We start from the raw sequence: 57,671 nt of genomic DNA, 5'->3' as shown, positions 1-57,671 counted from the left end.
AAGGTAGAAAGAACATTGAAGCTTTGAATAAGGTGATTGCTGAAACATCAAAAGCTTGGACTGATAAGATTAAAGTTTAAGATTAAACGTAATACGGAATTAAAAATGGGAGGTTAATAATAATGTTTGAATTTACAGAAGAACGTTTGTCAGAATTAGGTGCAAGTATAACGACACGTGAAATAAAGCAACAACCTCGTTTGTGGCAAGAAACTTTAGAAAATTATCTTAAAAAAGAAAATGAAATTAATGATTATCTATCCGGTATTTTAGAGAAACATTCGAATGTCAAAGTTATTTTTACAGGTGCCGGAACCTCTGCCTACGTAGGAGAGTCAATTGAAGCTTACTTGAACCAAATTACGTTGGATTCACACTTTACTTTCCATACTTATGCGACAACTGACATTGTGTCAAACCCCATGGTCTATTTAAAAGCAGATACTCCAACTTTGTTAGTTTCTTTTGCTCGCAGTGGAAACTCGCCCGAAAGTATCGCGGCAGTAGAATTATCAAAAAAAATTGTAAAAGATTTTTACCAATTGACGATTACGTGTGCTGCTGATGGTCAATTAGCCTTAGCTGCGCAAGGTGATGACAAGAACTTAGTTCTTTTACAGCCCGATTTGTCAAATGATCAAGGGTTTGCGATGACTGGGAGTTTTACATGTATGTCGTTAACAGCTTTGTTAACGTTTGACTCAGTTGATAGGCTATTAAAAGAGAACTATGTTTCAGCTATTGTCGAAATGGGCAAGTCTGTGATAGAACGTGAAGGAGTAATTCAATCGATTGTTAATTTGGATTATAATCGCGTTGTGTATTTAGGATCAGGTGGATTTAAAGGATTAGCTCAAGAAGCTCAGTTGAAAATTTTAGAACTAACAGCAGGAAAGATTACGACAGTATTCGATTCGTCTTTAGGTTTTAGACACGGTCCAAAATCATTTATTAATGACAAAACATTAGTATTTGTATTCTTGTCAAATGACGCTTACACACGAAAGTATGATGAAGATATTGTGATTGAGATGAGTCAGGATCAAATTGCAGCAAAAGTTTTACCTATTCAAATTGGAGAATTTTCAACTGCTAATATTGATTCGTTTGGTTTCGATGAAATATATCGAACATTACCTGATGCTTATTTAATCTTTCCATATATTCTCTTTGGACAGACATTGGCTTTGTTATCGTCGATAAAAGTAGGAAACAAACCAGATACTCCTTCTCCTAGTGGAACAGTCAATCGTGTTGTTAAAGGAGTTACAATCTATCCTTTATAGAATGCATCTTCACAACCAGTATAATCGGATTTCACAAAGTTCGAAGTATGCTGGTTTTTTGTATGCCTTGTTTTAGGGATTTGTGTATGGTATGATATTTTTAACACACAAGGGGTGCATTATGCTGAGATGGGATTTCCCGAACTCTTATAACCTGATTAAGTTAAAACTTACGTAGGGATGTGGTTTATTTAATATGATTCTTTGAATAAACTTGTCTATTTCTATGTTTGCGCATTTGTGTGAAAAGAATAGGGAGGTTATTTTTTTATGTCAAATTGTAGTTTTGCTGTTCAAATTTTGCCGCAGCAGACAGACCAAGCAACCATTTTAAGAACAGTGGATAAAGTGATTGCTTATTTAAAGGCAAATGCCGAAAAAGTAGAAGTGAGTGCATTTGAAACAACAGTTGAAGGTGAATTTGATGATTTAATGAATTTGCTCAAAGGAGCTCTAGAGGTTGCTGGTGCAGAACATAATAGAATATTTTCTAATATTAAAATCAGTTACAACTCAGAAGGGCAAGTGTTAGGTATAAATGAAAAAGTTGACAAACATCGCCAATAAATATGCATCATTGATTTTAGGGATTTTCTTAATTGCTTTATGGGAAGTTGCAGGATACATGGCTTGGCTTCCAAAGTTTATCATTCCGACTCCAAGTGAAATTGTGAGTGCTTTATGGACAGACAAAGCAAATTTATGGGTCAATAGTCAAGTGACTTTGTTACAAGCTTTTATTGGTTTAGGTATAGGTATTGTTCTAGCGTTTATATTGGCCATTTTAATGGATTTAGCCACATGGTTATATCGTGCATTGTATCCGTTATTAATTATCACTCAAACAATTCCAACAGTTGCAATTGCACCTGTTTTGGTTCTGTTATTGGGTTATGATATGACACCCAAAATTGTTTTAGTTGTTTTGACCACATTATTTCCAATTATCATTAGCATCCTTAACGGCTTTGCTAATAGTGATCAAGATGCTGTTCGTCTTTTACAGCTAATGGGAGCTAATCGATGGCAAGTTTTAGTACATGTAAAACTACCTAACAGTATGCCCTTTTTCTTCAGTGGGCTACGTGTTAGTGTATCTTATGCTTTTGTCAGTTCTGTTGTAGCTGAATGGCTAGGAGGATTCGAAGGACTAGGAGTCTATATGATTCAAACTAAAAAGGCATTTGCTTATGATCGTATGTTCGCGGTTATTGTCTTAATTTCTTTAATTAGTTTGATTTTCATGTGGCTCGTCTCAAAAATTGAAAGAATTTTAATCCCTTGGCTTTATCAAGATCAAAAGAATAACGTTATGAAGGAGCTTTTTAAATGAAAAAAAATATATTGAAAAAAATATCTTTACTGTTTACATTCACTTTTACTTTGTTTGTGTTACTGGGATCTGTTAAATCAATATCAGCAGAGACAAATGAAATTGATTTAATTTTAGACTGGGTACCCAATACAAATCATACTGGTTTATATGTAGCCTATGAGAAAGGTTACTTTACAGATGCTGGTGTTGATGTAACAATTCGACGCCCACCAGAAGGTAGCACAACTGAATTAGTAGGATTAGGTCAAGCACAATTTGGTATTAGTTTCCAAGATTCTATTGCATCTCGTTTTGCTGGAGGTTTACCAGTTACAGCAGTAGCAGCAATACTAGAACATAATACGTCTGGAATTATCTCTAATGAATCTGCGGCTATTGAAAGTCCACTTGACATGGAAGGTTATCGATACGGGACTTGGAATGATCCGATTGAGTTGGCGATGGTTCAGTATTTAATTGAATTAGAAGGCGGAAAATTTGATGAAGTAGCATTAGTTCCGAATCAAGCTGACAATTCAGTAATTGGCTTAGCGAATGATATGTTTGACTCTGCTTGGATATATTATGCTTGGGATGGCATTATGGCTGAATATCAAGACGTTCCTACGAATTACTTTAACTTTGCTGACTATGCAGAAGAATTGGATTTTTATTCACCAATTATTATTGCAAATAATGATTATTTAGCTGAGAACCCAGAAGAAGCATCAGCCGTTATTCAGGCGATAAAAAAAGGCTACCAATATGCGATTGAACATCCAGAGAAAGCTGCAGAAATTTTGATAGCTCATGCACCTGAATTAGAGAGTCAAAAAGATATGGTATTAGCATCTCAAGAATGGATAAGTACTAAATATGCAGAGGATAGTGAGGCATGGGGCTATATTGATGAGGAACGTTGGAATAAATTTTATGAATGGTTGTATACAAATGAATTAATCGAGGTTGATTTAACAGAAGGAAACTATTTTACAAATGAGTTTTTAGGTGAGTAGTGTGCTAAAGATTGAAGATATAAGTTACCAGTTTGAAGAACATGATGTTTTGCAAGATATAAACATGACAGTTGCACCTCAACAAACTGTTGGGATTCTAGGAACAAGTGGCGTTGGTAAAACCACACTATTTAATCTAATCGCAAGCAATTTAGTCATTCAATCAGGACATATTACAATTAATGATTCTAAAGATATTAAAGGTAAAATCAGTTATATGTTGCAAAAAGATATGCTTTTCCAGCACAAAACGGTTGTTGAAAATATTATGTTACCTTTAATTATTAAAGGTGTTTCATCTAAAGCAGCAAGGGTTAAATCTGAAGAATTATTAGAAGAATTTGGCTTAGATAAATGGGCCAATTATTATCCGAACGCACTTAGTGGAGGCATGCGTCAAAGGATTGCTTTTTTAAGAACGATTAACTTTGACCGTCAATGGTTGCTATTAGATGAAGCTTTTGGTGCATTGGATGCCATCACAAGGCGGAATATGCATGAATGGTTTATGGAAGTTAGACAAAAAATGAACTGGTCAACTTTACTAATTACTCATGATGTTGAAGAAGCTTTAATACTATGTGATACGATTTATGTCATTAAAGGACAGCCAGGAAAAATTGTCAAAAAACTGGATGTTAAACTGTCAAAGGAAAAATTTTCAGAAGTGATTTATCAACCTGAATTTTTAGCATATAAACGCGAGTTGCTAGAAGCTTTGTCAAATGATTAAATTCTATTCGACTAAGTTTTAATTAAATGTATTAAAAGAGCAGTGAACCTTAACAAATAGGTTTACTGCTCTTTTATTTTCACATAATCATCTAAACAATTAAAGTTTTACATAGCCCGTAAGTTAAGCTGCATAAATCATTAAAATGATAATTTTATCGAGTTTTGTAAAGGGGCTCTTAATTTTAGCGCGATTATTGCACTAAAAAATGCTTTGGCAATATCGCCAGGAATAAACGGTAACATTCCAATAGAAAAAATTTGCATCGCAGACAAGTCAGTGTTCAATATCACATTTAAAATAAATGTCATATATAATAAACCAATGACGTACAATACCAAAGTCGCGAAAAAAGAAGCAATTAAATACTGAAATAAACTGGGTTTTTCATATTTGTGTAAGATGCTTGCCATAATACCAGCAGCTGGAATAAAGCCAATAGCAAAGCCAAAAGCTGGACTTAATAATGATTGTAAGCCTCCAGAGCCATTCGCAAAAACCGGGAAACCAATTAATCCGATTGCTAAATAAGCGGAGGTCACGATTAGCGCATTTTTGGTAGGCATTAACATGCCAATCAATAAGACTGCGAATGTCTGTAAGGTGATTGGAATAGGGCCGATAGGTATGGAAAGTTGAGAACAAATTGCTAGCAAAGCAATCATTAATGCCGATAATGTTATTTCTTTAGTTTTCAATGTTTTACCTCCAGTTATCTTTACTTCACGAATTGTTTACTTGAAAAATGAACTTCTTGTCCAAGTAAAGTGTCGATAGTGCCATTGCTTTGTCTAACCATTAAATGACCATCTTGGTCAATTCCTTCAATAATACCTGAATATTGTTCGTTATTGATTGAATAAGTAACTTCTTTATTTAGTCCCATTAAGTGTTGACGATAAATTTCTATAAAGGTAGGTGCTGTTAAATCTAAATGATAATTTCCGAGATGATTTAAAAAATTGGATAGAAATGTATTCCGATTAAATGAAGCAGGTATTATGTCCTCGAAAAGTGTACCTGCAACTTCTTGAACTTCTGAACTAGCTTCTGTAAAGTCGCCAGATAAATTGATACCAATCCCAATGATTACTGCTGAAAAACCACCTAATTCTAGGTCACTGGTAGCTTCTGATAATATTCCAGCAATTTTTTTTTGCTTGTAAAATATATCATTCACCCATTTGATTTGAGCACTTAATCCTGTCGTTTCTTCAATACTTTGTACTAAAGCTGTAGCAGCAGCTATTGTATAACGGGGAACATCTTGTGCTTCTTTGACATTAGGTTTTACAGCTAACGAAAAATATAAGCCATTGCTTAACTCAGAATGAAAAGCTCTGCCTCTTCTACCTCTTCCCTGGGTCTGTTTTTCAGAGATAAAAAGGCCACTTTTGCCTGGGCAATCAATACTGAATTGTTTAGCTAGATCATTTGTAGACGAGACTTCTTTATGTACTTCAATATATAAATCAGACCACACGTCCGATAAATTTAGAGAAATTTGTTGCGTATCTAATTCATCACTAACTGCTTTTAGTTGATAACCTTGATTTCTTTTGCTTTCAATTTGGTAACCTTGTTGACGTAATTGTTCGATTGCCTTCCAAATTGCATTGCGTGAAACGTTGAATGAACTGGCTAAAGCTTGACCTGAAATAGGTGAATCTGAATTTTTTAATAAATAGTCTAAAACATTTTTTTGTACACTCATGGCTAAACACTCGCTTCCAAATTCTATTTGTAGTACTAAATTATCAGAGTTATTAAATCGTGTCAACCAGTATTTCTTTCAAGGGTGACAATTAGGTGTTTTTTTTATTGTTTTTTATTATATATGGTAGACTAACTGAAGAAAGTATAAGGAGGTAGATTGATGCGATTCACAAAAGACGCACTTTATTATGCAAATAGAATTAAAGAAGGAAAAATGACAAGTGTCCAACTAGTCGAAGCAGCCTTAAAAAATATTGAAAGTTTAAATAATGTCCTCAATGCGGTGACAAATATACAAGCTGAGTCTTCTTTAGCTCGAGCTGAGCAACTAGATGATGCTTTAAATAAAATGGACGAGGAAACAAAAGAGCATTTAGCTCCGTTCTATGGTGTACCAATCTTATTAAAAGATTTAGGACAAAATCAAGCTAACTTTCCAAGTACAAGTGGCTCAAAATTATTCAATAATGCTCTAGCTCAACAAACCGATAATTTTGTCAAAAAAATTGAAGAAAATGGTTTTGTTATTGTGGGTAGAACGAATACACCAGAATTTGGGTTTAAAAATATAAGTGATTCGAAACTTCATGGGAATGTCAAATCTCCAATAGATTTGTCACGGAATCCAGGTGGATCAAGCGGTGGTGCGGCGTCAGCTTTAAAAGCTGGTATAGTACCAATCGTTACAGCGAGTGATGGTGGAGGCTCAATACGTATACCCGCCAGTTTTAATGGTTTAATTGGATTAAAACCAACGCGTGGACGCATACCAGTTGGTCCTGGTAGTTACCGTGAGTGGCAAGGGGCTTCAATTAATTTTGCATTGACAAAATCAGTTCACGACACCTTCACACTGTTAAAAGGCATGCAAATAGAGCAATTTGAATCACCTTTTATCTTACCTAAGATGTCAGTTAATGAATTAGAGATGCCTAAAGAAAAATTTACAATTGCTTATACACTTGAGTCGCCGATTGGTTCAAAAGTCAATGATAAAGCAATCGATGCTGTCAAACTAACGATTAATCATTTGAAGGAATTAGGTCATCACGTCATTCAAAAGGCACCTGAAGTAGATGGAATAAAGGCTATGAAAAGTTACTACAAAATGAACGGCGTTGAAACAGCTAGTATGATGGCTAGTATTGAAAGTGTATTGCAGCGGCCGATGACAATCGAGGATATGGAGTTGATGAGTTGGGCTTTATACCAATCTGGCTTAAGAATTAGTGGTATGGAATATTCAGCTGTAATAAATTTTTGGGATGATTTGACAGTTAAAAGTGAAGCCTTTTTCAGCGAAAATAACATCGATTTTTTGTTGATGCCTACGACAAATGATGTGGCCCCTTTACAGCATCAGTTTCAATTAAGTAGTGAATTATCACAAAAATTAACTAATATCGATACTTTTAATTCGCAAGAACAGCAAACGTTAATTTGGAAAATGTTTGAGGACTCATTAGAATGGACGCCTTTTACACAACAACAAAACTTGACAGGACAACCCGCTATTAGTTTACCCATATATGAAACAAGTGAAGGTTTACCGCTAGGTGTACAGTTCTCTTCAGCCAAAGGCAATGAGTATAAATTACTGCAATTAGCACTACAATTAGAAACGGCTGGCGCTTTTCAAGTTGAAATTATTTAGTTTTTTATATTATCGTGCTACACTAAGCTTAGCGAGGAGTGATCAAAATGGGCAATGAGAGAGATCGCAAAACTAAGAAAAATAGTAGTCTCGGTATGGTAATTGGTCTGGTTCTTGGTGTTGTAATAGGCATCCTAATGAAGAATATTGGTGTAGGGATTGCGATAGGGATTGCAATCGGTGTAGCCATTGGTAGTAGATAATAAAAAGAGCAATTACAATTATTTTCTTAGATAATTGTAATTGCTCTATTTTAGTATAAGGGATTATAAGTTTATGTTGATTTACCAGGTTTTGTATTTATGCTGGCTACTCATCATCACCCATGTAGTTTGAATTGTATGGAGTACCAGACTCTATACACTGACGTATGACTGCAATTAATTCTTCTTTTGTGCCTGTAAATTCGTCTAACGGAAAAGTTTCGCTGAAAGCTTCGAAATACTGTTTTAGTAGCTCCTTCATCAATCTCTCCTCCTCATTTTATAGTTGGCAGAGTGACAAACAAATGCTTATAGTCAGAATATTTATTCCATTATCTTCACTTAATTATAACACGCTCTTTACCCTGAGGCATTAAGAAAGGTCCGTATCAAGCCATCTTTCGTAAATTGCCATCGCAATAAACAGAAAGGCAGCTCCTAGAGATAAGCCTGCAATCACATCACTAGCAAAATGAACGCCTAAGTAAAGTCGACTCATTGCGATAAGTAATGAGAAAAGTAAAGTCCCACTTACTGTGTAAAATTTTAGGTGAGCAACTTTGCTTTTATTAGCTTCATATATTAAAAAAGCTAAAGCCCCAATATAAATGATTGCACCCATTGCATGACCACTTGGGAATGAATAACTATGTTCTTCAACTAAGTGTGTCAACAAAGGCCGAGTTCTTTCAAACGTATTTTTGACAAAATTGTTTACTATACCAGCACCTAGTAAAACTGTTAAAGCAAACCATAATGCTTTTTTCCAATGTTTATACCTTAGACTTATTAATAAACTTAAGATAATAACAATAATAACCACAGATTTTACATTGCCAATACTTGTAAAAATGACAACTTTACGTGTAAAAGATTCAGAACCAGAATTGTAAAAGAATTGTCCGACGATAGTGTCAAAACTGATTAGCCATTGACTGTCGATTAGAATTAAATAACTCAACAGAAGAAATGGAATACTTGCTAGAGCACTATAAAGTAAATACCTATAAAGATTAGCTGTGTGATTTTTCATGATTGTTACCGCTTAAAGAGATTTAGGGTGAAAAATTAAAGGCTCTTTACTAACAGAGTTTAAGACTTTACAACCTGATTCAGTTACTATCACTAAATCTTCAATACGCACGCCAATTTTACCTGGAATATAAATACCTGGTTCGATTGAAAAGACATTACCCACTTCAACTTTATCATGGTTATGTTGACTTACATCACCAGCTTCATGAACTTCGCGTCCAATCGAATGACCAAGTCGATGTGTAAAGTTTGGACCATAACCTGCTTTTTCAATGATACGACGAGCTGTCAAATCAATATCCGAGAATTTTACACCAGGTTTTATCATAGCGATAGCTGCCTCGTTGGCTGCACGAACGGTGTTATATATAGTTAAAGATTCTTCGTCAGGTTGTCCATAGAAGACAGTTCTTGTCATATCAGAAGCGTAGCCTTGGTAGTAGCTACCAATGTCAATTACCACACTATCACCTAATTGAGGCTGATCTTGGTTAGTTTCATGATGAGGATCAGCTCCGTTAGCGCCGTATGCAATAATTGGTTCAAATGAGAAGCCCTCACAGTCTAATTCAACATAAATATTTGCTAAATGTTCAACCATTTTATCTTCAGGTAAGCCTTGTTCAATAAGTTTGAAAATTGCTTCCATAGCTTGATCATTTTTTGCCGAAGCGTTAGCCATTATAGTTTGTTCTTCCGACGATTTAATTGAGCGTAAGCTGTCAATTAGATGACTACCCTTTACGGGTTTTAAATTATCTGCAATAGCCATTAAATCCAGTAAAAAATGGCTAGGCCAATTTTTATCAATACCTGTAGGGCCATCAAGTAAATGATCGGCTACCAAGTATAAAACAGGTTCACCATCAGAATAGTGATAAACCTCTACAGCTGATGCTAGCGTTTGATTGTCAAAAGCTGGAAACAGTCTGTTTAAGTATAACTTCAATTGACCATTTTGGTTGATATTAAGTAATAATAGTCTTTCTCCTGGCGCAGTATGATAGGCAATCAAATAATCAATACTAATTGGATCACTAACAAGTAAATTTTTAATACCCAAATTCTTCATATTAAAGATAAGGCTTTTTATGCGATTATGGTACATTATTTCGCTCCTTTATGTTATTTTAGTTATGCATACTGTTTATTATAATGTATTTATAGGAGAAAACCTAAAAGATTAGATTTTGAATAGGACTAAGGTCGCTTTTTTATTTAAGAATAACAGAATATAATACTGATAGATAACGAGCTTGAACTTTTAAATAAAATAAGGAGAGACTGTAATCATGACATTAAGTTTAGAACAAAAGCGACTAGTGATTCGAAGCACTACAATATTTGGTGTGGTGGCAACGATTTTAGGTGCTTATTTTATTCTACAGTCGAATTATTTCAGACCAGAAGGTGGCTTTTCTGATTTACTGATAAACTTAGGGATTTTTGGCCCCTTGATTTTCATTCTTGTACAAATATCTCAAATTATTTATCCCATTATCCCACTTGGCTTAACGAATGTAATAGGTGATTTGATTTTTGGGCATGCCTGGGGCTTTGTGTTTAATTGTATTGGGATGTTGCTTGGATCAAGTATTAATTTTTTTCTTGGTCGTCGATTTGGTGAGGGTTTTTTATTAGCATTTATTAATGATGAAACTTATCAGAAATATAAAGAAAGAATTAATCGTGGAAATGGACTGAAGAAATTACTGATCATCGGTTTTATTTTGCCATTGTTCCCTGATGATATATTTTGTATTATTGCGGGTATGTCAAAAATTACCTATAAAGAGTTTTTTAAATTGATTTTATTTTACCGTCCTATCTCACTGTTTGTGTTTACGTTTATGTCATCGAATATCATCCAGTTTTTTGTCGATTTATTATTCGGTTGGTAGACTGTTAAGAAAGTAAGGTTTAAATGAAGAAAATAATAATAGGTTTAGTGCGTTTTTATCAAAAATTTATATCGCCTGCCTTCCCACCAAGTTGTCGATACTATCCATCTTGTTCTAGTTATACGCTACAGGCAGTAGAAAAGCACGGGGCACTAAAAGGTATTATCATGGGTTTTGTACGTATTCTGCGATGTAATCCTTTTGTAAAAGGTGGACGGGATCCGGTGCCAGACCATTTTACATTAAAAAGACAATACCCTAAAGAGTCTACTATAAATGATATTAATCATGATCATTATCATCATCATTAATATAAAATAATCGACACAAAACATTTTAAACCGCTACTAACGGAACGGTTTAAGGTGTTTTTTATTTTTATTGTAACAATAGAAAGCTTTATCAGCTCCCCCGATACTGTTATAATTAGGGAGAGTCTGAAAAATACTAAGTTATATTCAGAAAATAAAAGAAATTAAGGTGGTGATACTGTGATAGATTGGCTAGGTAACTTTTTTAGTAATCGCCCATTATCTAGTATTCTAGACGTTCTCTTAGTGTGGTATATTATTTACCGACTAATTATTTATGCACGAGGAACGAGAGCATTAAATCTTTTAAAAGGTGTCGCAATCATTATCGCAGCCAAATTTATAAGTTCCACTTTAGGTTTACAAACAATTGATTGGCTGCTTGGCCAGGTTATTTCTTGGGGAGTCGTTGCGTCCATCATTTTATTCCAACCTGAGCTAAGGAAAGCATTGGAAAACTTAGGGCGTAATTTGTTTAGAAACCGTAAGCACTTAAGGAATCCTAGTCAAAAATTAATTGATGACTTAGAGAATGCGTTGCTGTATATGTCGAAACGAAAAATTGGTGCATTGATTTCAATTGAAGCCAATGAAAAACTAGATGAATATATTGAAACTGGAACACCGATGAATTCTGAAATTAGTAATCAGTTATTGATTAATATATTTGTTCCGAATACACCTCTGCACGATGGTGCGGTCATTATTTCGGACTATCGAATTGCAGCGGCATCATGTTATTTGCCTTTGTCTGAGAGCAGTTTAATTCCTAAGGAATTAGGAACGCGTCACCGTGCAGCAATCGGACTTGGTGAGGCCACTGATGCATTGACACTAATCGTATCAGAAGAAACAGGAAGCATCAGCATTGTTAAACATGACCATTTACATCGTGATTTAGACCAAGAGAGCTTGCGTATTTTGTTAAACCAGTATTTAATGATTAATGAAGAAGATAAAGATGAACAAGATATACTTGATGATATACGCGATTTCTTTACTGCCAAGTTTACACAGAAAGGTGGTAAATGATGATGAAAGAATCTATTTTTGATAATATTTGGTTTGTAAGAATTATTTCTTTGGCCTTTGCTTTATTCTTATATGCGTTTGTTTCTTCAGAGAATAGTGACCAATTTCAAGCTATCAGTAATCAGCAATTTGCGAGTATTGAAACGAGTGAAACGATTTCGAATGTGCCTGTTTATTTAGGAGAGCACGATGAAGATGTGTTTGTTAGTGAAATGCCGGAAAGCGTGACAGTCAAATTAACAGGACCTCGTAATATTATTACACAAGTAACCGTTGAAGATTTTATTGTTCAAACGGAAGATATTCGCGGAATTGATTCAGGGCGTCAAACAATTCGTTTGATCGCGATTGGTTTACCAGAAGAAATTGATTATCAGATAACGCCTGTTAGACACGTTGTCCAAATCTCAAGACGTGAAACTGTCACGTTACCTATTGAGTATGAATTGGATGATAACTTATTAGCAGAAGGCTTTGAAATAGGTGAGATAACATTGTCTCCTTCAGAAGTAACGTTGACTGGTAAAGCAGAAACGATTGCTGACATTGATAGAGTTCTTATTAAAATTAATCGAGACACTCCACAAAGTGAAAACTTTATACAGAAATACCGTCTGCAAATTTTAAACAGTGAGGGTCAATTACTAGATGTAAACGCGAGTGCTAGTGAAATTGATGCAGATGTAGAGGTTGTTCCAATCGTTAAAGATGTTGATTTATCGATTGTGCCAGTGGGCGAGGATACAAGTAAGTATGCTTATGAATATGCGTTTGTCGGTCCTGCGCAAGCAACCATTCAAGCAAATACAAATGTCTTGAATCAAATTTCATCTGCTAATTTAATCGTTGATGTCTCGACATTAACTGAAACAACTACTGTGACGGGGAATCTTGAATTGCCAGCCAATGTAGTAAGTGGAAATCCCACTACAAGTGATGTGCAGATTATCATCACATCCTTAGTAGCAGAAGAAACGAGTAGTAGCGAACCAACAAGCGAAACGGCTGAAAGTTCAATTGATTCATCAGCGCTAGAATCAATTTCGTCAGAAGATGAAACGAGTTCTGAAGTGAGCGAAGAAACGAGCAGTCAAAGCTCAGAGTAATAAATTTTAACCAAATGACAAATTAATAACGATAGAGTTAGGAGAATTTATATAATGGGAAAATATTTCGGTACGGACGGTGTTAGAGGGGTAGCGAACCAAGAGTTAACACCAGAATTAGCATTTAAATTAGGGCGTTTTGGCGGACATGTGTTAATGCAGCACGCACCTGAAAATGAACACCCACGTGTTTTAGTTGCACGTGATACTAGAATTTCTGGACAATTATTAGAGTCTGCATTAATTTCAGGTTTACTGTCAGTAGGAATCGAAGTAATGCAATTAGGTGTTGTGCCAACACCAGCAGTTGCTTATTTAACACGCACACAAAATTGTGTGGCCGGTGTTATGATTAGTGCCTCTCATAATCCAGCAGAGGATAATGGTATTAAATTCTTTGGAGCGGATGGATTTAAATTATCTGATGACCAAGAAGAAGAAATCGAAGCATTATTAGATTCACCGGTTGACGAACTACCACGTCCAAGTGCAGAAGGATTAGGAACCGTTGACGAGTTCCATGAAGGAACAATTAAATATGTTCAATTTTTACAAACAACAATTCCTGGCGATTTGGAAGGTATCTCAGTCTGTCTTGATGCGGCACATGGTGCAACTAGCCCGCTAATAAACCAATTATTTGCTGATTTAGAAACTGATTTTTATACAATGGGTGACCGTCCAGATGGGATTAATATCAACAAAAATGTTGGATCAACTCATCCTGAAACTCTACAAGAATTTGTTAAAGAAAAAGGAGCACAAGTTGGTTTAGCATTTGATGGTGATGGTGACCGTTTAATTGCTGTTGACGAAAATGGTGAAATCGTTGATGGAGATAAAATTATGTTCATCTGTGCCAAACATTTAAAATCTAAAGGCCGCTTAGCCGAGAACACAGTAGTTTCAACCGTGATGAGTAATATCGGTTTCCATAAAGCAATTGAAGAAAATGGTATGGTTGCATTAAAAACACAAGTCGGTGACCGTTATGTAGTTGAAGAAATGCGTAAAGGTGGCTACTCACTAGGTGGAGAGCAATCAGGGCACATTGTCTTTATGAACTTAAATACAACAGGTGATGGCTTGTTATCTGCAGTTCAATTATTATCTGTTATGAAAGAAACAGGTAAATCATTATCAGAATTAGCAGCTGAAGTAACGATTTTCCCACAAAAATTAGTGAATATCCGCGTACGTGACAAACATACTGTTATGGATGAACCAGCTGTAAAAGCAGTGATTGAAGAAGTAGAAAGCGAAATGAATGGTGATGGTCGTATTCTAGTTAGACCAAGTGGAACAGAACCTTTACTACGTGTAATGGCTGAAGCTTCTACTGATGAAAAGGTTGATAGCTACGTAGATCGTATCGCTGATATTATTCGCGAAACCAGAGGAATCGAATAATAGATTAAAAAGCTAAAGTGATGTCGATGTGTCAAAGCATTGCATCGCTTTTTTAGCGATTAAGGAGAATGAAATGGAAAATAACTTAGCCTCAATAAGTAAAAGTGAACGAACAATCAATTGGTTTCAGTCACACCCAACAGTTCAACTTCAATGTATTCATTGTGGGGAAAATTTGAATTTGAAAGGCAAAAGTTTGATTTGTCAAAGTAATCATCAATTTGACATGAATAAACAAGGCTACTTTTTCTTAGCAAATAAAGCAATGTCAAATCGCTATGATCAAGCCTTGTTCACGTCGAGAAGACAAATTATCAGTCAAAGTCCATTATATGATGCCTTGCATGATAAATTAGAAATCATACTACGTCCTTATTACTCAGACAAATCACTGAGTATTCTAGATGCCGGAAGTGGGGAAGGCAGTCATTTATATCGTTTGACACAAACACTAGGAACTCAACATAGCTTAATCGGAATTGATCTAGCTAAAGCTGGTATCCATTTAGCTAGTGATTATAATGGTTATATCCTATCCTTAGTAGCAGATTTAACAAAACTCCCATTTGCTAACAAGCAATTTGACGTGATTCTTTCAATTCTTTCACCAGCTAATTACGAAGAATTTAATCGTGTCTTAAAAGAAGAAGGACACTTAGTCAAAATACTTCCCAACGCCGCTTACTTGAAAGAAATAAGGGACGCAATGGTGAAATTAGGCTACTTAGACAATAACCAGTATGAAAATGATTCAGTTTTAGAAGTGTTTTTACAACACTATCCAGAAGCTAAAATTGAAAGAGTTCAAGATACGGTTGCTTTAAATACGATTCAAAGACAAGCATTAGTAGAAATGACGCCTTTAACATGGCGTTTGACAGATCAAGAAAGACAGAGTCTATTAGAAGAAATGGGCACTACCATTTCACTAGATCTGACCATTTTGATTGCAAATTAAAAACATGCTAGAAAATGAGATTTTAACTTCATTTTCTAGCATGTTTTATTTTAAACTATTTCAGTACTTTCATTCTTTGAAGCATAACGCTTACGGTAAGTTGAAGGTGTACAGTGATTACTTTCTTTAAATGTTTTAGAGAAGTGTGAAGGTGAATGGAAACCAACCATATCGGATATTTTAGAAACCGTCACGTTAGAATGTGCGAGTAATTTTTCAGCTTCAGCTAATCTGACATGAATTAAATAATCAATGGGTGATAAACCAGTTTGTTGCTTAAATAGTCTAATTAAATAGTATTTGTTAATATTCACCAACTCTGATAAATCATCTAACGTCAGTTTCTTAGAGAAATTATCACGAATGTGTTGTTGGATAATTTCAATTTCATTATGCTTAACTTGGATGCTAGAGTCTTTAATAGATAGTTCATTATTACGTAGGATATGCACCATTACACACTCTAAGAGTTTCTTGAGGATGATTTCAGAACCACGGAAGCGCTGTTCTTTTTCAATTAAAGCTAAATCAAGATACTGTTTTAATGTTTGACTAGTATCCGAAATAATAAACAATTGATTTTCGGAATTGATTTCTAAAGAAGAAGTAAATAAGATGCCAGTTAACTTAATTTGAATCCATTCAATTTTGCGAATCGGTTCAATTTCAATGGATTGACGCGGGTTTAAAATAACCAAATCTCGTTTTTTGATTTCACCTTGATGGCCATCGTGCTTATAATTTAATGCGCCTTTATGAATATATAGTAAAATTAAATTATCTTCAGAATGAATTGTTTGAGCTTCTTCAACAGCAACTCTTTCTGATTCAATTGACTTCAGTTTAATCGACGCAGAATTCACATTAGAAATATACATTAAATTTACCTCCTTTTCCAAAAAGTACTCTGTAATATAACTATATGATACTACAATATAAGTGCAAATGAAACATTAGTTATAAAAAAAAAACATAAATACTATTGTTTTTTGATTAAATCTAAATTAGAGAAGATGTTTTGGTAATTTTTTTACAATCAGAGTTAATCGCTAGCTATCAAAATCAAACCGATAATTAAAAAATAGTAAGAAAATTATAGTTCAATGGATAGATTTTAAGTTTGTCTGTAAATTGTCTAAAACTATTTTGGTCAAAATCAATAAAAATTAAATATATTTTTATGTTAACCGGTTAACTTTAGGAGGACGGAGCAATCATTAATTGATACAAAAACGCTTCCTTACTATATAATGGATTACAAAGGAGTGATGAAATGAACAATTTTGTATATGATATTCCGACTAAAGTCTATTTTGGACAAGGTCAAATCAAGTATTTACCAAAACTGGTTGAAAATATTGGTAAAAAGGTATTGTTAGTCTATGGTGGCGGTAGTATTAAGAAAAGTGGACTGTACGATGAAGTGCAGCAACTGTTAAAAGGTTGCGAAATCTTTGAATTATCAGGTATTGAACCTAATCCAAGAATCGAGTCTGTACGTAAAGGAAGTCAATTATGTAAAGAGCATGGAATTGACTTAGTTTTAGCAGTTGGAGGTGGGTCTGTTATTGATGCATCTAAAGCAATTGCTGCAGCTGCTAAGTATTATGGTGAAGCTTGGGATTTAGTGATTGACCGTAAGTTAATCAAAGCAGCTTTACCTGTAATTACGGTATTAACGCTATCAGCAACAGGTTCAGAGATGAATTTCCATACCGTCATTACAAACTTTGAAACAAAAGACAAAATCGGAACAGGGAACCCTCATACGTATCCTTATGCATCTATCTTAGATCCAAGTTATACGTATACGGTACCTCGCTCGCAAACAGCTGCAGGAACTGCTGATATTATGTCCCATACATTTGAAAATTATTTCAGCACAACGGATACAGCTTATTTACAAGACCGCTTAGCGGAAGATATATTGAAATTATGTATTCATTACTTACCAATTGCTTTGGATGAACCAGAAAATTATGAAGCGCGCGCTAATTTAATGTGGGCAGCGACGACTGCGTTAAACGGGACGACAGCATTTGGAAAAGGTGACGCTTGGTCATGCCATGCGATGGAACATATTCTATCAGCTTATTATGACATTACGCATGCAGTAGGATTAGCGATTCTAACTCCACGTTGGATGGCCTACATTTTAAATGATAAGACAGTCGATCGATTTGCGACTTATGCACACAATGTTTGGGGGATAGCACACAGTGAAGATAAATTTGCGATGGCAAATGAAGCAATCGAAAAGACGTATCAATTTTTTGTGGACAGTGGTCTACCAATGACACTTCCAGAAGTTGGTATCGATGAGACTTATTTGGCAGAAATGGCAGAGAAAGTTGCACCGCGCTTGAAGTATTCTTATGTACCTTTAAATGCAGAGGATGTTGTGAATATTTACAAGGCATGTTTGACCCCTGGTAGTAAATAATAACAATAATACCTGTATCAAACCATTTTAAAGTTTGATACAGGTATTATTTTGCCTCTGGCGATATTCTGTAGGTGTTTGCTGGGTAATTTTTTTGAACGTACTACAAAAATGTGAAACATTATTAAAGCCAGCTTGCTTCGCAATATCTTTGACAGGGATATTGTGTTTTACTAATAGTTTTTTTGCATAAATCAAGCGTTGCTGGGTAACGTATTCAGATATTGACAAACCAACTTCTTCCTTAAATTGTCTGGATAAATAATAGTCAGAGAGATTAAATTTCTCGGCGATTGTAGGTAAACTCAAAGCTTCCATAAAGTGATGTTGTAAGTAGATTTGACAATTTTGAATTGCTTTTGACAAAGGCTTGTCAAAGTCATCTTGAGATAGCTCAGAAAGATTTGACAAGTCTTTAATTAGAATATTAACGAGTAACTGTAATTTTTCTTCTTTGGTCGGTAATTGTTGTAGTAACTCGTTAATAATTTGTTGGACCGTATGCCCAATCAAATAAGTGTTAAAGGAATAGGTATCATTTAGAATAGCGACCTTTTTAAACTGGTTGTCCTGTATAAAAGTAGGTCTAAAATTTCCAACTTGAACTGAAAGCGCTTTAAAATAAGTGTTTTCAAAATAATCCAAAGTGAACTCTAGATAACGTGGAATAATAATAACTTGGTTGGCTTCAATCACTTGTTGATGTTGAAGTGCACTAAATTTCAATTGCCCCTCTATGAGATAGAAAATTTGTGTGTCCAATGAATAGGTGATACTGTCAAAATTCGGTATTTCAGACGTGATATAGGTATAACGGTTTGCATTATATTTAGCCAATGAAGGACCGTTGGAATGAGTGGGTGAATAAGAGTAAGACAAAAAAATTCAGCTCCTTGTAAAAAAATAAAATAAAGACTTTGACAAAGGTCAAAGCCTTTATTACTAGATTATTTACTTAATAAGCTTGCAGCAGCTTTATCAACGATGACTGTTACATTATCGTGATTTTGAAGTGCGCTAGCTGGTAATTCGTTTGTAACAGGCCCTTCAACCATTCCCTTAACTGCTTCTGCTTTACCTTCGCCAAAAGCAAGTAATAGAATTTGTTTTGATTCTAAAATCGATGCAATACCCATGCTGTATGCTTTAGAAGGAACATCTTCAGCTGAAGCAAAGAAACGTTTGTTGGCTTCGATTGTAGAAGGTGCTAAATCGACTAATTGAGTGTGTCCGTTAAAGTCAGTACCAGGCTCGTTGAAACCAATATGGCCATTACCACCGATTCCTAATAATTGTAAATCAACAGGGTTCGCTGCTAATATTTTATTATAGCGTTCAACTTCTGCGTCGGAATCTGTGTTAGTACCATCTGGCAAATAGTTAGCTTTAAATGGTTTTTTATTAAATAAATGTTCGTTCATAAAATAATTGTAACTTTGAGCGTGATCACCGGCTAAGCCATAATACTCATCAAGGTTAACCGAAATTGAGTCTGTAAAATCGATATCTGAATTAACCATAATCTCGTATAAAGCCTCTGGCGTTGAACCAGTAGCTAAACCAAATACTTTTGCATCGTTGGCTAAAGCTTCTTGAAATACTTCAAATGCTTTTTGCGATGCTTCTTGAATAGTATCAAAAACGAATACGTTCATCATAAACCTCCTAAAATTTTTATAACACAATATAGTATATTTTATCACAAGCACAAACTATTTTCAGTAAATAACGTCAAATAAATTTTGTTTTTTTAGGACAAGGTGTATGATAATGTTAAAATAAATATGGAGTATAAGGTAAAGAAAATTAGGAGGAAATCAGATGATCAAACATATCTTTGCTAAAGCAATTGTTTTAACAGGGGAAGTCATTAATAATGCTTATTTAACAATCGAAGACGGCAAATTCACAAAAATTTCTCAAGATAAACCAGCTAATGGAGAAATCATTGAGTATCGTGATTCAATAATTGCACCAGGCTTAGTTGACACACATATTCATGGTTACCAAGGCCATGATGTCATGGATAACGATTTAGAGGGGTTAAAAGTTATGTCAGAAGGACTTTTATCTTGCGGTGTAACATCATGGTTGCCGACTACTTTGACAGCTTCTACTGAAGAGTTGGATGCAGTTTGTCAAACAATTGGTGAGCATTATTTAGAAGTAACCGGCGCAAAAATTCGTGGTATTTTCTTAGAAGGTCCTTTCTTTACAGAAAAATATAAAGGTGCACAAAACCCTAAATATATGGGAGATCCTTCGATTGAGAAATTAGACAAATGGAATGAGCTGTCAAATGATTTAGTAAATAAAATTGCGATTGCTCCCGAAAGAGAAGGCGTTACTCCATTTATCCATTTTGCCACGGAAAAAGGTATCAGCACTGCATTGGCTCATAGTGACGCAACATTTGAACAAGCTGAAAAAGCTGTTCAAGCAGGTGCAACTATTTTTATCCACACTTACAATGGAATGAGTGGTTTGCATCACCGTGAACCAGGCATGGTTGGAGCTGCGTTGGCTTTAGATAATGTGTACGCTGAAGTCATCTGTGATGGGCACCATGTTCATCCAGCTGCTGCGAAAGTTGTAAAAAAAGCTCGTGGAGCGGAAGAGATGGTTTTAGTAACAGACTGTATGCGTGCTGGTGGATTAGGTGAAGGGAAATCAACTTTAGGCGAATTTGATGTAGTCGTAAAAGATGGTCAAGCACGTCTAGCTGATTCAGGTAATTTAGCAGGCTCAATCTTAGAACTAAAAGATGCTGTCAAAAATATTGTTAAATGGGGTGTCGCTACATCGGCAGAAGCATTAAGAATGGCTTCATTAGCACCTGCTAAATCTGTAGGTATTAGTGATGTATGTGGTCAAATCGCACCTGGATTTGAAGCCGACTTTATTGTTTTGAATGCTGATATGGATTTAGAAGCAACTTATTTAGATGGTGAGTTGAGATATCAAGCTTAACCAAATGATGACTATTTCGCCGTTAAATTACAGAATATAGTTGAATGATTATGCTTTTGCTACAAAATGATTACAAAGACTGTTTCGTCAGTAGTTTATGCTAGAATACAATTGAACAGAACGATAAGGAGGGGATTTTGTGCGTATAATTAGACAAATGCTTGTCAGTTTTTTAGCAATTGCATGGATAATAAATTTTGGCCATTTTCCAATAAGTTCATCTGAAAGTTTAGTCAGTGCACAGAATGCGCCAACTTCAAGTTCTAATAGTGTTCAAGATAATCAGACAAATCAAGACGAAACAGCGGAATCTAGTAATGATTTACCGCCAGAACCACCAAAAGATTTTGAGTCTAGTGAGCCAGAGCAAAGTTCAGAGTCATCTATTGATCAAACAGACGAGTCCACTATAGGTGAATCAAGTTCAACTGAATCGAGTTCAACTGAATCAAGTTCAACTGAATCAAGTTCAACTGAAGCGAGTAGTGAAACGAATTCAAGTTCTGAAGCTAATAATGATGAGACCAGTGACTCTCACTCAACTGAAAGTTCAGTAGAAAATGATGAGACGAATACGGTGAAAACACCTGTTCAACAAATTATACCGGGAAGCTTAATGATTAAGCCGACAAATATTCTCGACCCAGTAAATATTGCAATAACAGTTCGACGGATTGCTAGTTATTATGGCGACTTACTAAATAAGCATTTAAGAGTGTTTATACCCTTTGCTCAGAAAATGATTTTTCCATATGGCGAAGCAGTGATTGAACCAGTGAACGAACAATTAATCTACTATTTAGAGAATATCTTAACTATTATAACAAATTAAAGGAACAATCGATGAAGCTGGAAATTCCAAGCTGAATCGATTGTTTTTTTTAAATAGACACCTTAGGATGTGTTACAATAAGAGAGTCATAAAATGAGTTTAGGAGATACTGCCAAATGATAAAAGCAATTATATTTGATAAAGATGGTACCTTGATTGATTTAGGCAATACTTGGGATGAACCAACAATTCATGCGATGGATGTTATGTTGGAACTAACGGATTTAAGCTTGGTAGAAAAAATAAAATTTAAGCAAAAAATCGGTGTTGAAGCAACCTGCATTGTACCTAATTCAGTGGTTGCAGCAGGCAGCATTTCGGAACAGGCTGCCTTACTATCAGAAGTTGTTCCTTTGCCAATAACTGAAATAGCACTGAAATTGGAACAATTATATTTAGATTATATTGTTCGTTCTGACGTTGAGCTAAATGTCATCGCTCATGCAGAAAGTACATTAAAAGCATTAAAAGAAAACTATGTAATCGGTTTGGTGACAAATGACAATCGAAGCATCACTGAAGCGAGCTTAGCTAAAGCAGGTTTAAATATTTACTTCGATTATATCGCTTGTGCTGATGACTTTAAGCCTAAGCCCGATCCGATAGCTTTACACGATTTAAGTGAAAAGTATGGCATTCAACTGGATGAAATGATATACGTTGGCGATTCAAGTGTTGATATGATCTATGGCAAATATACTCAAGCAGCAATTGGTTTTGCCTTAGAGGACGAACATCTCGTTCATTTGTCAGAAGCGGATTACATTATTCGCTCATTTGAGCAATTACCAGCCATTATTCAGTCGATTAATAAAGGGAAGAAGGAATGAAACAATGAATAAATATGTCAGAATATTATCAGCTGCTGTCTTAATGAGTCTCTCTTGTTTACCGACAGTTTCAGTCTTAGCTGAAGAAGGTAAAGTTAATATATCACCTGTAGAAAAAATTGAAGAATTAATTGAAACAGAAACATCAGAAGTTGTGGAAGAATCTGAAGCAATTTCAACTGAAGAATCGATTGAATTCGAAGAAAATGTTGAAGCAACTGCAGACTTAACAGAGACGGTTGACCCATCAGTTCCACATACATTGATTGCTGCGATAAAAGACCAGCAAATCCATACTACTTCTGATGTAACATTTTTTGAGAATACATCTGTAGATACCTTTAATGAATACTCACGAGCATATATTCGTGATGAAGATATTTATTATTTTATTATGTTAGATAGTCAAACACTCCCTGAGATGTTTATGTTATCGCTTGAAGATAACGAAGTGATGAGGTCATTTACTTCAGTTGATGACTTAATGGGCTTAGCTGCAGAAGCTTTAAATACGGACCCTGAAACATATGTAGGCACGATTATTGAAGATTTTTATCAAGTCAGTCAGGAAAATATGGACTTACTCACTGAAAAATTTGTTGAGGAAACAGAAATTAATCCTGCTCACGAGACAGTATTACGCGAGACACAAGCTTTAGATACATTTATGTTGGATGTGATTGCTGAATGGTTACAACATGAAAGTGTTAATGGCACAGGTGTTGAGGTGGACGACGGCATGGTATTTGGATTGGATGAGGTAACGGAGCCTGTTTTCGCAGAAATTGTTGCCAAGCATGCAGCCGATTATCCAGAGTTAGAACCTTTACTCGCACAATTTTCAACTGGTTATCAAGGGAATGTAGCGTTGAACTTTGAATTAGGTGAATTAGGCTTAGGCATCGTAGGTGCAGGTGGCGGCATCCAATACTTTATTCGTTTAGAAGAGTTTGAAATTCCAATGCCCACAGACGAGCAATTATTAAGTAAAGAAGAGTTTGTGGAGCTAGTAGGTTTTGATATTATTGCAGAGTATCGTACAATGCGTTCTGAAATCAGAGAAGCTGCAGAGTAAGGTGGGGGAATATGTTTGAAAAAGAAGCCGTTCCATTAACAGCTGTCTGGCAAGATCGAATTAAAGGTAGTTGGTGGAAAGCTCCTTTAATTATCTTAGCTTACTTTTATCTGCGCGTTTTATTAGAGCTCGAAGTGGTTAAGCGAGGACTGGCTAATATGCCCAATAGCTTATCCGCAGAAGCGCTATTAAGTGGCGAAGGCATAATGAAGGCGATGGCAGAAGCTGAAATATTCTACCACCTTCAAGCCTTTATATTATTAGGCTTAGTATTACTCGCAGTCCATCTGTTCAAATTTAAGCTCTTTTCTTTTAAGGAATTGAGCCGAAAGGGTATCCTGCAAATAATTAGTTTATTTGTTATATTTATCTTGGTGCAAATTCTGTTCGGTCAACTAATCGAGTGGTTAATACCAGGCTATGAACAACCTGAGAATCAAACATTATTAATCCAATTAATGCAAAATACGCATCCAATCGGCATGTTTATTAACATTGTGATTTTAACCCCTATTATAGAAGAAATTATTTGTCGTGGTTTAATAATGAAATATACTTTTTCCCTAATGCCAGTGATGGGTGCCTTTGTTTCAATGGTTTTCTTTACTTTGTTACACAGCCCTTCAAATATTGGGGATTTCATGATATATTTCATTCTAGCGGCTGGAATCACATTAGTGTATTGGAAATCAAGAAAATTAGAGTATGCGATACTCTTTCATATGCTTCAAAACTTTCTGGGTTTCATCTCGATTTGCTTGCTGAAGTGAAAGATGATATAATTAGGATTATAATGTATATATACTGCAAACAGAATATAAAAAGAATATAAAAAGAAAGAAGAGGAGGCTCATTATGGCTGATTATGAGTGTCTAACTGATCACGAAATTGATCAAGAGATGGATAAGGTGCAAGATCTTTTAGAAGCGGCAAACCTTGAGCGAAAAGCGACGGTGTTTAAAGTTTTAGGTGACTTGAACCGAGTAAAAATTGTTGAAGTATTAATGAACTATGACCGTTTATGTGTATATGAAATTTCACGTTTTATTGATGCGTCAGTCGCAACAACATCACATCATTTGATTACGTTGCGTAAAAATAGCATCATTAAATCTGAAAAAGAAGGTAAACGCGTGATTTACTCATTGGAAGACAATGAAATTTCAGATTTAGTTAATACTGCAAGTCACTTAAATATTGAATGTCGTTCATCTAGACAAAAGAAAACATTCGCATAATTTACAAATGGTTAGAAGCTATTTAATCCCCTTTAATAGGTGGTTGAGTAGCTTCTTTTTTTATAATATAAGGACTTATAAGCTCTATGTTGATTTACCTAGCAGCTTATTGTTTTCCAGGCGGAGGTCGCTTTCAAAGCCTCACTAAGGTTCAGACTTTTCCAGTTAAATCGACTAGGCTCTGTCTACTTCGTTTTCTTTATTGATAGTCAGAGCAAGTTACGCCAATTGCCCTTAATACCGCTTTGGGCAACAAGTCACTGAGCTACGCTTAGTTTTACAACAAAAATAACGTTGTAAAACTGCTAAATAGAATTTAATGATCTCAGACTAGCTCAAAGATTTTATGTGAAAAGATTGATTGATGATTAGAGCGATGGCGTGGCGTATTCACGGTGCTACTCTAGCCGAAGGTCCGCGATAATCGACTAGAATAAGACCTTCGGCTAAAAATCTGAAGTAGCAAGAGTCTGCACAACTTTAAGTTGCTCGAGAGAGGGTCATTTTAATAATGATGCGATTTTTCAAAATCGCTATCACCTGTCTATATTGAGGCGTTCCTAGGGAACGCAACCTTTTGAAATAATTTAACAAGGTTGAATGGATGATTGAATAGATGGTGGGGGAGCTGGTTATGACTTGCGATTCAATCATGTTCTAGCTCAGCCCTTTCTGTGGCCTAAGAAAATATCGGGTTTAATGCAGAAATTCGAATTTGCCCTGTTTTATACAAGAAACATCTGAAAATTATCAGGATTTGTAAACGAGTACAACCTATATGCTACTCGCAATGGTATAATAATTCAAAGAACAGTCAAGCAAATTAGGAAGGGTGAAAAACGTTGGATATTGCAGAAAGAAGTTTAGCGTTACACGAAGAAAAGGCAGGAAAACTATCAGTAGAGAGCAAGGTAGCCATTAACAGTCGAGACGATTTGTCCTTAGCTTATACACCTGGAGTGGCAGAACCGTGTAAGAAAATTGCTGAGGATGTGGAAGAAGCTTATCGATATACAGCTAAAGGAAATTTGGTAGGCGTCATCACGGATGGAACAGCAGTTTTAGGTCTAGGTGATATTGGACCTGAAGCAGCGATGCCAGTTATGGAAGGTAAAGCCATTTTGTTTAAAGAATTTGCGGGAGTTGATGCTTTCCCGATTTGTTTAGCAACAAAAGAAACAGATGAAATCGTTCAAACAATCGTCAACCTGGCACCGACTTTTGGCGGCATTAACCTTGAAGATATATCTTCACCACGCTGTTTTGAAATTGAAAAGCAATTGGATGAAAAATTGGACATCCCTGTTTTCCACGATGATCAGCACGGAACGGCCATTGTAGTGTCGGCTGGTATTCTAAATAGTCTAAAATTAGTGAATAAACAACTAGATGAAATAAAAGTCGTGTTAAACGGTCCTGGTGCAGCTGGAACTGCGATTGTGAAGATGTTATTAGAACTAAACGTTAAAGACGTTGTCGTCTGCGATGAGCATGGCATCTTATATGAAGGACGCCCGGTCCCACTGTTTGATCATAAGTTAGAGTTGGCGAAAATAACGAATAAAGAAGGTCTAACAGGCGATTTAAGCCAAGCCTTAGTGGGCGCCGATGTCCTTGTAGGCGTTTCAATCGGCGGAATTGTGACGGAAGCGATGATTCAATCGATGAACCGCGATGCAATCGTCTTTGCGATGGCCAATCCAGTGCCAGAAATTATGTACCATGAAGCAAAGCAAGCAGGCGCACGTGTTGTGGGAACTGGGCGTTCAGACTTCCCTAACCAAATTAATAACGTACTCGCTTTCCCTGGAATTTTTAAAGGCGCGTTAGCAGTCAGAGCGACGACAATTAATGCTGAAATGAAATTTGCGGCTGCTCAAGCAATTGCTGACATGATTCCTGCTGATGAATTGACAGAGGAGAATGTCATACCAGAAGCGCTTAATAAGGAAGTAGCGAAGCAAGTTGCCCATTATGTTGCGCAAGCGGCTATCGAGACTGGTGTCGCAAAGCGTATTGAAGGAGAAATATAATGTACCGAATTGAACGTGATTCACTAGGAGAAGTAAAGGTCCCGACAACTGCCAATTGGGGCGCACAAACCCAAAGAAGTTTAGAAAATTTCAAGATTGGTGAAGAAAAGATGCCAGCTGAACTCATTAAAGCCCTGATTCAAATTAAACAAGCTTGCGCGCGAGTAAACGAACAAGAAGGAAAGCTTTCTAAAGAACACAGCCAACTCATCCAAAATACGACCCAAAATCTCTTGGAAAATTTTAGCGAACAAAAACATAATTTCCCGTTGTCTTTATGGCAAACAGGCAGTGGTACTCAAACAAATATGAATGTTAACGAGGTCATTGCTCACCTAGCTTCAGATGAAGGTAGTATTCATCCAAATGACCACGTGAATATGTCGCAAAGTTCTAATGATGTTTTCCCGACGGCCATGCATATGGCTGCTTATGAAAGTTTACATCAACAATTAGTACCTGAGTTAGAAGCTTGGTTGCTGGAACTGAATCAATTAATGACGCAACATTTGACTACGGCTAAACTGGGTCGTACACATTTACAAGATGCGACGCCTTTGACTTTCGGCCAAGAAGTGAGTGGCTGGAAGATGATGGTTGAGCGTAGCTTAGAGTCATTGCGTTACAATAGTCAGCTGCTACTTGAACTAGCGATTGGCGGTACGGCTGTTGGTACGGGTATTAATGCGTCGGAATCTTTCGGGAATAGTGTTGCGAGTGAACTAGAAACCATCACCCAATGGCCGTTCGTGAGCGATCGGAATAAATATTTCGCCTTGACGAGTCATCAGCCTATGTCGGTGGTGCATGGGGTGCTGCGGGCTTTGGCGGCTGATTTGATGAAGATTGCGAATGATATTCGTTGGTTGGCGAGCGGACCTAGGGGTGGTTTTGGTGAGTTGACGTTGCCGAGTAATGAGCCGGGCAGTTCGATTATGCCGGGCAAGGTGAATCCGACGCAGGCCGAGGCGTTGACGATGATTGTGGCGCAAGTGATGGGGAATGATGTGACCATTCAGATGGCGGCTAGTCAGGGGAATTTTCAGTTAAATGTGTTTAAGCCAGTGATTATTCATAATTTCTTGCAGTCGGTAAATTTATTAGCTGACGGGATGCGGTCGTTTAGAGAGAAGTGTTTAGTTGGGCTACAGGTTAATGTGAATAAGATGTCGGATTCGGTGGCATCATCTTTGATGTTAGTAACGAATTTAACGCCGCATATTGGTTACAGTAAAGCAGCTAAAATTGCTCATAAAGCTTTAGTTGAAGAGACTTCTTTAGAAGCAGCGGCTTTAGCTTTGGGTTATGCGACGCAAGCTGAGTTGGCAGAGTGGTTAGATGTACAAGCAATGATTTAAGTTATTGAATTTACTTAGCTCGACTTGTTGAAGTGGGTCACTTATTAATAGATATTTAGACAGAGTTTAGTTAAAATTAACAAGACGAGTAAAGGGGGAATTCTTATGTCGAAAAAAGAAAAGCCAGAAGAATTAGAAATTAAAGTTGAAACGTTTGATTATAATTTAAATCCTTATCAAACGGTAACGACAGAATTAGATGAGCACAATGAACCGCATGTTGTGTTAACCAATATTGAGGAACCAAGGCGAAAGCAAGTGCCAGAGTATACATCTCAATTGCGTGGCCGAATCGTTGAGATTCCTAAAGAAATCTATGAAGCTTCTGGGATTATGATTTTCGGAAGCCGTATTAAATCTTTACTATTTACGACAGACGTGGCGATTATTCGTAATAGTAATGCACAATCTGTTATGGCTGTTTATCCTTTTACACCGCAAGGGGCAATTACGCAGTCGATTATTAGTGCAGCTTCGATTCCTGTATTTGTAGGTGTCGGCGGTGGGACTACGACAGGCCAAAGAAGTGTGCAGTTAGCTTTCCAAGCTGAAATTATGGGAGCCTATGGTGTAGTTGTTAATTCACCGATGAAAAACGAAGTCATCAAGGAAATTAATAAAACTATTGATATCCCATTGATTGCAACTATTTCAAGTTTCCATGATGATTTTATGGGGAAATTAGAAGCTGGTGCAGATATTTTGAATATATCTGGAGGTGCCGAAACGGTCGACTTAGTCAAACATATTCGTGATACGGTTGGACCGGACGTGCCGATTATTGCAACGGGGGGACCTTCTGGTGAAGCGGTAAAGGCAACGATTGAAGCAGGCGCGAATGCGATTACCTATACACCGCCAACATCTGCAGAAATCTTCGCGGAAGTTATGAAGAAATACCGTCATGACTTAGATGAGTCTACTGAGGATGCCTCTCATTAGGTTCATATTTTGTCTGATTGAGGGTTTTGAAAGTTTATTCTGTGGAATTTGTCAAAAGTTGTGTCAAATGACAAAAAGTAGTTAACTTACTCATTTTTACGTGCTATAATGTGTTTGAAAGATAGAAAGGGGAAAATTATGTTTAACGAAAAAGATATTATTGCTGTTAACACTTTACGTGCTTTAAGTGTGGATCAAGTTGAAAAAGCAAACTCAGGACACCCGGGATTACCGATGGGTGCGGCACCTATGGCTTATGCATTGTGGGCAGGACATTTAAATATTAACCCTAAACAATCAAAATGGATTAACCGCGACCGTTTTGTATTGTCTGCAGGACACGGTTCAGCATTATTGTACAGCTTGTTACATACAGCTGGTTTTGATGTATCAATCGAAGATCTAAAGAATTTCCGTCAATTAAATAGTAAAACACCAGGACATCCTGAGGTAACACATACAGATGGTGTTGAAGCAACAACGGGTCCTTTAGGACAAGGGATTGCTCAAGCTGTTGGGATGGCTATGGCAGAAACGCATACAGCTGCTTTATATAACACACCAGAACATAACATCATCGACCACTTTACATTTGCTTTAGTCGGTGACGGTGACTTAATGGAAGGGATCTCTTACGAGGCAACTTCATTCGCTGGTAAACAAGAATTAGGTAAATTAGTTGTACTTTATGATTCAAATGACATCTCTTTAGATGGTGATTTAAATCAAGCCTTTGTTGAAGACGTTAAAGGACGATTTGAAGCACAAGGTTGGCACTACTTACGTGTTGAAGATGGTAATGATTTAAACGCTATCTCAGAAGCAATCGCAGCAGCGAAAGCTCATACAACACAACCAACAATTATCGAAATTAAGACAGTTATTGGTTATGGTTCTCCACAACAAGGAACTGCAAATGTTCACGGTAACCCATTAGGTGCTGATAACTGGACAGCAACTAAATCTGTTTACGGTTGGGAACATGAAGCCTTTAACGTACCTGCTGAAGCAGCAGAATTATTCGAAGAGAAAGTAACTCAACGTGGAGCAGCAGCATACGCAGAGTGGGAAAAAGCTTTTGAAGCTTATGCAGCAGCAGAACCAGAAAAAGCAGCCGCATTGAAATTAGCTTTCTCTAACGAATTACCAGCTGATTACGCTGAGTTATTAACATTAGCAGATGTGGATACAAATGCTGATGCAACGCGTAACTCAAGTAGTAAAGCAATCCAAGCAATCGCTGAAAAAGTACCATTCTTCTGGGGTGGATCAGCTGACTTGTCTGGCTCAAACAAAACTATGAATAATTCATCTGAAGACTTCATGCCAGAATCACGCGATGGCCGTAACATTTGGTTCGGTGTACGTGAATTTGCGATGGCAGCGATGATGAACGGTGCCGCTTTACATGGTGGTAACAAAATTTATGGTGGAACATTCTTCGTATTTACTGATTACTTGAAAGCAGCTGTACGTTTATCAGCAATTTCAGAATTACCAGTAACTTACGTAATGACTCATGACTCAATCGCAGTAGGTGAAGATGGACCGACGCATGAACCAATTGAACAATTAGCAGCTTTCCGTGCAATGCCTAACTTAAACGTAATGCGTCCAGCAGACGTTAATGAGACATTCGTATCATGGAAAATTGCAGTTGAATCACAAACACGTCCAACGATGTTAGTATTAACTCGTCAAAACGTACCAGTATTACCAAACTCTAAAGCATTAGCTGAAGAGGGTGTACGTAAAGGTGCTTATGTTATTTCTCCTTCAGAAGCAGAGACACCAGAAGGTATCTTAATTGCTGCTGGTTCAGAAGTTTCATTAGCAGTAGCGACTCAAGCTAAATTGAAAGAACAAGGCATTGATGTGTCCGTTGTTTCAATGCCAGCACAAAACTTATTCGATGAGCAATCAGCTGAATACAAAGAATCAGTATTACCAAATGCTGTTCGTAACCGTTTATCAGTGGAAATGGGATCAACATTTGGTTGGGCTAAATATGTAGGTCTTGATGGTGTAACTTACGGAATTGATACATTCGGTAAATCAGCACCTGAAAAAGAAGTGCTTGCAGATTACGGCTTTACAGTTGATAACATTGCGAAAGTTTATACTGACGCATTCAACAAATAAGCAATCTATTTTAAAGAGTTACTTACAGTTCGCTGTGAGTAACTCTTTTTTATTTTAAGGGATTATAAGTTTTATGTTGATTTACCAAGCTTTGTACATGTCTCAGCTTATTGTTTTCCAAGGCGGTGGTCGCTTTCAAAGCCGAAAAGGGCGTTCGTCTTTTGCAGCTCAATTGGTTAGGCTCTGACTACTTCGCTTTCTTTATTAATAGGCAGAGTAAGCGATTCTATTAGTAACGATGGATAGTCCTTTGTCTATATCGGTACCGCTTTGGAAAACAAGTCGCTCATCTACGTTAAGTATTCCAACAAAAGTAAAGCGATATAATCAAGTTATACTGCTAAACAGAATTTAAAGACCTCGGACTCGTCCGAGGTGTTCCGACTAGAATAGCGATTAAGACTTTGAAACGGAGGCATGACTCCAAACTTTCTTGAAATACTCGTGTCCGAGTTTTCGAAACGAGAGTACGACTTACTGTCTATCGGGCTCAGGGTTCTAAACTGAGACACGATTCCAAGCTTTTTAATAAAACTTCACAGTAAGGATGAAACTTTATTTGTCGGTGTGATTAGATGAAAGATAATCGCTAGTGTGATAAAATTTAAGTATTCTTAAGAAATAATTTTAATAAGGAGGGGCGCCAATGAAGCTGCCTAAACCTCGAACGCGATCTATTAAAGCCATGCTCTTATTAATCATATTTGTGATTCAAATCATATGGTTTATCAGCATGTTTAATAGTTTGGTCGCATATTCTGTGTGGTTAGACGTTATCTTAACTATTTTTTCATTTCTGATGATTTTATATTTGGTCATTAAGAACGAATCCCCTGCTTATCGTACTAGTTGGATTATTTTGATAACATTATTTCCAATTTTTGGCGGATTATTTTACTTTTTATTCGGTAATAAGCGACCAGCTAGTCGTATGGCTAAGAAAATTCAGACACAAGTTGCCAAAGATTTAGATAAAATGTCCGAAGTTTCTAGTGCAAAAGAACTGTTAGTAAGCCGAGATTTTCGAGTAGGAAGTTTGGCAAATTATATTAATAATTATGCGAATATGCCGGTACATACCAATACGGATGTCGAATATTTTCCGAGTGGTGAATCTATGATGGAGTCTCTAATCCGTGATTTGAAGACCGCCGAGAATCATATATTTGTCGAATTTTTCATCATTGAAGGTGGGAAGATGTCCGGTGCCATCTTTGATGTATTAAAGGAAAAAGCAGCTGCCGGTGTAGATGTGCGCTTAATTTATGATGATTTTGGTTGCTTGATGCGATTATCAGAGGATTTTGATGCGCAAATGGAAGCGATTGGGATTAAAACGTTAAAGTTTAATCCGATCAAACCGAATTTAACGTTGGCATATAACACACGTGATCACCGTAAAATCATTGAAATTGATAGTAAGATTGCATACACAGGTGGTTTAAATCTGGCTGATGAGTACATTAATGCGGTTGACCGGTTTGGTTATTGGAAAGACAATATGATTCGCATTCAAGGTCCAGCCATTTGGAACTTAACAACTTTATTTCTGGATATGTGGAATGCTTTTTATCCGACCGATGAAAGCTATGATGAATTCCGTGATTATGCGAAATTTGTGGAAACTGAGGCGATGATGGATCAGCCAGAAATCGTCGCAAGTAAAGGATTTGTTCAGCCTTTTGGAGACTCACCGCTCGATGATGAGGCATTGGGAGAGAATGTTTACCGAGATATTCTAAATATTGCGGAGGATTATGTTTACATTTATACGCCCTATTTAGTCATTTCTTATGAGCTCCAACAAGCGCTGACTTTAGCTGCTAAACGCGGAGTCGATGTACGTTTAATGACACCAGGAACACCTGACAAGAAGACCGTCTACCGTATGACGCAATCTTATTATGCACCATTATTAGAAGCCGGTGTCCGAATTTATGAGTATACACCAGGTTTTTTACATGCGAAGACGTTTATTTGTGACGATAAAATTGCTTCAATCGGGACAATCAATCTTGATTACCGTTCATTATATTTACACTTTGAGACAAGTACAATGCTTTATTATCACCCAACAATTGAAACAATTAAGGCGGACTTTTTAGATTCACAAGCAGATTCTCAAGAGATATTTATTGAAGACACACACACAAGTTTTATCGGACAAATTTGGGAGTCCTTACTGAGATTAGTCGCACCTTTTGTATAAAATAAAGGCAAAATATTTTATAAGGAGTGGTTGTCATGAAATGGGAAGATTTAAGAAAAAGTCGCAATATTAAAGATCAACGAGGGCAGTCATCTGGCCGTCAGTCATCAGCCAATCGTGGATCTTCAATGCAAGGAAGCAATATGGGTTCGAGCTTACTTTGGATGCTGTTAGGTTCAGGTGGCGGTAAGGGCAAGTGGCTACTAATAGCGGTGGTCGCTTTTATGTTAATAGGTGGTGGCGGTAGCGGTTTGTTTGATTTAGGTTTTAATACAGATAATTCAACAACGACGAACCAGACTACCAATACTAACTTTGAGTATGAAACATCGAACGCTGATGTTTCGGATGAAGAGTATGATTTTTTAGCAGCGGTTTTAGGCAGTACTGAAGATTATTGGACAGAAGAGTTTGCCCGCTATGACTTAGATTACCGCTATCCAACTTTAGTCGTTTTTACAGGTAGTGTGCAAACGAATGGCTGTGGTTTTGGAACGACTCAAGTCGGTCCCTTCTATTGTCCAGCAGATGAAACGTTATACATTGATTTTCAATTTTACCGTGACTTAACGACTCAATATGACGCACCAGGTGATTTTGCGATGGCATATGTAGTCGCGCATGAGGTTGGACATCATGTTCAAAATTTAGTCGGTACAATGGATCAATATAATGCAGCGATTCGTCAACTATCCGAAAAAGAAAAGAACGCTTTAAACGTACGACTGGAATTACAAGCTGATTACTATGCAGGTGCTTGGGCTAGCTTCGTTGAAGGAGAAGGCATCTTGGAAAGTGGCGATATTGAAGAAGCAATGCAAGCTGCGCATGCAGTTGGTGACGATACGCTTCAAGAACAAGCTTATGGAAGAACCGTGCCAGATAGTTTTACACACGGAACCTCTGAACAAAGGCAAGCCTGGTTTATGCGTGGTTTTGAAAATGGCACGTTATCAGGTGGGGATACATTTAACGAAGCAATTGATTAATATGGCAGGTAAAAAGCTGAAAGAAGCATGAATCATTACTAAAACTTTATGTTTTTACTTACTATTTTGCTTATAATAGAAAGAAGAGAAGATACAAAGAGATTTTAAGGAGTTGTTAGTAGTGTCACATTTAGACAATAACGAAAGTAGAGTTTCACGCCATGAACGATATGCACGTAAGCAACGGCGCAAACATGGTAAAATCAGTTTGCTAATCTTTGGTTTACTCATCTGTATGGTAATACCGATGCTTATCCCATCAGATACACCACAAATTAATCAACAAGCTGTGGAAGCGGCTGTTCAAGAACTTTATTTGGATAATCAATTTGATTTTCTGAACCCTAATCTAACACGTGAACAACTCGAACAACAAATCAAGAAAGTCTCAAGTTTAACCATTGATTCCAATGACCCTTACTATCTGAAAGCTCAACAGGCTCAAAGTAAATTTGAAGCAATTGAAGGGTTAAACACTCTTTATGAAACAGAGACTAGCATCATTGAAGGTCAAGTAGTCCAAGCAGATTTACGATTGCGACAGGACGTAACGCTGGATCAAGTAACGGCAGCAGTTAGTGAAATTAACCTGCCTGAAGAAGATGCACTTTCACAACAAATTAATCAATTGTATCGTGATGCAGAACAGACTATGCAACAAGTTGTAGCCGTTCAAGCTTTGGTTGAACAATTACCGACAGAACTAGCAAGTGAGTCTGATTGGCCAACACTGATTGCTGACATTAATGAAATAGATACACTTTTACAAACAATTGGCTCACAGCCACCGATTAAAACGGTGGCAACCGAATTTACCAAGAAGGTCGATGTTTTTGCCACTAACATTAAAGAAGATAGCAATCATCAAGAATTTGACTCGCAACTTGTTGAGCAAATGTTTGAATGCGACGCTTTGGCACGACGCTTGAGTGGCTCAATTCTAGACGAGAGAAAATTGATTGCCTTAACATTTGATGATGGTCCGAATCCTTCATACACACCACAAGTGCTAGATATTTTGGCTCAATACGACGTAAAGGCTACTTTCTTTTTATTAGGACAGGAAGTAGTGAAGTATCCTGAGCTTGTTAAAGAAATTGCTGATGCGGGCCATCTGGTAGAGAATCATTCGTTTGGGCATCCGGATTTTGCAACCATCTCTGATGATGAATTACTCGATGAAATTAATCGCACTCAAGAAGCAATCTATGATGCGGCTGGCATATTGCCGACGATGTATCGCATGCCGTATGGTTCTGGAGGTGCTAGAGTTGTTCAAATGTTCCCGGATTTGCAATCAGTTATTTGGAATGTCGACTCAGAGGACTGGGTGAGCGAAGATGCTTATACAATTTATCTAAATGTTATGGAAAACTTACTCCAACATACGGTTTTATTAATGCATGATAAAGATCAGTCAACGGTAGACTCTTTAGAATTGTTGATTCCAGAATTAATCGCACAAGGTTATGAATTCGTATCACCTTTAGAAATTAATATGGAATTCTTATATTATGAGTAAATAAACTAGCAAAGCAGCCTTACTTTTAATAAGAGAGGCTGTTTTTGTGTTTCAGTATAAAATCCCTATTTCAAAATACGAACCACTACACTATAAGTCGTTTTCACTTAACAGAGTTTTACAATCCGAACGATTAGTCTGACAAATATGTAAGCGCTAGATATCCCTAATAGACGCACTTGCAATTATGCTCTATAATAGAAGGGCAAAGGTTTTGTTTGAAAACCTAACAAATGTAAACAGAAAAGAGGCGAGAAGAATGACAAAAGAACCGATTAACCAACCATCAAGCTCTGAAGTGGAACATGATGAAGTGAAAGTTTTCCAAGGCTTAACGCAAGCAGCTATTATGAATAATCTTCAATTATTAGACATTCTTGATTTGAATGCAGAACAATTAACTTATTATTTAGAAGAAGCTATTTTGGAAAATCCTTTTATAGATTTGGATTATGCTTTGGAAAAGGGTGTAGCCAATATTCAGTACCATGAAAAGGAAACAACCATTCAAGGGGTGGACCCTCAACTACCGCGTATGCCACAGAATTTGTCGACTTTTTTATTTGAACAGATTATGTTGTATCGTCAAACTGAAATTCGTGATGCCATGGTGAAAATTGTAGATTACTTAGATGATCGTGGTTATTTACCTTATACCTACTCAGAATTGGCAAGCAAAATAGAGGTGACACCGATTGTAGCCTTGGATGCCATGACGTTGATTAAACAACTTGAGCCAGCGGGAGTGGGAGCGCGCGATTTACAGGAAAGTTTGATGTTACAGACAGAGCAAGATAATCATGCACCAAACGTTGCTTACTTATTATTAGAGGAGCACTTTGATGCATTATCAGAAAAAGACTACGCTGAGATTGTTGATAAAACGCAGTTAAGCTATGACGAAGTAATGGAATGTGTGAACTATTTCCATACATTACGTCCTTCGCCAGCAACTCTGTTTGATCAGCAAGATAAAATTAATTTGATTCCTGATGTGACAATTGTAAAAACTCAAGATAAATTAGGTGTGCGTTACAATCGTCAGTACTATCCGAAAATTAATTTTAATCAAAGTTATTTTGATGAAATGAAGGCGAAAAAAGATGCTGAGCTATTAGCATATATTCAGCCACACCATGTAAATTATTTGAAATTAGCGGAAAATTTACGTTTGAGAGAACAACTAGTTTTAGAAGTAACTAAAGCAATTGTACTGTCACAAAGTGATTACTTCATGCATAAGAGTTCAGAGTACGAACCGCTATTAATCAAAGATATTGCGAAGGCAGTTCGCTTATCAGAGCCAGTCGTTAATTTAATTGTGACCAATAAAAACGTTGAGTTTGAGAAGTATGTATGTCCACTGACTGACTTTATTAATGTTAGTAGCAAAAGAGGGCGTGGTGGCTTGACGGCCTCAAATATTAAACAATTAATTTTCGATTTATTGGAAAAACATTCACACGAATTATCGGATGAAGAAGTCGTTGAATTATTAAAAGAACAAAAAGTTATGATGAGTAGTCAACTCGTACATACTTATCGACAGAGCTTCCAATAAAAATGTAGCTATACAAAAATTCTCCCTAATATTCAGTTAGGGAGAATTTTTGTATTATAAGCTTAGCGTTGATGTAATGGAGTGCGCGCTGCGCATTGTAGCTGATTTATCAAGCTTTATACTTCGCTTAGTATTCCAACAAAATAACGCAGTATGATCATGTTAAAACTGCTCAAAGGAATTTAAAGACCTCGGACTTTGTCCGAGGTCTGTTGATGTATTTGGGCTTAGTTAGGCTCATTGTAGAACAATGAGTGGTTTAAATTCATGAGGTGCATTGGCATTAGTTGGTCGCTTGCTTCATCGTAATAGGCAATCATAATTAATCGGTTCCCTACTTCAGTAATGGCCGAATTAAACAAAGCAACATCATTTTCTTCAGCAATCGCAGTTGATTCACTATAAGTCATTGGAACAATGACACGTGGTACATAAATTGTTTGGCCGTTTAATACCATTGATATTTGATCCACTGTTACATTCAGTTGAGCGAGCGCTTCGTTCCCGTTAATTAAATCAAGGACATTTGCTAGGGCAGCGTCTGTCACTTGAGGTGCGTTGGCTGCTTGTTGTTCAGCAGAAAAATTCGCAATGTAGTACTCCTCAATTGCTGATAGTAATTCAGATTGAGTGACAGATTCAGGGACAGTAGCTGTTGGGAATTCAGAATCGCCCATCACACTCTCATTAAATAAAGCTGCATCACTATCTGCTTCTTCATCTTTTTCTTCAACTGTAACTGTCACGTGTTCTACTTCCGTTTTAACTTGAACACTTGACGATTCTTCAACAGGTGTTTCAGTAGTTTCCTCAGTTTGATTAAAAAATTGACAACCAGATAATAAGACAACACTCATTAAAGTTAATATATATTTTTTCATTTCGAATCCTTCCTAGTCGTTTATCTTGACCATTATAACAAAAACAAGGCAATACCGTGTAACAAAATGATAACAGCCTGATTAAAACATTAACATGGTCAAAAACAGGGCACTAAAACGTTTTCTATAAAAATACTGTGTTAAATCCTTGCATATATTGAAAACCTTCCTTATAATTAACAAGGTTAACTATTGACGACGTTAAATAGTTTTAAAAAGGTGGTGATAAAAATGCTTGAAAATGATTTAGTTCATAAAATGTTTCAATTTCAATATAATATGGCCAGGATTTCTTACTGGGATATTGTAGATAATCTTGCGAAAAGTGAGTATATCTTAATGCGAAAAATTGCGACTTGCCATGAGAATAATCATCGTTTAACTTTGACGCAAATTGCACATGAATTGCAGTTATCTAATCCGGCAATTTCACGGACAGTTAAGAATATTGAAGCTAAACAATGGATTGTACGTGAAAATGATGAAGATGATCGACGTAACTCGTTTGTCGTGTTAACGCCATTAGGTGAAGCTGAATTAAAGAAGGCTAGTTCAGTGATTCATCAGGTGATGCAAGAAGCGTTAAACAAAGTTGGTGAGAAAGAAATGCTTGAATTTTTCGAATTAGGTAATACGATACATGAAGTCATGCTTGAAACCTTTGATGAATATCGTCAGCAGAAACAATCACCTAACAATAAGGAGTGAAGAAATGAAATATCTATTGATTCAATTGAAACCTCATTGGAAATATATTGCTATTATTTTAATTGCGCATATCGTGCAAGCTTATACAACGATTTTACTTCCAAGTCATACATCAAACTTAGTCGATGTGGGCATTCAAAATAGTGGGTTTGAATATGCAGTTCCTTATGCATTAACTGAGGAAACCTATGAAACGCTATCTGCCATTATGCTACCAGAAGAACGTGAAATATTGCAGGCAAATTTTGAACAAGATGCTGCAGGAAACTTTAATTTAATTGATTCAGCATCACTTAGCGATGAAGCATTCGTAGCATTAGAACAACAATTTTATTTACCGCTAGCAATTACGCAAATGATGCGTAACTTACCAGCGGAGGAAGCAGCTCAAGCAGAACAACTACTTGCTTTAGCTACTACAAATCCCGAAGCAGTAGCTGAAATGCGCAATCAACTTGCACCAGAACTTGAATCATTAGGTGAAGCATCAGTTCGTAACACAGGGATTCAATTAGTTGTATCTGAATATAGTGCAACGGGTAACGATGCGAATGAAATGAAAATCAGCTATTTAATGCACGAAGGGGCAGTCATGCTCTTTATTGCTCTAATTACGTTCGCATCAGCAGGTTTAGCTTTTTATTTAGCTTCAATTGTAGGGGCTGAAGTTGGTTTTGACTTACGCGCCAGAATTTTTGATAAAGTATTGAGTTTTTCACAAAACGAAATGAGTGAATTCTCAACTGCCTCATTGATTACACGTAGTACGAATGACATTCAACAATTACAATTAATTGTAACATTGCTATTGAGAATTATTATTTTCTCACCTATTCTAGCTCTTTTTGGTGTGTTCAAAATATTTGCGACACACGTGAGCATGGCGTGGGTCTTGATTTTAGCACTTGGTTTAGTCGGAATCCTTGTAACTATCTTGTTTAAACTAACCATGCCAAGGTTTAATATTTTACAAAAAATGGTCGACCGTATTAACTTGTTGACGCGTGAAATTTTAACGGGCCTTCAGGTAATTCGTGCCTTTGGTCGCCAAGAGACTGAAAGCAATCGTTTTGACGAAGGAAATACAGACTTAAAGAATACGTTCCTATTTGTTGGACGTACGATGTCATTAATGATGCCGATGATGTTATTAATTGCGAATATCATTTCGGTTTTAATCGTATGGGTAGGTGGTCATCGTATTGCTTCTGGAGAGATGCAAGTAGGTGAAATGATGGCCTTCATTACATACACAATGCAAGTTATTTTCTCATTTTTAATGTTCTCCTTGATGTCTATGCAAATTCCTAGAGCGCTTGTTTCTGCAAGCCGTATCCAGGAAGTGTTGGATAAATCATTAACGATTGAAGACCCAAGTCAACCAGTTGTCTTAGAAGACGTTAGAGGTGAAGTATCCTTTAATGATGTGACATTTAGTTTCCAAGATTCTGAGGAAGAAACATTAAGAAACATTACTTTCACTGCTAAACAAGGGGAAACCACTGCTATTATTGGGAGTACAGGGAGTGGTAAGTCGACTGTCTTAAGTATGTTATTACGTTTCTATGATCCAACTAAAGGCAATATTACAATTGATGGTGTAGATATCCGCGACATAAGCCAAGAACAGTTGAGAGACATTATTGGTTTTGTTCCTCAGAAAGGTGTACTTTTCTCTGGGAACATCCGCAGTAATATCTCATATGGTGTTGATAATATTTCAGATGAATTATTAGAAAGGGCTTCTGAAATTGCGCATGCGTCAGAGTTTATCCAACAGAAAGAAGAAGGGTATCTTTCGCCAATTTCTCAAGGTGGAACGAATGTCTCGGGTGGACAAAAACAAAGATTATCAATTGCTAGAGCGATTGCTAAACAACCACATATTCTTGTGTTTGATGATAGCTTCTCAGCACTTGATTATCGTACAGATGCATCTCTAAGAAGCGCTTTAAAAGAAGAAATTAAAGACGTCACAACCATCATTGTTGCACAACGTATTAGTACCATTCTTGATGCTGAAAAGATCATTGTATTAGACGAAGGAGTTATCGATGGTATCGGAACTCATAATGAATTGATGGAAAAATCTGCAGTTTACCGTCAAATTGCGACGTCACAATTATCACCTGCTGAGTTAGCGGAACAACAAGAAAAAGGCGTTGCGCGTGTTGCTAAACAAACCTCAACCGATGATGCTTCAGAATTAGGATTGGAGGGTTAAGCATGTCTCAAGAAAATAAAGGAAAAACAAGTTCAGGACCTGGTTCTCGTCAGCCAGGTGTCGTTGGGAAACCCAAAGACTTTATGGGAAGTATTTCGCGTATTGCGAAAGAAATCTTCTCGCACAAATGGAAGATGCTGATTGTTATTCTGACAACGATACTGTCAGTTGTCTTTAGTATCCTTGGACCTAAGGCATTAGGTAGTGCCACTACGGAACTATTTAATGGGATTGTTCGTCAAACACAAGGTACGGGTTCAATCGACTTTACAGCGATCGGCAGAATACTGATGTATGTCATCTTATTATATGTAGTGAGTACAGTTTTCGGAGCGGTTCAAGGGTATATAATGGCAACTGTTTCTGAAACGGTTACGTATGATTTAAGAAAGAATATGATTGCTAAAATCAACCGTATGCCAATGAGTTATTTTGAATCTCGTCCTTATGGGGAAATATTATCACGGATTAATAATGATGTAGATACTCTAGGACAAACTCTTAGCCAAGGTGTGACACAGTTATTAACATCAGTATTAACAATGGTTGGTATAGCAGGGATTATGTTAACTATGAACTGGGTATTAGCGATTGTCGTTATGTTAACTGTTCCCATTAGTATTGCGGTGATTCGTTTTATTATGAATCGTTCGCAAAAGTATTTCCGCTCACAACAAAAATCAGTCGGAATTATTAATGGACAGGTTGAAGAAGTTTATTCAGGTCATCAAATTGTTAAAGCCTACAACCAAGAAGCACAAACGGCTAAGAAATTCATGGTTGAAAATGAAAAATTAAGAGAATCTGCTTGGAAATCTCAATTCTTCTCAGGGATTTTATTCCCATTCATGCGTTTCTTAGGTAGTTTAGGCTATGTAGCAGTTGTTTTAGTTGGTGCCTATATGGTAATGATTGGCGCGATGAACGTAGGGGATATCCAAGCCTTTACACAATACGTCAACCGCTTCACTCAACCAATTTCACAATTGGCACAAATTGTCTCAATGATGCAAACAATGGCAGCAGCTGGAGAACGTATTTTTGAATTCTTAGATGAAACAGAAGAAAGTCAAACGGATGGCGAGATTTTAAATATCTCAGATATTGAAGGTGCGATTGAATTTGAAAATGTAGCATTTGGCTATAATCCAGATCAACGAATCATTAACGACTTCAGTGCGAAAGTACAACCGGGTCAGAAAGTTGCGTTAGTTGGACCAACAGGTGCAGGTAAAACGACGGTTGTTAAACTGTTAATGCGTTTCTATGATGTTAATTATGGATCGATTCGTATTGATCAGCAGCCAACAACTAAGTTTAGCCGTCAGAGTTATCAACAAGCAATGGCAATGGTATTGCAAGATACTTGGCTATTCAAAGGTTCAATTATGGAGAACATTCGTTACGGCCGTTTAGATGCGACGGATGAAGAAGTAATTGAAGCGGCTAAAGCAGCACGCGTACATCACTTTATTAAACAATTGCCAGGGGCTTATAAATTTGAAATTAATGAAGAAGCTTCAAACGTTTCTCAAGGACAAAAGCAATTATTAACAATTGCGCGTGCTATCTTAGCTGACCGTCCGATTTTAATCTTGGATGAAGCGACTAGTTCAGTGGATACACGTACTGAAATTTTAATTCAAGAAGCAATGGATGAATTGATGAAAGGACGTACGAGTTTCGTAATTGCTCACCGTCTATCAACCATTAAAGGTGCAGACTTAATCCTGTATATGGAGCAAGGTGATATTGTTGAACAAGGTAATCACGAGACATTAATCGCTAAAAATGGCCGTTATGCCAACTTGTATAATAGTCAGTTTGCTACGGCTTAAAATGAGAATTCGATTAGATTGACAGAGTGCTGACAAAATAATAAAATGACATTAAGTGAGCATATCAAGCAATTTAACACTTAATACTAAATATAGATATGACCGCATTAGATACGTTAAGAAACGAATGCGGTCATTTTTTGTATTAGTTTAGAAAGAAGGACAAGAGATGACGGCAATTACACCAGACACAATTCAATGGAATGAATTAGGTTTTAGCTATATCGATACTGGGAAAAGCTTTCGTGCATATTTTAAAGATGGACATTGGAGTGAAGGGCAGATTGAGTCAAGTAAAAATATTTCGATTAGTGAAGCTTCGCCTGTTTTTCATTATGGGCAGTCATGCTTTGAAGGCTTAAAAGCCTATCGTACTCAAAATGGAGACATCCAGTTATTTAGACCGGATAAAAATGCTGATAGAATGATTGATTCAGCGGAACGCTTATTAATGGAGCCTTACCCTAAGGAAGCTTTTATAGAAGCTGTTCATAAAATTGTCAAAGAAAATGCAGAATGGGTCCCTCCCTATGAGAGTGGTGCAACATTGTATATTCGTCCTTTTCTAATGGGTGTGGGTGATATCGTAGGCGTTAAGCCAGCAGATGAATATATCTTTAGTATCTTTGTTACGCCAGTAGGTCCTTATTTTAAAGGGGGATTAAAGCCAGCTAATTTCTTAATTAGTGATTATGATCGTGCTGCACCAAATGGTACTGGAGCGGCTAAAGTTGGCGGAAATTATGCGGCAGGAAATTTAGCAGGTAAACTCGCTAAAGATCAAGGCTACGCGGATGCCATCTTTTTAGATCCTGCTACTAAAACAAAAATTGAAGAGGTTGGTTCTGCTAACTTTTTTGCGATTACAGCGGATAATCGTTTTATCACACCGAAGTCGCCTTCAATATTACCAAGCATTACCAAATATTCTCTAATTGACATTGCGCGTGAACGCCTAGGCATGGAAGCGGTTGAAACAGATGTCTATTTGGAAGAGTTATCTGGTTTTTCAGAAGCTGGAGCAATGGGAACAGCAGCGGTTATTACACCAATTGGCTCAATTGTTCATGGAGAGCATCGTTATGTTTTTGGAAATGGACAAGAAGTGGGATCAGTAACGCAACGTTTATATAATGAACTAGTGGGAATTCAATTTGGCGATATAGTAGCACCAGAGGGTTGGATTCAAAAAGTTAAATTAGGTTAAATTTTAAGTTTTTTCAAAGGTCTTTATTTTGATTTGCGGATTATGAAGATGCTTGTTAGTATTAATCATATTGGATGTATACTATTCGTTTATTTAAGGAGCCGAGAGCATATGTTGAGAGTATTGCGTATGATTTGGAAGGGGTTTGTTAAGTTAGTTCAATTAGCCTTTCTTACTTTCATCTTATTTATCAGTGTTATTGGACTGATTAATCTATATACAATCGGCAGTACTTATTCACAAATGCTGACACCGGAAGAATTAGCAAGCACTGACTTTATGGCGGCTGATGTTCCCATTCTAGTGTTAGGTGCCGGTGTGGTTAATAATGAAGAGCCTAGTTTGATTTTAAAACAACGTTTGGATCAAGCGTTTGAGGTTTACGAATTAGCACCTGAAAAGCGGTTAATTATGAGCGGTGACCATCGTGATATTTACTACAATGAAGTGGCAGTTATGAAAGATTACCTCGTTAATAAAGGGGTGCCGAGTTCGCAAATTTATTTAGATCATGCAGGTTACTCGACTTATGCGAGTTTATATCGCTTGAAAGAAGTGATTGGTGAAGAACGTGTCATCATTGTGACGCAGGGCTATCATTTATCAAGAGCGCTGATGTTAGCACGGGGCTTAGGACTTGACGCTGTGGGTGTTCCTGCACCTGATTCAAAATCTTCAAGAGGTTATCGTGAAATGCGCGAGATATTTGCACGGGTCAAAGATTTTGCGATTACATATTTAGGCTATGAAGAAGAGGAAAGCCCGATTCTTGGAGAAAAATTTGATTTACTGATGGATGGTGACCAAACCAATGATAAAGAGGGTTTGGGCAATTAAATTGCAACGTTTGTTCCGCTAGATGAAAATCAGATTAAAATTAAAGATTGACTTTTAATCGGAAACACTTTAATGTGTAATTATCAACTAAACCTATAAATGATGAAAAGAGGCAATTATCATGCAAACAACTTATTTATTACAATCAGCACGATTTTTTAACAACTACTTTAGATAGTGTTTGTATCTGAACCATGGGTACAAACACAGAACGACAGTTTGTATCTATGAGGAGTTGTTAATGAACATGCCCGCATAGATGAATCGAGTAGATTAAAATCTAATGCGGACTTGTAATAAATAACCGTTTGTTTAGCCATATTCTAAGGTTGAGACAACAGTTATAAAGACCTACTTGGATTTTAATTAATTCAAGTAGGTCTTTTTTATCGTAAAAACAGTCAAGTGAGACACCGTTCAGGCAGAATATAAGGAGGAAATATAATGAAAAATTTACAAAAGTATACTAAAAAAATGATAGCAGGTTTAACAACAATGGCAGCTGTGACAAGTTTATGGACATCTGGCACTCAATTAATTAGTGCTCAAGAAGAAGCAACAAAAGGTCCAATTAGTGTAGGTATTTTCCAATTTAATGATCATGGTTCACTTAACGCTAACCGCGAAGGATTTATCGATGGTTTAGCTGAATTAGGTTATGTAGAAGGTGAAAATTTAACGATCGATTATATGAATGCGAATGCTGATATTGCAAATTTACAATCGATGAGTGAGTCACTTGTAAACAACAATGATTATTTATTCGCAATTGCGACACCAACTGCTCAAGCTTTAGCAGGAGCAACAACGGATAAGCCCATCATTTTCTCTTCGGTGGCAGATCCACTAGGAGCTGGTGTTGTTGATTCCTTTGAAGAACCTGGACGTAACTTAACAGGGACGACAAATATTGGACCAATCCCTGAGCAAATCGATATGTTGTTTGATATTACACCAGATGCTAAGAAAGTAGGCATTATTTATAACTCAAGTGAAGTAAATGCACAGTATCAAGTGGATATAGCAATTCCTGAAATTGAAGCACATGGCGCTGAAGCTGTTTTAGGTACCATCACTTCAACAAATGATATCAGCCAAGTCATGAGCAATCTTGTAAAAGAAGTGGATAGTGTCTACCTAGTAACCGATAACTATATTGCCGCATCGATGCCTTTAGTGGGTGATATTGCGAAAGAAGCGGGTCTGCCAATTATTGGTGGCTCCAATGATATGATTATTGAAAATGGCTTAGCAACTTTTGGTTTAGATTATTATGAATTAGGCGTTCAATCAGCTGAGATGTTAGTTAGAATTATCGAAGAAGATTTAGATCCAGCAACAGTGCCGGTTGAGAAAGCTAAAGTCCTTGAATTAATTGTAAATGAAGACTATGCAGAAGTAATTGGAATTGATCCAACAACCATCAAAGCACCTGCCGAATCAGCAGAATAAATTAATTTATAATGAGAGAAATTTTAAGTTGATTAAAAAACAAGTTGACATTCAGTGAAACATTATTTAATATAAATCTAACGACAAAAATATTGACCTAAAAGCGAGGATAAAAAATGATTAAGCAAGAAATATTACAGCATTCAACATATTACTACGGCTACTTTAGATAGGTTTGTATCTATAACTTTTAGATACAAACATTAAACGAAAGTTTGTATCTATGAGGAGCTGTGATTTTGAATGCCCCGCATAGATAATCTATCCAGATTAAAATCTAAGCGGGTGTAATATGAAACTAGCTTAATTAGCCGAAGGTTAATTAATCAGTTATAAAAAACCTTAGTTAGATTTTAATTATATCTAGCTAAGGTTTTTTTGTTGTTATTATTGGTAAATGTATAAGTAGTTAAAAATTAGGAGGAAATTATTATGAAAAACCCATATCGTTATTTGAAAACAGTTTTAGCGGCTTCGATGGCTGCAGCAAGTTTGGTCTTACCTTTAGCGCACACGACACAAGTTGAAGCTAAAGAAGCAATTAAAGTAGGAATTTTACAATATGTGGAGCATGATTCTTTAGACGCAGCACGAAACGGCTTTATTGATGGTTTAGCAGAAGCAGGCTATGTTGAAGGCGACAACCTAACATTAAATTACTTAAATGCAGGTGCTGACAATGCAAACTTACAATCAATGGCTGAAACGTTAGGTAATGGAAATGATTATGTATTTGCGATTGCGACACCTGCTGCCCAATCTGTAGCCAATGCAGTGACCGATATACCAGTGTACTTCTCAGCTGTAACAGATCCAGTAGACGCTGGTTTAGTCGAAAGTTTAGAAGCACCTGGAAAAAACATTACCGGAACAATCGATGCAGGTCCGATTAAAGAACAAGTTGATCTGTTATTGAGTATCGAACCAGAAGCTGAAAAAATTGGAATTATTTACAATTCGGGAGAAACTAACTCTCAAGGTGAAGCAAACAAAGCAATCGAATACTTGGAAGAGTTAGGTAAAGAAGTAGTGCTTGCAACGGTTACTTCAACAAATGACATTAGTCAAGTGATGGGAACTTTAGTAAAAGAAGCAGACGCTATTTTTACTGTAACGGACAATACAATTGCAAGTGCAATGCCTTTAGTAGGAGACTTAGCTAAAGAAGCAGGATTAGCGATTGTAGGTGGTTCTAAAGATATGATTGTTGAGAATGGTTTAGCAACATATGGTTTAGATTATTATGAATTAGGTAAACAAACTGCTCAAATGTTAGTTAAACAAATTGAGGAAGGTTTAGACACAGCTGCAATTCCAGTTGAATCAGCTGCTGTTTTAGAATTAGTAGTCAATGAAGATTACGCTGAAGCAATTGGTATTGATCCAGCATCAATTCAAGCACCCGCTTCATCAAATGAAGAAAACAATAATGAAGAGTCAACTGCTGACCAAACGTCTGAGGAGGACGAATCAGCAGAATAACAAGCCTAAAGGAGCTAATAGACATGTTATCAAAATTTAAAAGTACATTGAGAAAATCAGTAAAATTTGCTGCAGCGATTAGTTTAATTTTACCTTCGTTAGTAGTAAACCCTGCTGTTTCCGCACAAGAAGATGAAACAATTGAAATAGGTGTATTACAATTAGTTCAACATGAAGCCTTAGATGCTGTTTTAAAAGGATTTACAGAAACACTTGATGCGTCTGAATATGCTGATCGTATTGAATGGGATATTCAGAACGCGAATGGCGATCAATCTGCCTTACAATCGATGGCTGAGAAGGTGGCACGTGATAATGATATTCTATTTGCGATTGCGACACCAACAGCTCAAGCGTTAGCAACTGCCGAAACTGAGAAACCAATTTTTATTGCAGCTGTAACAGATCCAGTTGAAGCTGGTCTGGCTGATTCGTTAGAAGAACCTGGTCGTAATGTGACAGGAACAAGTGATATGGCACCGATTGCCGATCAAGTCGACTTGCTAGTTAGAAATTTCCCAGATGTGAAAACGGTAGGGATCATCTATAACTCAAGTGAAGTCAATTCAATGGTTCAAGCTAAAACTGCGACAGAAGAATTGGAAGCAGCTGGCTTAACGGTTGAGGTAACAACTGTTACCAACACGAATGATATTGCACAGAATATGACTGCTTTAGTAGAAAAAGTGGATGCGATGTTTATGGTGACGGATAACACAATTGATAGTTCAATTGCTTTAGTCGGTGATATCGCTAAAGCAGCTGGTATTCCAACGATTGGCTCTTCAGATTCAGTTGTTTTAACCAATGGGCTAGCTACATTATCAAGCTCATATGAAGAATATGGGATTCAAACAGCCGAGATGGTTATCAGAATGCTGGATGAAGACTTATCGGCAAGTGAAATGCCAATTGAATTAGCAAAAGAGTTCAACATAATTGTGAACAAAGAATTTGCAGAAGCAATTGGTATCGACCCAGAAACTATTAAATAGTAGAAAAAATGAGAGGTGCAATTGATGAAAGAGAAACATCCTAAATTTATGAACAAATCGTTGTTACTTGCTATGCTAATGTCGCTACTTGCGATCATCCTATCTCCTTTGGCAAATGCCAATGCTCAAGAAGACACCCCTATCAAAATAGGCGTACTTCAGCACGTTGAGCACGAAGCACTTAATGATGCCCAACAAGGTTTTATTGATCGTATGAATGAAGAATATGGCGACCGTATTGAGTGGGACATTCAAAATGCGAGCGGGAATATGGCTAGTCTTCAATCAATTGCTGAGAAATTAGCGAGAGAAAGTGATGTTCTATATGCTATTGCAACGCCAGCGGCTCAAGCGTTAGCTGCGGTAGAAACTGAAAAACCAATCTTCTTTTCAGCTGTCGCAGCTCCTTTACAAGCTGGACTTGTTGATACGATGGAAGAACCAGGTCGTAATTTAACTGGAACGACTAACTTAGGTCCGATTGAAGATCACGTTGAGTTGTTAATTAAAAATTTCCCTGATGCTAAAAATATAGGTATTCTGTATAACTCAAGTGAAGTTAACGCGCAGCATCAAGTAGATCTTGCAGTTGAAGCAATGGAAGCCAGAGATTTAACGCCGGTGTTAGGCACGATTACAAGTACAAACGATATTCAACAAATTCTGAGTTCCCTCATCGAAGAAATTGATGTATTATTGATGGTAACAGATAATACAGTCGATAGTTCGATTGCTTTAGTAGGAGACATGGCAAAAGCAGCTGGCATTCCAACAGTGGGGTCTTCGGATTCAGTAGTGAAGGCTAATGGCCTAATGACGATTTCAAATTCATATATTGATTACGGTGTTCAAACAGCAGAGATGGCAATTCGTTATCTTGAAGAAGACTTAAATGTCGCGGAAATGCCGGTTGAAATTGGGAAGAATTTTGTTATGATTGTGAATGAAGAATTCGCTGAAGCAATTGGCATTGATCCAGCTACATTGGTAGAATTAGACTAATTGCTGATTATAAAGAGTTAAGTTAGAAAAGAGGAAAATCATTATGTTAGATGTTATCGCATCAAGTTTTACCCAAGGATTGCTTTGGGCGGTTATGGCAGTCGGGGTTTATGTAACATTTCGTCTGTTAGACATTGCAGATTTGTCAGCTGAAGGGGTATTTCCGCTTGGTGCAGCCGTAAGTGCTTCAATTATTACAATGGAGCATAGTCAAGAATTAGCACCATATATTCCGTTTATTGCGACATTAGCTGCTTTCGTAGCAGGAGCCATCGCAGGTTTAGCTGCAGGAGTCATCCATACAAAGTTAAATATTCCGCCACTCTTAACAGGGATTTTAATTTTAACTGGTTTATATTCAATTAACTTGAATATTATGGATGGACGTCCAAACATTGCATTGTTAGGTAAAATTACAATTTTTACTGCTTTACAAGATGCAACTGGATGGAGCAAGAATACAACTGTAGCAGTCATCACTGCGATTGCCTTAGCAATTATCCTGACAATACTAATTTTGTTTTTACACACCGAAGTTGGTCTAGCTTTAAGAGCTACTGGTGATAATGACAAGATGAGTGAAGCGAATGGTATTAACACAAATCGCATGAAGATTGTTGGTTATATGATTGGTAATGGTTTAATTGGTTTAGCTGGCGCAATGCTTGCTCAAAACAATGGCTTTGCTGATATTGGAATGGGAACTGGGACAATTGTTATTGGATTAGCATCGGTTATTATTGCGGAAGTAGTGGTGCCGAACTTGACATTAGGCAAACGTCTAACAACGATTATAATTGGTAGTTTTGTTTACCGCTTGATTATTGATACAATCTTGAATCAACCATTTGTCACTGTAAAAGCGACTGATTTAAGATTATTCCAAGCACTTCTGTTAATGTTAGTTCTTTACTTACCAGAGTTTCAGAAACAACAAGGGCGTTTAAAACGTCGTAGAGAACTTGCGAAAGGAAGAAGATAACATGACTGAAAAAAGACTCGAATTAATTGATATTCATAAGACCTTTGAAGCGGGAACTGTCAATGAAAACTATGTATTAAAAGGCGTTAATTTGACATTAAATGCTGGAGACTTTGTGACTGTTATCGGAGGTAACGGTGCAGGAAAATCAACGTTGCTTAATACAATTACAGGTGCTTTGTCACCAGATTCTGGTTCAATCATTATTGATAACCAAGATGTAACAGCGTTGGCAACAGCAAAACGCTCTAAATTAATCTCACACGTTTTCCAAGATCCTAAGATGGGAACAGCTTCACGCTTAACGATTCAAGAGAATTTAGCTTTAGCTAATAAACGTGGTTTAAAACGTGGTTTGTCAAAAGGTGTGAAAGCTGATGACAAAGAAATGATGCGTGAGCGTCTAGCTACGTTGGAATTGGGCTTAGAGAACCGTTTGACAACAGACGTAATGTATTTGTCAGGTGGTCAGCGTCAAGCCTTAACCTTATTAATGGCAACTTTACGTAAACCGGAATTACTATTGTTAGATGAGCATACTGCTGCACTTGACCCTAAAACAAGTGAAATGGTATTGAATTTAACAGATAAAATTGTCAGAGAACAAAACTTAACAACGCTTATGATTACGCATAATATGGCGGATGCTTTGGCATACGGTAATCGTACGATTATGTTACACCAAGGCCGTATTATTTTGGACGTGGCGGGTGAAGAGAAAGCTAATATGACCGTAACGGATCTATTAGAGATGTTCAAACGCGAAGCGGGCGAAAGCATTACAAATGATGCCATGTTATTATCGTAATAAAAAATCAGTCTAAAGAGTGAGTCTTTTGAAACGGGAATCCGTTATACTGAAAGAGCTCACTAATAGAATAGTTTAAATATTGCGTGTGAGCTTTTTAAAGTTCATGCGCATTTTTTTTACTTAAAGAATAATTGAGGTTTGTTTGAGCGTTCAGTGAATGATACTATTAGTAGGAGAAGCGTTTAAAAACGAGTATTTGAAGGAGGATTATCAATGTATTTTGATTCAACGTATGTATTAGTATTAATTGGTATGGCAATTGTTATGTTTGCACAACACCGTGTGACCTCAACTTTTGCGCAATTTAGTTCAGTAGAGACAAGTAAACGTATTACGGGTCGTCAGGCAGCCGAGGCGATTCTAGCTTACAGTAATATTCATGATGTGACAGTCGAACATGTTAGAGGGAACCTAACCGATCATTATGACCCACGTAATAAAGTATTACGCTTATCAGATGCGACATATGATTCTGATTCAATCGCAGCTGTAGCAGTAGCCGCTCATGAATGTGGGCATGCAGTACAAGATGCTCAAAACTACCATTTCTTAAAAGTTCGCAGCTTTTTAGCGCCCATTACACAAATTGGGTCAACCATTGCGATGCCTATGATTTTTCTAGGTTTAATATTGAGTTGGATGGGCTTAGTTCAATTAGGAATTCTAGCCTTTTCTTTAGTGCTTGTGTTCCAAATTGTAACGTTACCGGTTGAATTTGACGCAAGTAAACGTGCTTTGGCTATTTTAGAAGACGGTGGTTTCATTTTAGCGAATGAAACACCAAGCGCTAAAAAAGTATTGAATGCTGCTGCTTTTACTTATATTGCCGCAACATTAAGTACGGCTTTACAATTATTAAGATTAATCTTAATATCAAACCGTCGCAGAAACTAATCAATTAAATAGATGTCTTAGGAGGTTTATAGTGTGAGTTTGTGGCAAAAAATGAAAAAAAGAAGAGTTAATCCACAGTTAGCTCATGATTTAATCGCAAAGACGAATGCAGAAGTGGATAAAATTAATCCCCTTAACATTATGGTTGTAGGGAAAACCGGAAGTGGTAAAAGTACACTTATCAACGCACTATTCAGAGATAAAGTTGCGACAACTGGCGTTGGAATGCCGATTACTCAAACGGTTGAAAAACTAACTAAAGAAGGCGTTCCGCTCACAATATTTGATACAAAAGGTTTAGAGCTAAATATTGATGTTCAACACGAGGTGTTGAGCGAGCTGTCTGACCTGATAAAAACAGAAACAGCCAAAGGAGCGCAACATGCCCTTCATTTAGTTTACTATTGTTTAAATGCGAATATGTCGCGAATAGAATCCTATGAGTTAGAATTAATCGAGGCTTTAGCGCAACAATTACCGGTTATCATTGTACTTACACAAACTATTGGAGAAGAGACTGGGAAATTCGAGCATTATTTAAACTCAATGAAGTTACCAGTTGAAGCAATCATCCCTGTTCTGGCCAAAGATTATCGAATCACTAAACAAAATATGATTCCAGCTTTTGGTTTGCAAGAATTAATTGACGCGACATTGGAAGTTATCCCTTCTGAGGTGCATAAAGCTTTTATCAACGCCCAACAAATAGATATTAAACTCAAAGAAGAAAAAGCTAAGAGTTGGGCTAAAACCTATATTACTTCAGCTTTTGGAGTAGGCTTTACGCCGATTCCGATTGCCGATGCAACGCTTTTAGTCCCGATGCAAATCACCATGTTAGGGCATATCACAGCGATTTTCGGTTTGTCATTGGATAAATCTCAAGTCATTAGTATGATTGCAGGTGTAGGTGGTACAAGTGGTACAACGCTATTAGGTAAGTTTTTAGTCAGTTCAGTCTTTAAGGTAATTCCTGGAATTGGCACGATAACCGGTGGCGTGATTAGTGGTGCAACCGCAAGTGTTTTAACAGTTGCTTTAGCTTATAGCTACATAGAAGTGTTAAAACGTATCGCAGTGGCAGAGAGCCAAGGTGAAGACTTAAAATTAGTTGAGATTCAAAAGTTAATGAATCAGAGTTTTACAGAACAATTATCAATGGTATCCAATATTTTACCTAATACTGTTCAAAATAAGTTTGTACCAGAGTGGCTTGAACACTTTATGAAATAACCATAACCCGTTTTACAATCAGCCTTGTCAAACTGACAAAGTATGGCTTGTAAAGCGGGCTTTTTTATTAGGAAAATTCGATATTATATCGGCCATTTACCTCTAATGTGTCGACTCATTTTTTAAGTTAGCACGATACAACGGACGCAAATCAATATACTCTAAAAAGACGAACTAAACAGTTCGCCTTCTTAAAATAACCATAAGTCTTCTTCTATATTTCTGATTACTTAATTTCTTTACGTTTAAATAGAGTTAAGCCAACAAACGTAAAGACAATAAAGTATATAAACGCGACAATGTAAGAAGCATTCTCAATACCGAATACTGACAAAGCAACGTCTGGATTCAACTCCGTTAAAACATAAGGTCGTATAGCCTTTATCCATTCACTCGCGTAAGAAGCTAAATTTAAAAACAAAGGTGACATAATAAGTATAATCATTAGAACTGTAATTGGCATTGTGCCGTCAGATACGAATAAAATAGCAATATACAGCGCTAGATAAGCTAACCAAATTGGGAGGTAGGCTAAGAACTTATCGACGACAATCATTTCTACCAGCGAACTAAAATCAGTTGGGTAGAAAAATTGAATGACAAGTGCGAAAGTTAAAAATGAAAGGGCAAGGAATATCAGTGCAAAAGTTAAGGATGAAATGAACTTGCTGAAATAAATCTTGGTTCTTGAGTAGCCAATACTTGCACTATTGACAATTGTTCGATGCTTAATGTCATTGTTAAACGTAGTTAACGTTAAGCCGAGTAAGAAATAGACAGCCATTGAAGTAGCAAATTCAGCGTAAGCTTGTGCTAGAAAATAACTTGGAATGCCACCAGTTCCTGAGAAATTGTTCTCAAATAAGTAAGGCACAATGACGATAGCCATGCTGATTAAGCTAGACATTAAGAGCCATATTTTGGGAGAGAGACGTACTTTTAGTTGATAAAATTCAGCTTTAATTAAATTAAACATGGTGTGTGTCACGTCCTTTCGATTCAATCATATTGAGGAAAACTTCTTCCAATTTATGGGTTTTACGGACCAGGTGTGAAAGTTTAAATTCATTCTGGAACAGAGTATCGGCTAAATCTTCTGCCGGAATGTTTAAGTCATAGACTTTGATTAATTCGTCTGTATCTAGTTCCATTTGAGCATCAGGAAAGGCCGTTTGCAGAATATTGATAGCCGCTAAAGGTTTGTTAACGCGTATTTCGTAATAGCTTTGAATTCTTTCTTGCAATTCCCCTTTGGTAAATTCATCGATTTTATTACCTTGTTCTATAATGACAAAGCGAGTGGCTAAGTGCTCTAGCTCAGTCAGAATATGTGAAGAAACAAGAATCGTTAATTCCTCTTCTTGAGCTAATTTCAATAACAAATCACGTACTTGTATAATGCCGGTAGGATCGAGTCCATTCGTTGGTTCATCAAAGATAAGCAGTTGAGGACGATGAAGGAGTGCTAAAGCAATCGCAAGTCTTTGTTTCATCCCTAGAGAAAATTCTTTGAATTTCTTACGGCGTGTATCTGCTAAATCAACAAGCGCCAACATTTCATCGACCCGATTTTGGTCTTTAATGTTGCGTTGAATGCGATAATATTCTAAATTTTGCTTTGCTGTCAAATCTGGGAAAAAGGCAGGTGCTTCAATAATTGTGCCGACAAAATGACGATTTTCTAAAGCTCCTTGTTCATCTAATGAACCAAACAGACTCAAAGAACCTGAAAATTCTGGCGTCAACCCAGTGATAATACGGAATAAAGTTGTTTTACCTGCACCGTTGCGCCCAGCAATCCCTACAATCTCTCCTTTACTGACGGTTAAATCGAAGTTATTCAACGCTAATTGCTTCCCGTATCGTTTAGTCAGCTGCTTAACTTCTAAAATTGTTTCACTCATGTTAGCTAATCCTTTCTATAATAAACATTCATTTGATCTCCTTAAGTATGTCATGTAAAAATGATAAAGAAATCAGTCGCGAGGACTACCCACCTACCAAAATATGAATTTTTTCATTTATAGATTGACAAAGGATAAGACGTCCAGTAATATAACTAAATGTAAATAGTAATTGTTACGAATTGATTTTTCTAAAATGAAGGAGTCCAAATATGAAGAAAATATCAACGCAATTTTTTAATCTATTCAGTATGTTGTCAATTATACTATTGTTATTAGGCAATAGTCTTGTCGCAAGCGCTCAAGAAAAGAAGCAAGTCATGACAACTTTTTATCCAGTCTATTATCTAGCAGAAAGAATTGGCGGAGATGCGATTGAAATTTCAATGTTGTTAGAAGGTAACCAAAATGCTCATGATTATGAAGCTAGTGCAAAGGATGCAGCGAGAACACAGTCATCTGATTTATTTATTTACCAAGATGACGAAATGGAGTATTTTGTCAGTAGTTTATTTAACTTGATTGATCTTGATAAAGTGCAGGTGTTAGAAACGACTGTTGGCATCGAATTGTTAGCGGGAGACGCTCATGATCACGACCATGATGATGAAGACGGCCACGACCATGACCATGATCACTCGCATGATTATGATCCGCATACATGGTTAGATCCGATGATTTATGCGCAACAAGCTGCGAATGTTAGGGATGCATTGATTGAATTGGATTCAGCTAACGAAGCGGTTTATCAAGCGAATGCTGAGGCATTAATTGCTGAATTAGAAGTATTAAATCAAGAATTTGAAGAACAATTAGCTCAATTAGATGATCGTCGCATTGTCGTGCAACACGCAGCTTTTGGCTATTTAACACATGCGTATGATTTAGAGCAAGTTGCGATTGCGGGCATTTCGTCGACGCAAGAACCGAGTGCTCAGGCTTTAGCAAGTATGCAGGATTTTATTAAATCAGAACAAATTAGTGTTGTCTATGTTGAGCCGTCATTGGATCAAGCGATTGCCAATACCGTCACAAGTGTCAGCGATGTAGAATTGCGTCCTTTGAGAACACTTGAAACAGTGAGTGCTGATGAAATGGCTGAGGGGATCGACTATTTTTCAATAATGAGAGATAATTTAGTTGAATTGACGCGCTAATTCTACTATTATTGCTATGAAATAGAAATATTCAATACAACCTACAGAACCGAACGGATTGTTGGCTAGTTTGCTACGCTTTCCGTTCGGTTAACGTTGTGTATATAAAAAAATTAAAGAAAGACTAACTATATAAAGTCAAGCAATAAGTTGTAAAAACATTACGTTAAATTTTAGAAATTGAGGGCACACCAAATAAGCTCAAAGAGTGTATTTTTTAAAATTTACTGTAATCGAACTTCG

The 57,671-nt window shown here is 36.8% G+C and carries 54 protein-coding genes and 1 riboswitch (1 of these 55 running past the window's edge); of the genes, 43 read left to right on the top strand and 11 right to left on the bottom strand.

The annotated features are described in order from the left end of the window. From lacD to GF867_RS09675, 6 genes are all read left to right on the top strand, one after another. A protein-coding gene (gene lacD / locus GF867_RS09700; RefSeq protein WP_153832908.1) for a tagatose-bisphosphate aldolase crosses the window boundary here: on the top strand, positions 1–80 show its 3' portion. It extends 910 nt beyond the left edge of the window; 80 of the gene's 990 nt are visible here — the last part of the coding sequence; its start codon lies beyond the left edge, outside the window; the stop codon is at positions 78–80. A 42-nt stretch (positions 81–122) separates the two neighbouring features. Then, entirely contained in the window at positions 123–1,286 is a 1,164-nt protein-coding gene (locus tag GF867_RS09695) for an SIS domain-containing protein (protein ID WP_153832907.1), read from the top strand. Positions 1,287–1,386: 100 nt separating this feature from the next. Continuing rightward, positions 1,387–1,484: riboswitch (TPP riboswitch) on the top strand. A 72-nt stretch (positions 1,485–1,556) separates the two neighbouring features. After that, entirely contained in the window at positions 1,557–1,853 is a 297-nt protein-coding gene (locus tag GF867_RS09690; RefSeq protein WP_153832906.1) for a thiamine-binding protein, read from the top strand. Next, positions 1,825–2,619: an ABC transporter permease gene (locus GF867_RS09685; RefSeq protein WP_153832905.1), complete on the top strand. Its 795-nt coding sequence runs from the start codon at positions 1,825–1,827 to the stop codon at positions 2,617–2,619. Before GF867_RS09690 ends, GF867_RS09685 begins: the two co-directional genes overlap by 29 nt. Further along, positions 2,616–3,617, top strand: coding sequence for an ABC transporter substrate-binding protein (locus GF867_RS09680; RefSeq protein WP_172974005.1), 1,002 nt, complete (start codon positions 2,616–2,618; stop codon positions 3,615–3,617). Before GF867_RS09685 ends, GF867_RS09680 begins: the two co-directional genes overlap by 4 nt. Before the next feature lies 1 nt (position 3,618). Beyond that, on the top strand, positions 3,619–4,350 hold the full coding sequence (locus tag GF867_RS09675) for an ABC transporter ATP-binding protein (RefSeq protein WP_216650288.1): 732 nt from the start codon (positions 3,619–3,621) through the stop codon (positions 4,348–4,350). A gap of 140 nt (positions 4,351–4,490) precedes the next feature. Here the strand turns inward: GF867_RS09675 and GF867_RS09670 are convergent, their stop codons facing one another. Together GF867_RS09670 and GF867_RS09665 are read right to left on the bottom strand one after the other, a co-directional pair. Continuing rightward, complete coding sequence (locus GF867_RS09670) at positions 4,491–5,048, bottom strand: biotin transporter BioY (RefSeq protein ID WP_153832904.1); 558 nt, start codon at positions 5,046–5,048, stop codon at positions 4,491–4,493. Between the two features lie 20 nt (positions 5,049–5,068). Further along, entirely contained in the window at positions 5,069–6,064 is a 996-nt protein-coding gene (locus GF867_RS09665; RefSeq protein WP_153832903.1) for a biotin--[acetyl-CoA-carboxylase] ligase, read from the bottom strand. 162 nt (positions 6,065–6,226) lie between these two features. Between GF867_RS09665 and GF867_RS09660 the strand changes: the two genes are divergently transcribed. Next, the gene (locus tag GF867_RS09660; RefSeq protein WP_153832902.1) at positions 6,227–7,720 is read left to right on the top strand and encodes an amidase; all 1,494 of its coding nucleotides are present in this window, start codon (positions 6,227–6,229) and stop codon (positions 7,718–7,720) included. Positions 7,721–7,767: 47 nt separating this feature from the next. Further along, complete coding sequence (locus tag GF867_RS13730; RefSeq protein ID WP_172972658.1) at positions 7,768–7,923, top strand: glycine zipper domain-containing protein; 156 nt, start codon at positions 7,768–7,770, stop codon at positions 7,921–7,923. A gap of 106 nt (positions 7,924–8,029) precedes the next feature. On the opposite strand, the gene GF867_RS09655 is transcribed toward GF867_RS13730, so the two are convergent. The 3 genes from GF867_RS09655 to GF867_RS09645 form a co-directional block, all read right to left on the bottom strand. After that, positions 8,030–8,185 (bottom strand): hypothetical protein, encoded by a 156-nt coding sequence (locus tag GF867_RS09655; RefSeq protein WP_153832901.1) that lies wholly within the window; start codon positions 8,183–8,185, stop codon positions 8,030–8,032. Positions 8,186–8,296: 111 nt separating this feature from the next. Beyond that, positions 8,297–8,956 (bottom strand): phosphatase PAP2 family protein, encoded by a 660-nt coding sequence (locus GF867_RS09650; RefSeq protein ID WP_153832900.1) that lies wholly within the window; start codon positions 8,954–8,956, stop codon positions 8,297–8,299. Positions 8,957–8,968: 12 nt separating this feature from the next. After that, positions 8,969–10,066, bottom strand: coding sequence for a M24 family metallopeptidase (locus GF867_RS09645; protein ID WP_153832899.1), 1,098 nt, complete (start codon positions 10,064–10,066; stop codon positions 8,969–8,971). A 184-nt stretch (positions 10,067–10,250) separates the two neighbouring features. Here GF867_RS09645 and GF867_RS09640 point away from each other — a divergent pair, with 184 nt between their 5' ends. The 6 genes from GF867_RS09640 (at position 10,251) to GF867_RS09615 (ending at position 15,676) form a co-directional block, all read left to right on the top strand. Next, positions 10,251–10,859: a TVP38/TMEM64 family protein gene (locus tag GF867_RS09640; RefSeq protein ID WP_153832898.1), complete on the top strand. Its 609-nt coding sequence runs from the start codon at positions 10,251–10,253 to the stop codon at positions 10,857–10,859. Positions 10,860–10,882: 23 nt separating this feature from the next. Further along, positions 10,883–11,170: a membrane protein insertion efficiency factor YidD gene (gene yidD / locus GF867_RS09635; protein WP_153832897.1), complete on the top strand. Its 288-nt coding sequence runs from the start codon at positions 10,883–10,885 to the stop codon at positions 11,168–11,170. 180 nt (positions 11,171–11,350) lie between these two features. Then, complete coding sequence (gene cdaA / locus GF867_RS09630; RefSeq protein WP_311453990.1) at positions 11,351–12,202, top strand: diadenylate cyclase CdaA; 852 nt, start codon at positions 11,351–11,353, stop codon at positions 12,200–12,202. A 2-nt stretch (positions 12,203–12,204) separates the two neighbouring features. Next, a complete protein-coding gene (locus tag GF867_RS09625; RefSeq protein ID WP_172974004.1) occupies positions 12,205–13,308 on the top strand; it encodes a CdaR family protein in 1,104 nt (367 codons plus the stop codon). A gap of 54 nt (positions 13,309–13,362) precedes the next feature. Beyond that, the gene (gene glmM / locus GF867_RS09620; protein WP_153832895.1) at positions 13,363–14,718 is read left to right on the top strand and encodes a phosphoglucosamine mutase; all 1,356 of its coding nucleotides are present in this window, start codon (positions 13,363–13,365) and stop codon (positions 14,716–14,718) included. Between the two features lie 73 nt (positions 14,719–14,791). Continuing rightward, on the top strand, positions 14,792–15,676 hold the full coding sequence (locus GF867_RS09615; protein ID WP_153832894.1) for a methyltransferase domain-containing protein: 885 nt from the start codon (positions 14,792–14,794) through the stop codon (positions 15,674–15,676). A 50-nt stretch (positions 15,677–15,726) separates the two neighbouring features. Here GF867_RS09615 and GF867_RS09610 read toward each other — a convergent pair whose 3' ends face one another. After that, entirely contained in the window at positions 15,727–16,554 is an 828-nt protein-coding gene (locus GF867_RS09610) for an AraC family transcriptional regulator (protein WP_153832893.1), read from the bottom strand. 395 nt (positions 16,555–16,949) lie between these two features. On the opposite strand from GF867_RS09610, the gene GF867_RS09605 reads away from it, so the two are divergent. Further along, positions 16,950–18,119, top strand: a complete 1,170-nt coding sequence (locus GF867_RS09605; RefSeq protein WP_153832892.1) for an iron-containing alcohol dehydrogenase — start codon at positions 16,950–16,952, stop codon at positions 18,117–18,119. A 27-nt stretch (positions 18,120–18,146) separates the two neighbouring features. On the opposite strand, the gene GF867_RS09600 is transcribed toward GF867_RS09605, so the two are convergent. Both GF867_RS09600 and GF867_RS09595 read right to left on the bottom strand, forming a co-directional pair. Further along, complete coding sequence (locus GF867_RS09600; protein WP_153832891.1) at positions 18,147–18,998, bottom strand: helix-turn-helix domain-containing protein; 852 nt, start codon at positions 18,996–18,998, stop codon at positions 18,147–18,149. Between the two features lie 68 nt (positions 18,999–19,066). Continuing rightward, positions 19,067–19,774, bottom strand: a complete 708-nt coding sequence (locus GF867_RS09595; protein ID WP_153832890.1) for a glucosamine-6-phosphate deaminase — start codon at positions 19,772–19,774, stop codon at positions 19,067–19,069. Positions 19,775–19,940: 166 nt separating this feature from the next. Between GF867_RS09595 and nagA the strand changes: the two genes are divergently transcribed. The 14 genes from nagA to GF867_RS09525 all read left to right on the top strand — a co-directional run bounded on the left by nagA (position 19,941) and on the right by GF867_RS09525 (position 37,821). Further along, positions 19,941–21,089, top strand: coding sequence for an N-acetylglucosamine-6-phosphate deacetylase (nagA, locus tag GF867_RS09590; RefSeq protein WP_153832889.1), 1,149 nt, complete (start codon positions 19,941–19,943; stop codon positions 21,087–21,089). Between the two features lie 139 nt (positions 21,090–21,228). Further along, complete coding sequence (locus tag GF867_RS09585; protein ID WP_153832888.1) at positions 21,229–21,921, top strand: hypothetical protein; 693 nt, start codon at positions 21,229–21,231, stop codon at positions 21,919–21,921. A gap of 116 nt (positions 21,922–22,037) precedes the next feature. Continuing rightward, a complete protein-coding gene (locus GF867_RS09580; protein WP_153832887.1) occupies positions 22,038–22,751 on the top strand; it encodes an HAD family hydrolase in 714 nt (237 codons plus the stop codon). A 4-nt stretch (positions 22,752–22,755) separates the two neighbouring features. Further along, positions 22,756–23,826 (top strand): hypothetical protein, encoded by a 1,071-nt coding sequence (locus GF867_RS09575; RefSeq protein ID WP_153832886.1) that lies wholly within the window; start codon positions 22,756–22,758, stop codon positions 23,824–23,826. Positions 23,827–23,837: 11 nt separating this feature from the next. Further along, positions 23,838–24,596: a CPBP family intramembrane glutamic endopeptidase gene (locus GF867_RS09570; protein ID WP_153832885.1), complete on the top strand. Its 759-nt coding sequence runs from the start codon at positions 23,838–23,840 to the stop codon at positions 24,594–24,596. Positions 24,597–24,681: 85 nt separating this feature from the next. Further along, positions 24,682–25,065 (top strand): ArsR/SmtB family transcription factor, encoded by a 384-nt coding sequence (locus tag GF867_RS09565; protein WP_153832884.1) that lies wholly within the window; start codon positions 24,682–24,684, stop codon positions 25,063–25,065. 842 nt (positions 25,066–25,907) lie between these two features. Continuing rightward, positions 25,908–27,098: an NAD(P)-dependent malic enzyme gene (locus GF867_RS09560; RefSeq protein ID WP_153832883.1), complete on the top strand. Its 1,191-nt coding sequence runs from the start codon at positions 25,908–25,910 to the stop codon at positions 27,096–27,098. Further along, positions 27,095–28,456 carry a class II fumarate hydratase gene (locus GF867_RS09555; RefSeq protein WP_366927811.1) on the top strand — a complete coding sequence of 454 codons (1,362 nt, stop codon included), beginning with the start codon at positions 27,095–27,097 and terminating at the stop codon, positions 28,454–28,456. The genes GF867_RS09560 and GF867_RS09555 overlap by 4 nt, the downstream gene beginning before the upstream one ends. Positions 28,457–28,561: 105 nt before the next feature. Next, complete coding sequence (locus GF867_RS09550) at positions 28,562–29,398, top strand: beta/alpha barrel domain-containing protein (RefSeq protein ID WP_246168187.1); 837 nt, start codon at positions 28,562–28,564, stop codon at positions 29,396–29,398. 138 nt (positions 29,399–29,536) lie between these two features. Beyond that, positions 29,537–31,540, top strand: coding sequence for a transketolase (tkt, locus tag GF867_RS09545; RefSeq protein ID WP_153832881.1), 2,004 nt, complete (start codon positions 29,537–29,539; stop codon positions 31,538–31,540). A gap of 646 nt (positions 31,541–32,186) precedes the next feature. Beyond that, positions 32,187–33,749 (top strand): cardiolipin synthase, encoded by a 1,563-nt coding sequence (cls, locus tag GF867_RS09540; protein ID WP_153832880.1) that lies wholly within the window; start codon positions 32,187–32,189, stop codon positions 33,747–33,749. A gap of 35 nt (positions 33,750–33,784) precedes the next feature. Next, entirely contained in the window at positions 33,785–34,738 is a 954-nt protein-coding gene (gene ypfJ, locus GF867_RS09535) for a KPN_02809 family neutral zinc metallopeptidase (RefSeq protein ID WP_153832879.1), read from the top strand. A 121-nt stretch (positions 34,739–34,859) separates the two neighbouring features. Beyond that, positions 34,860–36,260, top strand: coding sequence for a polysaccharide deacetylase family protein (locus tag GF867_RS14400; RefSeq protein ID WP_153832878.1), 1,401 nt, complete (start codon positions 34,860–34,862; stop codon positions 36,258–36,260). A gap of 259 nt (positions 36,261–36,519) precedes the next feature. Beyond that, a complete protein-coding gene (locus tag GF867_RS09525) occupies positions 36,520–37,821 on the top strand; it encodes an RNA polymerase factor sigma-54 (RefSeq protein WP_172972660.1) in 1,302 nt (433 codons plus the stop codon). Between the two features lie 227 nt (positions 37,822–38,048). On the opposite strand, the gene GF867_RS09520 is transcribed toward GF867_RS09525, so the two are convergent. Beyond that, positions 38,049–38,702, bottom strand: coding sequence for a lipoprotein (locus GF867_RS09520; protein WP_153832876.1), 654 nt, complete (start codon positions 38,700–38,702; stop codon positions 38,049–38,051). A 231-nt stretch (positions 38,703–38,933) separates the two neighbouring features. On the opposite strand from GF867_RS09520, the gene GF867_RS09515 reads away from it, so the two are divergent. From GF867_RS09515 to GF867_RS09455, 13 genes are all read left to right on the top strand, one after another. Next, entirely contained in the window at positions 38,934–39,410 is a 477-nt protein-coding gene (locus GF867_RS09515) for a MarR family winged helix-turn-helix transcriptional regulator (RefSeq protein ID WP_153832875.1), read from the top strand. Positions 39,411–39,414: 4 nt separating this feature from the next. Further along, positions 39,415–41,634, top strand: coding sequence for an ABC transporter ATP-binding protein (locus GF867_RS09510; RefSeq protein ID WP_153832874.1), 2,220 nt, complete (start codon positions 39,415–39,417; stop codon positions 41,632–41,634). Between the two features lie 2 nt (positions 41,635–41,636). Further along, positions 41,637–43,472 carry an ABC transporter ATP-binding protein gene (locus GF867_RS09505; RefSeq protein ID WP_153832873.1) on the top strand — a complete coding sequence of 612 codons (1,836 nt, stop codon included), beginning with the start codon at positions 41,637–41,639 and terminating at the stop codon, positions 43,470–43,472. Positions 43,473–43,641: 169 nt separating this feature from the next. Continuing rightward, a complete protein-coding gene (locus tag GF867_RS09500; RefSeq protein WP_153832872.1) occupies positions 43,642–44,679 on the top strand; it encodes a branched-chain amino acid aminotransferase in 1,038 nt (345 codons plus the stop codon). 111 nt (positions 44,680–44,790) lie between these two features. Next, the gene (locus GF867_RS09495) at positions 44,791–45,516 is read left to right on the top strand and encodes a SanA/YdcF family protein (protein ID WP_172974003.1); all 726 of its coding nucleotides are present in this window, start codon (positions 44,791–44,793) and stop codon (positions 45,514–45,516) included. A 444-nt stretch (positions 45,517–45,960) separates the two neighbouring features. Next, a complete protein-coding gene (locus GF867_RS09490) occupies positions 45,961–46,968 on the top strand; it encodes an ABC transporter substrate-binding protein (RefSeq protein WP_153832870.1) in 1,008 nt (335 codons plus the stop codon). 432 nt (positions 46,969–47,400) lie between these two features. Continuing rightward, positions 47,401–48,450 carry an ABC transporter substrate-binding protein gene (locus GF867_RS09485; RefSeq protein WP_153832869.1) on the top strand — a complete coding sequence of 350 codons (1,050 nt, stop codon included), beginning with the start codon at positions 47,401–47,403 and terminating at the stop codon, positions 48,448–48,450. A gap of 23 nt (positions 48,451–48,473) precedes the next feature. Further along, positions 48,474–49,445 carry an ABC transporter substrate-binding protein gene (locus GF867_RS09480; protein ID WP_153832868.1) on the top strand — a complete coding sequence of 324 codons (972 nt, stop codon included), beginning with the start codon at positions 48,474–48,476 and terminating at the stop codon, positions 49,443–49,445. Positions 49,446–49,469: 24 nt separating this feature from the next. Next, the gene (locus GF867_RS09475; protein WP_153832867.1) at positions 49,470–50,447 is read left to right on the top strand and encodes an ABC transporter substrate-binding protein; all 978 of its coding nucleotides are present in this window, start codon (positions 49,470–49,472) and stop codon (positions 50,445–50,447) included. A gap of 43 nt (positions 50,448–50,490) precedes the next feature. After that, positions 50,491–51,429 carry an ABC transporter permease gene (locus GF867_RS09470; RefSeq protein ID WP_153832866.1) on the top strand — a complete coding sequence of 313 codons (939 nt, stop codon included), beginning with the start codon at positions 50,491–50,493 and terminating at the stop codon, positions 51,427–51,429. Position 51,430: 1 nt separating this feature from the next. Then, positions 51,431–52,237: an ABC transporter ATP-binding protein gene (locus tag GF867_RS09465; RefSeq protein ID WP_153832865.1), complete on the top strand. Its 807-nt coding sequence runs from the start codon at positions 51,431–51,433 to the stop codon at positions 52,235–52,237. A gap of 216 nt (positions 52,238–52,453) precedes the next feature. Next, positions 52,454–53,134: a zinc metallopeptidase gene (locus tag GF867_RS09460; protein ID WP_153832864.1), complete on the top strand. Its 681-nt coding sequence runs from the start codon at positions 52,454–52,456 to the stop codon at positions 53,132–53,134. 33 nt (positions 53,135–53,167) lie between these two features. Further along, positions 53,168–54,367 carry a GTPase gene (locus GF867_RS09455; RefSeq protein ID WP_366927810.1) on the top strand — a complete coding sequence of 400 codons (1,200 nt, stop codon included), beginning with the start codon at positions 53,168–53,170 and terminating at the stop codon, positions 54,365–54,367. A gap of 226 nt (positions 54,368–54,593) precedes the next feature. On the opposite strand, the gene GF867_RS09450 is transcribed toward GF867_RS09455, so the two are convergent. Together GF867_RS09450 and GF867_RS09445 are read right to left on the bottom strand one after the other, a co-directional pair. After that, positions 54,594–55,343 carry an ABC-2 family transporter permease gene (locus GF867_RS09450; protein ID WP_153832863.1) on the bottom strand — a complete coding sequence of 250 codons (750 nt, stop codon included), beginning with the start codon at positions 55,341–55,343 and terminating at the stop codon, positions 54,594–54,596. Next, positions 55,336–56,271 carry an ABC transporter ATP-binding protein gene (locus GF867_RS09445; RefSeq protein ID WP_153832862.1) on the bottom strand — a complete coding sequence of 312 codons (936 nt, stop codon included), beginning with the start codon at positions 56,269–56,271 and terminating at the stop codon, positions 55,336–55,338. The genes GF867_RS09450 and GF867_RS09445 overlap by 8 nt, the downstream gene beginning before the upstream one ends. Positions 56,272–56,483: 212 nt before the next feature. Between GF867_RS09445 and GF867_RS09440 the strand changes: the two genes are divergently transcribed. Beyond that, positions 56,484–57,428, top strand: coding sequence for a metal ABC transporter solute-binding protein, Zn/Mn family (locus GF867_RS09440; protein ID WP_153832861.1), 945 nt, complete (start codon positions 56,484–56,486; stop codon positions 57,426–57,428). The last annotated feature ends 243 nt before the right edge of the window (positions 57,429–57,671 follow it).

Source organism: Fundicoccus ignavus, assembly GCF_009659375.1.
Lineage (GTDB): Bacteria > Bacillota > Bacilli > Lactobacillales > Aerococcaceae > Fundicoccus > Fundicoccus ignavus.
Note: the sequence above shows the minus strand (reverse complement) of the source record. Positions and strands in the feature narration are given on the sequence as shown.

Excerpts from the sequence above, each read along its gene's own strand:
- GF867_RS09695 (WP_153832907.1), top strand. The coding sequence starts at position 123 with ATGTTTGAATTTACAGAAGAACGTTTGTCAGAATTAGGTGCAAGTATA.
- GF867_RS09690 (WP_153832906.1), top strand. The coding sequence starts at position 1,557 with ATGTCAAATTGTAGTTTTGCTGTTCAAATTTTGCCGCAGCAGACAGAC.
- GF867_RS09685 (WP_153832905.1), top strand. The coding sequence starts at position 1,825 with ATGAAAAAGTTGACAAACATCGCCAATAAATATGCATCATTGATTTTA.
- GF867_RS09680 (WP_172974005.1), top strand. The coding sequence starts at position 2,616 with ATGAAAAAAAATATATTGAAAAAAATATCTTTACTGTTTACATTCACT.
- GF867_RS09665 (WP_153832903.1), bottom strand. The coding sequence starts at position 6,064 with ATGAGTGTACAAAAAAATGTTTTAGACTATTTATTAAAAAATTCAGAT.
- GF867_RS09660 (WP_153832902.1), top strand. The coding sequence starts at position 6,227 with ATGCGATTCACAAAAGACGCACTTTATTATGCAAATAGAATTAAAGAA.
- GF867_RS13730 (WP_172972658.1), top strand. The coding sequence starts at position 7,768 with ATGGGCAATGAGAGAGATCGCAAAACTAAGAAAAATAGTAGTCTCGGT.
- GF867_RS09655 (WP_153832901.1), bottom strand. The coding sequence starts at position 8,185 with ATGAAGGAGCTACTAAAACAGTATTTCGAAGCTTTCAGCGAAACTTTT.
- GF867_RS09650 (WP_153832900.1), bottom strand. The coding sequence starts at position 8,956 with ATGAAAAATCACACAGCTAATCTTTATAGGTATTTACTTTATAGTGCT.
- GF867_RS09645 (WP_153832899.1), bottom strand. The coding sequence starts at position 10,066 with ATGTACCATAATCGCATAAAAAGCCTTATCTTTAATATGAAGAATTTG.
- GF867_RS09640 (WP_153832898.1), top strand. The coding sequence starts at position 10,251 with ATGACATTAAGTTTAGAACAAAAGCGACTAGTGATTCGAAGCACTACA.
- yidD (WP_153832897.1), top strand. The coding sequence starts at position 10,883 with ATGAAGAAAATAATAATAGGTTTAGTGCGTTTTTATCAAAAATTTATA.
- GF867_RS09625 (WP_172974004.1), top strand. The coding sequence starts at position 12,205 with ATGAAAGAATCTATTTTTGATAATATTTGGTTTGTAAGAATTATTTCT.
- glmM (WP_153832895.1), top strand. The coding sequence starts at position 13,363 with ATGGGAAAATATTTCGGTACGGACGGTGTTAGAGGGGTAGCGAACCAA.
- GF867_RS09615 (WP_153832894.1), top strand. The coding sequence starts at position 14,792 with ATGGAAAATAACTTAGCCTCAATAAGTAAAAGTGAACGAACAATCAAT.
- GF867_RS09610 (WP_153832893.1), bottom strand. The coding sequence starts at position 16,554 with ATGTATATTTCTAATGTGAATTCTGCGTCGATTAAACTGAAGTCAATT.
- GF867_RS09605 (WP_153832892.1), top strand. The coding sequence starts at position 16,950 with ATGAACAATTTTGTATATGATATTCCGACTAAAGTCTATTTTGGACAA.
- GF867_RS09595 (WP_153832890.1), bottom strand. The coding sequence starts at position 19,774 with ATGAACGTATTCGTTTTTGATACTATTCAAGAAGCATCGCAAAAAGCA.
- nagA (WP_153832889.1), top strand. The coding sequence starts at position 19,941 with ATGATCAAACATATCTTTGCTAAAGCAATTGTTTTAACAGGGGAAGTC.
- GF867_RS09580 (WP_153832887.1), top strand. The coding sequence starts at position 22,038 with ATGATAAAAGCAATTATATTTGATAAAGATGGTACCTTGATTGATTTA.
- GF867_RS09575 (WP_153832886.1), top strand. The coding sequence starts at position 22,756 with ATGAATAAATATGTCAGAATATTATCAGCTGCTGTCTTAATGAGTCTC.
- GF867_RS09570 (WP_153832885.1), top strand. The coding sequence starts at position 23,838 with ATGTTTGAAAAAGAAGCCGTTCCATTAACAGCTGTCTGGCAAGATCGA.
- GF867_RS09565 (WP_153832884.1), top strand. The coding sequence starts at position 24,682 with ATGGCTGATTATGAGTGTCTAACTGATCACGAAATTGATCAAGAGATG.
- GF867_RS09550 (WP_246168187.1), top strand. The coding sequence starts at position 28,562 with ATGTCGAAAAAAGAAAAGCCAGAAGAATTAGAAATTAAAGTTGAAACG.
- tkt (WP_153832881.1), top strand. The coding sequence starts at position 29,537 with ATGTTTAACGAAAAAGATATTATTGCTGTTAACACTTTACGTGCTTTA.
- cls (WP_153832880.1), top strand. The coding sequence starts at position 32,187 with ATGAAGCTGCCTAAACCTCGAACGCGATCTATTAAAGCCATGCTCTTA.
- ypfJ (WP_153832879.1), top strand. The coding sequence starts at position 33,785 with ATGAAATGGGAAGATTTAAGAAAAAGTCGCAATATTAAAGATCAACGA.
- GF867_RS09525 (WP_172972660.1), top strand. The coding sequence starts at position 36,520 with ATGACAAAAGAACCGATTAACCAACCATCAAGCTCTGAAGTGGAACAT.
- GF867_RS09520 (WP_153832876.1), bottom strand. The coding sequence starts at position 38,702 with ATGAAAAAATATATATTAACTTTAATGAGTGTTGTCTTATTATCTGGT.
- GF867_RS09515 (WP_153832875.1), top strand. The coding sequence starts at position 38,934 with ATGCTTGAAAATGATTTAGTTCATAAAATGTTTCAATTTCAATATAAT.
- GF867_RS09510 (WP_153832874.1), top strand. The coding sequence starts at position 39,415 with ATGAAATATCTATTGATTCAATTGAAACCTCATTGGAAATATATTGCT.
- GF867_RS09505 (WP_153832873.1), top strand. The coding sequence starts at position 41,637 with ATGTCTCAAGAAAATAAAGGAAAAACAAGTTCAGGACCTGGTTCTCGT.
- GF867_RS09500 (WP_153832872.1), top strand. The coding sequence starts at position 43,642 with ATGACGGCAATTACACCAGACACAATTCAATGGAATGAATTAGGTTTT.
- GF867_RS09495 (WP_172974003.1), top strand. The coding sequence starts at position 44,791 with ATGTTGAGAGTATTGCGTATGATTTGGAAGGGGTTTGTTAAGTTAGTT.
- GF867_RS09490 (WP_153832870.1), top strand. The coding sequence starts at position 45,961 with ATGAAAAATTTACAAAAGTATACTAAAAAAATGATAGCAGGTTTAACA.
- GF867_RS09485 (WP_153832869.1), top strand. The coding sequence starts at position 47,401 with ATGAAAAACCCATATCGTTATTTGAAAACAGTTTTAGCGGCTTCGATG.
- GF867_RS09480 (WP_153832868.1), top strand. The coding sequence starts at position 48,474 with ATGTTATCAAAATTTAAAAGTACATTGAGAAAATCAGTAAAATTTGCT.
- GF867_RS09475 (WP_153832867.1), top strand. The coding sequence starts at position 49,470 with ATGAAAGAGAAACATCCTAAATTTATGAACAAATCGTTGTTACTTGCT.
- GF867_RS09470 (WP_153832866.1), top strand. The coding sequence starts at position 50,491 with ATGTTAGATGTTATCGCATCAAGTTTTACCCAAGGATTGCTTTGGGCG.
- GF867_RS09465 (WP_153832865.1), top strand. The coding sequence starts at position 51,431 with ATGACTGAAAAAAGACTCGAATTAATTGATATTCATAAGACCTTTGAA.
- GF867_RS09460 (WP_153832864.1), top strand. The coding sequence starts at position 52,454 with ATGTATTTTGATTCAACGTATGTATTAGTATTAATTGGTATGGCAATT.
- GF867_RS09450 (WP_153832863.1), bottom strand. The coding sequence starts at position 55,343 with ATGTTTAATTTAATTAAAGCTGAATTTTATCAACTAAAAGTACGTCTC.
- GF867_RS09445 (WP_153832862.1), bottom strand. The coding sequence starts at position 56,271 with ATGAGTGAAACAATTTTAGAAGTTAAGCAGCTGACTAAACGATACGGG.
- GF867_RS09440 (WP_153832861.1), top strand. The coding sequence starts at position 56,484 with ATGAAGAAAATATCAACGCAATTTTTTAATCTATTCAGTATGTTGTCA.